The following is a 44,349-nucleotide window of genomic DNA, read 5'->3' as shown; positions in this document are numbered from 1 at the left end:
TGTGTCCGCTGCCTCACTTGAGACAACTTCATTAGTATACGCTCTTTCGCCCCTCTTGTCAACGCTTTTTTGAAAGTTTTTTCATTTCTTTTTGATAATAGCCAAAATACTCTGGTATCCGCTTATTATCTGGTTTTAAAAGCTATTAATCAACTATTTTTCCCACAACTTTTACTTATTTACCCTCATAAATATTATTCAAACACATAAAATAATTTTAATTTTATATTTTAGTTTTTTCTTGTAAATTAAAGGAGCTCAAAATCCTTGGATTCTGAGCTCCTTGTTCATTGAGTAATCTAGTCGATGGGTTTCATTGTCGGGAATTTCCTATGGCAAATCTATTGGTTTCTATGCCATCCTATGATGTTCTGCCAACCAGTTAATCCAATAAACCATAATGTAATAATGTTCTACTTAGTTCTATACGACATGTATCAAATGGCGTATGCTTTGGCGTACTTGGCGTAAAGCATGCTAAATAGCCCAGATATCATCATTAACTTCAATCTTACTGAATTCTTTCTTCTTGAGGTCTTTAGTCGCCTCCGCATAAACATTCATCGTTGTTTCAATGTCTTTGTGCCCAAGAGTATCCTGTAATGCTTTAATATTAATGCCACTCTCGCATAATCTTGTAGCAAACGTATGACGTAAACTATGACAAGAGAAAGGTGGTAATAACACAGCATCCTTCTCAGCCTTAAGTAATACCTCATCATTACAATCTCTAATGATTCTTTTAAGAGCCTTATTCAAAGTTCCTTGATGGTGAACATTACCAAATCGATTCACAAAGATGAAATCCTTATAACCATCAACAATAGTTTCACAACGAATCCCGGTCAATAGCTGGTTTTTGCGTTCCTGCAAGAACGCCTCTTTCACAAAACCAAACATAGGAACTTCTCTTCTGCCAGCTTCTGTTTTTGGCGTATTAATAGCAAAATCGCAACCATTTCCAGCATGATTATAATATACTAGCGTGTGTTTTACGCTAACCATGCCTTCTCTTGTATCAATATCCTGCCAGCGAAGACCTGTTACTTCTCCCACTCGTAGCCCAGTTCCAAGCATTACTGCAAAAATGGGATACCAATGACCGTATTTCTTACTATTTCTAACATACTTAACAAACAGTTTCTGTTCTTCGATGGTTAATGCTTTCTTATGGTTCCTATCAAAATTATGGGACTGCTTAAGCTCCTTGAGAATATTATCAGATGGATTAACTCTAATAATCAAATCATCAACACCCATCTGTAATACCTGATGAAGAACGGTGTGTATACCATCTATGGTTGAAATCTGGAGGTTCTGTTCATCAGCTAAATTATTATAAAATCTCTTAACATCAGAACGTTTAACCCTAGACAACTTCATTTTCCCCAGACTCGGAGCAACAAAATGATTATACATATAATTGTAATTCTGCTTGGTGTTATCCTTCAAACCACGCTTAAGGTCGCTCCATATCTGGAACATTGCATTTACAGTAACTCCTGCTTTTTCAATTTTAATACCATCAAAGTTGTCCTTTTGAATCAGAGCCTCTTTATCACGCAATTCTTCTAAAGTATCCGCATACACCGAATGACGTTTGCCATCTCTACTAGTCCAACGATAATCATATTTGCCATTTGCTCGCTGCGACTCACCTTGTTTTAATACTCTTCTATTATTATCGGTCCTTTTCTCCTTTGACATAAATGCAATCTCCTTCCGTAATTGCTTAAAGAAGGGCAGTATGATAGTTAGCATCATACCATCCATACGCCACTTCATCAAGTATTGTTTCTGTTAAATTGAGAACGCTTTATCTAGGTAATCATCTAATTTTTTTCTTCGGATTAATCTTTTTGAGCCTACCCATAATACAAACGAACAGTCATCTTTATCTGTCAGTTCCCTTAATTTATCTCTGCCAACGCCACTATAAACAGCGGCTTGGTCTATTGTCAGGCTACTACGTTCCCAAACCGGAATCTCTGGCCTTCTATTTTTGATTTTCGGTTGTTTACTGATACCAGCTGTATTTGATTTAGTAAATTCACGATAGTACAACACTGAATTACTTAATTTCTTGCGGTCAAATATATAATCCACTTTTGAAAAATCAAGCATTGGTATCTCTATTGGTAATCCCATATCATCCTCCTATTTTGTGTCAATTTTAGTAATAGCGTTATTACTATGAGCTGTACGTTTTAATCTTCCTATTTATATAGAGCTAATTAATAGGCTAATTTTCAAATTATATTCCAAATCAGCTTTATTGTGATTAATCCAGTCTGGAATAATATGAAAATTTACACGATACGATTCACTCATTTTATTTCCTCGATTTTCTTTTCTTCTTCTTGTTATTATTTTTTTTGATTGTTGTTATAAATGAATAACCATTACTGTAATGGGCACATGATTTTTTATTAATATCTGTTATACCCATAACCGTACAATGCAGATTTTGGTCGCCATTTATCCAAATGGAATGATTACATAACTTGCAGTTGGAGGGTCTCGGTTTTCTGTATTTTCTTTTAACATAAATAATTGTGCTTGTGTTTGTTCCTGTTGAACCTTTTGGCATATTAATCTCCTTGTCTAAATCTAAATTCTTCGTCATTTGGTATTATTTCACCATTGAAATTTGTTGTCGGGATATCACGAATACTTCCATTACTCAGCCGAAGGTTAGTCGCAATGCCTTGAAGCATATAGGACAATCCTACAAGTTCCATGAACTGCTCTTTGCTGTCCGTATCTTTTTCTAACACTTTAAACACAGCATTGCCTGCCAATTCTTCTTCAAGATAAGGATAATTATCTTTTCCTCCTAATCTGCCTATTTCAAAATATACTTCGCTTGCTCTGTCTAATAATATTTCCTTTGCTGATTTTGTATCATATCTACAATTTTTACTCATAGTATTACCTCCAATTAAATTCATTTGGCTGTTAAATTTCTTTACAAGTGAATATAAAATCTTGTAAAGAATGCTTACTCGGTACACGCATTGTTAAATATAGCAGTGTAAAATATCTTTACAACTGGTATCATGGTTACATGATTATGGCTGTCAAGATTCTTTACTGATATACTATATATAGCCATGGATAGGGGTTTTAAAGTGTTCTCCAACGGTCAGAGAAAGCGTAGACATTAGCCTGACGCAGGTTCTTATTATTCTGAACAACATCTATAAAACCTTTCCTAACAAGTTCATCCCTAGCATTAAAGAATGTTGGTTTGCTCATATAATCACGATATTTAGCATTCGGAAATTTAAAACTCTTATTCCCTCCGCTTTCAATTCTCATATAACAATAGATTTTAAAAGCACTGGAAGATAATCTTCTCATGAGTTCAGAGGCCATAATAGTTGCCCCCATTCTAAAATAGCGTTTCTCAGTACCGTCATTATTCTTTGTTTCCCATGGCGCAAATGGGTTTTTTTTTATTTCGTGCATTGAATTATTCTCTTTGCAGCAACCGTTCAATAGCTTCTAAGATAGTTCTTTCACGCTCTTTACTATAAATTACCCCTAAGCCACCGTGTCAACGTAAATTCGTTAATATGAAGCTCCTGCGCCACTTCCCATTTGCTATAGTTCTAGTAACACTTTATTTTTTCAATAATTCCAGTGTTTGCCCCTGCTGAATCTTTTGGCATAGTGATTTCCGTCTTAGCTAATTTCATTCATCCAATGTATTATCCCTTTCAAATCTGTGTAGAAGGACACTCAACTCTACACAGGTTTCTTCAAGTGATTTGCCTTGACACTCATCCCAATAGTTAATAATAAACACAATAATTTTATTTTGCTTTTCAATTGACATTGGTTCTGAAAAAATCTTACTCATTATCTCAGTTAACTTCAATATTCTGTCAACAGCATAATTATACAATAGCTCAACATCATCTTTTTCTTTGTAGAATTTGTCAACTTCATCGAAACCTTTTAAATATTCTAATTCTCTCATTTGTTTTTTCTCCTTTAAATTTAAATTTTTAAATAATTCATAGATACTTGGAATTTCATCAATTCCAAAAGTATCGGGTATTACTACTGGTTGCATTCCCAGTTGCTTAAACTTTTTCAGCCACCGCCATTAGACCGGTTTTAGCTGCAATCACTTTTTACAGCTCATACCATTCTTTAAACTTCTTATTTTTGAAAGTTGTTCATTTTATTTTGTTGTAGTTATTCTCCCTTCTCAATTATAAATAGTTCTTCAAACGATTTGTTCAGTGCCTTACTGATTGCCTTAGCAGTCTTAGGGACAATAGATTTTCCTTTTTCCATTCTTGATACAACAGATACCGGAACACTTGCTTTCGCTGCTAACTGATTCATGGACAGCCCTGTTTCCATACGTGTCTTTGTAAAACTTTCCTTTGCTTTAATATTCATGTTTAGCTCACCTCCTTCTTATAATCTAATTTTAACAGCCATTTTGAATTTAATATCATTCTTTTGCATTGCTTTTTGTGCTAATTTATACTAAAATAAATTCATATTGTATTTATAGGAGGCCAGGATATGGGAAGGAAAAAAAAGACCGAGTATAACCAGACCGCTTTTTCTAAGCGCATAACCAAATTGCAAAACGAACATAAATATACCGATACTTATGTCATAATGAATTTAACAGACGAAAATGATATTCCGCTAATTTCAAATGAACAAACACTTAATTCCTACAAGATAGGGAAGCGGATTCCTAGAGATTTAATTCCTATTGTCTGTGCCTTCGCTCGCTTTTACCATGTTTCAACGGATTACCTTCTGGGATATGATGATGTTCCTAACAAAGAAGTTGCAAAAGCAAATGTCATAACAGGATTAAGTCCAGGTGCCATTACGGCACTCATCAAATTTAAAAACTCTACTTCTTATGATAACAATATCCACACTATGATTGATGCCATTATTTCTGGAACAGAACCCGAAGACATGCTGCACTATTTGAATCTTTACCAACAACTATATCGGGATTACAAGGACTTAAAAGAGCAGAACGAGCAATCATCTTACGATATTGATAAATTACAATATCAATTTGTTCTTGCCCATAGCATGTATAATTACTGGAAAGCAAAAGCACTTCCAAAACTCGAACCATTTTTTGAAAAGCAAATGGCAATAGAAGAAGACATTTATATATTTGAACATTCACAGGAAGTCTATAATCAATACGCCCAATATCAGGATGATTTAGAAACGGTTCATTCTTATGTTATAGAAGATGAAAATGGGCATACAATAATTTTAAGTAACGAATAGAATTACTATTCACAAATTATTTCATTGAATCCTACAACAGATACAAAAAAAGCAGTGAATATAATTCAAAGAAAAAATACGGCTACAACCCCATAAAACCCTGTTTATCAGGCTCAAATATTTCTAAGAACCCTGAACGCCAAACGGAGATACCACCACAAAGTATCACCATTAATAAATGCTTCTAGCAACGTAATGCGACATTTTATTCTGGTTTATTTAATTATTGGGCTAGAAAGCAGGTTCTTACTCCGATTTAGCTACCCATCATAATAAGGAGGGAACAGTCACCTGCCCCCTCCAATCAGTTATCTAATGTTTACGATTCAATCGATTTAAATTTTTCAATCAAGGTAGATGCCTGAACACCGGTTATCTTTTTATAATCTTCAACATCCCAATGTTCTTTGACGTACTTATTCATTGCCTCTGACGAAGTATTATGCTGTCTCATCAGTGTTTCCAGATACTGAATTTGTTTCTGAGTGGCAGGTCTGTCAGTTTTTGGGTTCTGATTTAATTCATGAGGATTTCTTCCGACAGGTTGTTCTTGTCCGATGTTCATATCTTCAACATCCTGAGTAAATCTGGCTGATAAATTTCCAACATTTAGGGCTGCATCGACTAATGCTCGTTTCTTAGCCATTTTCAGAACCACATTCTGAACACTGTAGCCGTTGCTCTTGGCATATTTTCCTTCTCGGGTGTTGGTAACACCGATACCTTCGCCTTTGACCACGCCATTGTAATCAATCAGGAACACCTTACACTCATAACAGAAAAAGCCAACATCATAATCTTCAACCCGATTTACAACTTCCGTTCTGGCAATCAACCCCAGATAATTCAATATTTTCTCTGCTCCGGGCTTTAATAATGACGGTTTGCTGCAACGAGGGATGATTCCATAATCGCTCCCAGCCACCAGCACCGCATCAATAAAACGATTCATTTCATCATCAAACGCCTTGGCTTCCTCAACGGTTAAGCCTCTAGCTACTGATGCCGTTACCGGCTTTGTTTCGGGCTTAAATTCGGTACTTTCCGCATCAAACATAAGATTGTGGGGTATCTTCATTTCAGCTCGTTCAATCGCCGATTTCGCGTTTTCTGCTGGTTCAATATTACCGATTTTACTTTCCAGCAACGCTTTCAAATCCAATTTTTTATTCATAATAATCATCCTCCTTAATTTAGTGTAAATCTGCGTGATGTACTGGTTTTCACGTACTTTGAATACAGTTCCGGTTCTGCTGTTTTTAAGGCTTTTGTATCAAGCCTTTCAGACGTGACCGGTTTCCAGCTGATGGTATATTCCTGACACGTTGCTTTATCATGATTGCCCATCAATTCTTTGATATGGTTGGCTGCCTCCTGTTTCTTTGCCTTGGCATTATCTTCCTCGGCGCTGGCTTTTATATACTGATTAACATATTCAACAGCATCCTCCGGCAATATCATTTGTTCCGAAATACCGCCATGATACATCGTATCAATCAGATTTCTAGCAGCATCTGAACCATCAATTTCCGGGCGAATCATATTTTGGACTTTATTCCAGAACGCATTCTCCAGGACAACAAGCATCTGCTGTACCTCGGCATCGGCATCAACTTCATAAACACGAAAAGTATTTCCGCCAATCAGAACCGCCACATAAGCTTTTGCTACACCGGTCACACAAAGATAATGCTGAACCTGAGTCTGGTAATAGACTGGGATGTCATTTTCCCATTCTGAACGCTTATATTCACTGGCAGTCTTAATTTCAAGTATGGCTGGATTTCCAGCATCATCAACGGTCAGTCCATCAACATTGGCAAGCATAAATGGATATTTGGGGTGTTGCAGCATCGCTTTTACTTCTACGACAGTTTTACCAGTTACTTCAGTAAAATGATTACGGATGACTGGCTCCATGATAGTTCCCCACGCCATCGCTTCATTTTCAACTGGCAAATCATTGGTCTGATTGGTTTTATTCAGCCACAACTCAAGCTCTGATTTCCATTTGTTGATTCCCAGAAGGCAGCTCACGTCAGAACCACCAATCCCTAGTTTTCTACAACTAAGCCATTCTTCTTTTGACAATCCCTCTGTTTCGGCCAATATATTAATGTTCATGCTTCTTCCTCCGTTAAAATAGAAAAGGCCGAATCCGAAGACTCAGCCAGTTTATTGATAATTGAATATGATACTTTTTGAACCGTATTTGCTATGATTTTTAATTCGTCTTTATCTTTTAGCCATGAGTTGATATAGCCCATCGAATACGCACTGGTATCTAAGCCTAATCTCATTGAAACAACAAAAGCTACTGATTCAGCAACAAGCTCTCTTTGATTCCGGCCCATATCCGTTTTCGGATGCAGCGTAAAATCAATAGAATGAGCATACTCATGTAAAATGGTTTTAATCTTTTGCAGATACTCCAAATCAGACCGGATACATATGACCCCGGTATCAAGATTATAGGAACCTTTGGAAGCTGTTCCATGGACATCTTCAATATGATGGTCGAGTGAAATAATCGTATGCAATTTTTCATATATCGCTTTTAGTTCCGCATCATTACCTGACAGACCTTTGACCAGCACCGGCAAGTGTTCATCTGAACCATCGGTATCGGCAATATCATAGACATAGGCAATCCGAAACCCTCCGATTTCACGTTTGGTGACCTTTTCACCCTCAGCATCCTGATAGTGTGATTTGTTATCCGGCTCTTTAAACGTTTCTGTTTTTCGAAAACAAGGGGCTAAGATAGCCAGCCCTTTACTTCCTTTTTTCACATATCGACCCAGCTGATTCCAGGCCTTAAAGCCTTTAACATAGGACGCTTCCGGATTTTGCAAATAAATTAACATTGCATTTCCAGCGCTATAGGTGTAAAATAAGCTTTGAAAAGCAAGGTATTTACACCAGTCCTCATCTGTATTGATGGTCGCCAAACCAGTATCAATACGTTCGAGGGCTGCTTTTATTTTTTCCTGATTCTTATTCATTTTTTCCATCCTTTTCGATTTTTAATTTTGGTTTTAGTTGTACCAATAACATAATGATTCTTGTTTCATTTCGCACAGTCTTCATAACATGGACACTCACAACAATGGTCATAATCACACTCAGCACCGACCAGAAAATTTTTGCTGATATACGGCTTACAGGTGCTCAGATACAAACTGCATTCCTGACAGATACCCGGCATGTCTGGTGACACTGGTTTTCCTTGGAGGATACAATCGTTCATGCTTCACCTTTCTCAAAAATACAATCAATGGTAATGCTGCTTTTTCCGATACGGATATTTTTATGAAATGCTCCCTTATCCAAAAGTTTCTTGCGATAGATGGCATAATTTCCACCTTTTAGATTATGGAAAAGCAGCTTCTGCCACTCTGTTTCTATGGTCAATTCCTCTAAGGAACCATCAATCTGAACCATATACACAACAACACCTTCCATCATCAGCTTTTGAGCCTTCTTAAAATTAATCAGTTTCATTTCTTTCTTATCAAACATAACGTTCCTCCTTAGATTTGTTAAAAATGGGCAAAAAAATAAGACCTATATGGATTAGAAAATTTCCACATGGTCTCGTTCACGATTGTAATAATTTACGTTGTTACTGAGCGCTTCTACCGGTGCTACTAGCGTAGCATTGACATCAAACATCACATCCTTTCCTGTTCATGTGCAACTGCTATTTGATTTGCACGATTTCATTTTGACTTTTCATTTGTGACGCATATGATGCATGCACTGCACAAATATGTGCACCTATGCATGCTGTGCATTGGTTTTCAAAAACAGTATTTGAATTCATTGGTCATTTGCTGCTTCTTTGAATGCACATTTTTCATCCATCCCAACTCCTTTCTATTTTGGGCATAAAAATAGAACAGTTTAACGACTTGTTCAGGTCAAAAAAAGACATCAAGATTTCTCCTGATGTCCTAGATATTCATATATAAGCCCCTGGGTTCCAAACCAAGAATCCTTTTAAAAGATTTTAGACATGGATGACTCCTAAAATTTATATAGTTTTTTTGCCTATACTGTCCTAAATACAATAGTTAATTATAATAATTTTTAATCTTCTATTGCCTTAAGCACTGCATAACGAGGATTGTCAAACATTGAATCTCTAAAAACAACGTCAGCTCCCGCTCTATATAATTGTCTTGCAGCATCATCATCCCTCTTTGTGAATACTTGAGCAATTATTTTTCCTCTATAGCCATGTTTTCTTATTGCAACTATTACTGGTAAAACATGTCTACTATTTTTATTAAAATCACCTGCATTGAAATGAATTATATCGGCACGAAAATCCTTAATTTTTTGTAAACTATCATCAGAAGTCAAAAAATCGCAATTATCAAACGCGAATCCAAAAAGCGTAAGACTAGCTTTTGAAGTACTTCTTCTCAATTGAAAACTTTTCTCTGTCTCTAAGAATCCTTTTGTAGGATAACAATTTTTAACACAGAATTTATATAAGCTCTTATCCTCTGGAAATAAGTATTGATATTCCAATGCTTTAACCTCTGATGCCCTCTTATGATTGATTGTTCCATCCCATTCTTGTGGTCTTCTGTCACTAAACTCTGATGAAATTATTTTTGAAGAATATATTCCTATTTCAGAATAATATATTTCCTCTGATATTTTCTCGTATTTTACATTCGTTGTTTGCCAGTTATGTGTTGCCATCTCACTTACCTCTTGTATTCCATTTCTTGCACAATATAATTATTCCTTTTAATCTCATCTAATACTTCCTGCTCAAATTCATAAACTGGAGCTTTCATTTCCACAGTTACTTTATCAACATATTTATCCATTTTATTTTTTCTATAATATATAACAGACCTATTTCTAATTTTATCTGCAACTCTATCAGCTTTACATACCGCTTTTTCTAAAGCTTGCCTCGCATCATATCCTATATGTTCTTGTACAATATCCGCTGCTACATTATTTAACCACTCTTTTATATCATTCCAAAACTGTAATAGTGCAGCTGTCAACAACGCTCCTATTAAAAAAAATCCTGCCGTTAATATCAAACTCATTTTTATTCCACCTTTCCTTGTCTGATTCTTGTCTGCATCCCTCTATCTGATATCGCATACGCTAACAAACTCTGTATTCTGTGCGGTGCATATGGTATTGCTTCATCTGCCTTTGTATAATTGGAAACCATATTATCCTGTCGGTTTATCTCTGATGCCTGCCCGATAAATTCTTTCACATCCACCTGTTCTGCAAGCATAACGCTGTTTAATACCAGTTTTAAAATTGTCTGCACCGAACTTTTCATACTTCCACACATCAAATAACCGAAATTATCCGCACTATAATTCGACAGCCTGTACCAATGATAAAATGACAATCTTGACATCTTTTCTAGTTCATCTGGCGCAACCATGCGAATCATCTTAAACCGTTCATCCATCATCGTTTTCTGTTTCGTTACACCATCAGCTATTTTGTATAGTTCTCTTGCCATCAAAAAACGCAACTCTTCCTTAGAAAAGTCCTGTATCGTTTTCGCTGATAATTCTATCCAATAATAGCTGATTCCATAGCTTTCTGCTCCATAGTAATAATCCTCATATACATATACAGTCGGAGCTGTTATCTGCAAAATCTCCGATAGCTCTTCTACCAGCTCATATAATTCTGGAAACTGTTTCTGTGTCACCTTTACAGTTTTTCCAAGAAAATCAGGCAGTTTTATTTTATAATCTATCTCATCAAATACACTTTCAATATCCTTTTGAAATGCTACTCCATCCTTATACTGACGGTATGCTTCATCCTGTTTCTCATTGATATAACAAAATCGTTCCATCTATTCCAACCTCCTATCATGCAAGTACTGACATAATGTCTTCAATAATCGCTGCACGTCTTTTGTCATTCTTCATAAAGCATTTTTTTAACGTAGTTAATATTTCCGTATCTTCTGGCATAAACTGCTGTGCATAGGTCAAGAACGGAATTGCTTTCTCATATTGTCCCTTATCTGCAAGAAGTGTTCCAAACACTTTATTTGCAAGGAAATGTTCTTCTATGCTTCCATATTTGCGGAAATACTCTTCTAATGAGCAAAACGCCTTATCCTTTTCGCCATTTTTATAGAACAGCAGACCTTTCACACAATCCATAAAACCAATGTTATGTCCTTCTGCCATTTTTACACAGTCCTTCAGATTACTAAAACTATTGGATGCTAAAAACACCATATGTACCAACAGATACTCTCTCTGCGCTATTAACTCCTGCCTTTTCTTTCTTGCATAATCGGAATCTTCTTTTAATTCAATGCTTATTTCCAGCTCCTTTGATACCCTAGCAAATTCCTTTTGGATGCGGCTTATCTGTGACTGCATATATCCAACATCATAAAAGCTGGTTTCATCAAGAACTCCTGCTGTAGCTCCTGACATCTCGCTGATAACTCCCATCTTTGCCTTTCGGTAAAGCGTAACAATTTTATCTATCATCTGTTAGTCCTCCAATCCGTTTATCTCATTCTGATACTGTTCCTCCGTAATGTTTTCAGTCGAAACTACCTGTACTTCCTGCTCTCCCTTATTCTGGTATCTCCCCTGTATCGTCACATAAGCATAATCAAATACTGAAAAATCCATACATTCCTTATCTTTCTCTAATGTGTACAGGGCAGCATAGAATACTATATCCTTGATGTCAGCACCTGAAATATTTTCATACCTTCCAGCAAGGCTTTCTGATGAAATTTCTGAACTAAGCGGCATCTTCTCACTTAAATGTAGCTTCCATATCGCTGTCCTTGCTTTTTCATCTGGCATATCAAAGTAAACACTTAACAGGATTCTTCTCTTAAATGCCTCATCATAATTGCCTATCAGATTCGTTGTAAAGACTACTACTCCATTAAACCGTTCAAGTTCCATGAGCAATACACTTCTGGTAATATTTACCCCATAATCCGCTGACTGCGTAACCGATGATAACCTTTTTCCAAGAAAAGAATCTGCTTCATCAAATATCAGCACTGCATCATCCCTTGTGGCACTCTCAAACGCTTTACGGATGTTCTTCGGTGTTTCTCCAACATACTTTGATTCCAGTTCAGAGTAATTGATGTGATATACCTTTTTATTCAAAGCCTTTGCAACAGCTTCTGCTGTCATGCTCTTGCCAGTGCCAGCTTTTCCATAGAAATTCAGGATGACCGCACGATTTCCAGAGAAGTATTCAGACATTCCCCATTCCTCAGACATTTTACTTTTATAGCGTACTGCGGCAATAGCTGTCCGTATCTGCTCTTTTACCTTTTTATTCAATGTCACCTGTTCAAGTAAGAATCTAGGCTCATAACTTTCTATTATCTTTTGACTGTCCTTATCCTCTACTAGCTGCACCTTTTCAGCATCCTGTTTTCTACCTGATGCGTTTCTTATAATAATTTCATCTGGGAGCGGATTATATTTGGAATGATTGGTCTTTATTGCCCTTACTATCTGCTCAAACATATTGTCAATCAAGACTTCATCGAGCAGCTCAGTATGACCTCCGACCGTTCCAACATATGCATTCTGCAATTTAATGCAAATATTCTTCCCTGCAACAGAAGCTGTTTTTACAATCTCTTTTTCCTTTATATCCTGTACATCAGCAATTTCCTTACGCCTCATTTTTTGCCACCGTTCTTCCACATCTGTAGAACTGCGTTAGGATTTCTTGCAAAGTAGCCCGTAGTTCTGTTGATTCTTGTATTTCCATCTCCATCACGCCAATATCCAGATACAAATGTTCCATCTTTTCTTCTATACGGCTTTACATTATGAGGACTGACGTAGTGAGCAGGAGTTATCGTTGAAAACTGCCTCCCACTTTTACTAAATGTATTAACAGCATATGGCTGAAATGATTGTTCACCCAACATAAACTTTCCACCTTCCTTTAGCATCGCTTTTTCCTTGTTATATTTATCGGAACTTTGTGTTTATTTTTAATCCACACCTACACTCATTATAGCATTGGATTATTACTCTGCAACTATAATATTCTTTTATACTTACAAAAAAGACTTAAAGGCGGTGTCCTTGTTATGGATAGCTTAAATTTTGCATTAATCGGAAAACGGATAAAAAAAGTCAAAACAGGCCGTATTAACGACTTGTTCAGGTCAAAAAAGACATCAAGATTTCTCCTGATGCCTTTAATTACTTCTATAAATAAGAGGTGGGGTTTCGAACTACAAAACCCTTTTTTAATTATGACTCTAGGTTGCACCCAAATTTTTTTTGATATTTTTCTATATATACGGCGTTGTAACATAATATTACATTTTGATAACATAATAAAAGCCCAGACAACAAGATTTCTCCCATCATCTGGACTCATAAGTATATTATCAATCAGATTATTCCATAGGTTTAACATTTTCTTCAATAAATTTTATTTCTTCAGATGTTAATTTATATTTCTTATACAATTGCTTATCAATATCAGTTATAGACCTATTCCAGTCTAAGTCCGAAGCATTTGTAAAATCTTGAATTGGAACATTTAGCCACGTTTCTCTTGGGTTATCTTGTGTCACCTTTAAAGTTCCCAGCATTGTTCTTGCAAATTTTGTCTTAATATACTTTAATACAGCTTCACTTTCCTCCATTGTAGTAAATTTTCCTATACTTAAAAAAGTAACCGTATGCCCAACAAATGGTGATGCTAGAACTGGTGACGCCAAAACCTCTCCTATATTTCCTGAACCATTTGCTTTTGCCACAAATATTTTATAATATTCATAATTATCTGGCACTTTAATATAATTCTTTTTTATCCATTTTAAAATACGCTCATTTTTTTCTCTACCGTACACCTGCGCATACTCTTCTATATCATCTGGTTTTTCGTCAAAAAATAATTCTGGGAAAACATTAAACACATTAGACCCAACATCATATTTATGACCCTTACTTGGTCTTTCAATTGCCCAAATATTTTCATTATATAAATCATCTGTTAGCCTATACAAATCTCTAGGATAAACTAATTCTGCAAATGAAACAAATGTAGCAGTCAAAACTTTTTCCATAATAGAACGCAATTCTGTATGTGCTGTAAATATTCCTATTTTATCAAATTTCTGTTTATCATCCCAAAATGTTATTGCAATTCCCCCCTTTACATCAACACTAGGAAAAACATCTCTACTGTCTGCATAATAGTTAATAACCTTAAAGTGTTCATCATTTAATATTTTTTGATTCCACTCTTTTGGTGTTTTACCTGCATTAAAAAGGAAACGAGCCGGATGAATAAACGTACCTCTTCCACACAATGAACGTGCTGCATCTATAAAAAGATGATATATGGGGTTTGCACCACTCCCATCACCTTTATTTGTTAATTGATACGGTGGATTACCTACAATTGCATCAAACTTCATTTCGGTACCTTCCTTTTTCCAATAATTTGCTTTTAAAACTTTATCAGTAAATTGCTTTGGCTTATTTTTTAGCATATTAATTAAATCTTTAAAATAATGAGCATTAACTGAACCCGATTTATATCCAATAAGGGTTCTCTTTGTTATGGTCTTTGCCATCTCAGTTTTACATATAACAAACACATTGTCCTCTACCGTATTGCGCCATAACATATCATCAACTTCAATAGTCAGGTCTTTACAATGCAAATTCTGCCTTTTTCTTTGATACAAACTGTATGCTACATATAATGGATATAGTCCTGTCTTTGAATTAATTTCTAATATCTTAGCATTTGTTTTATATAAAGTACCTAATGTAACTTGCCCTCTATATACAAATCTAGGGTCTTCTATTAATTCAATATGTTTTTCATCATAAAAATCATATCCCCCAAGGCATTCACTCATATGCATATTAACAACTCTCCACGGAGTCAACACAGTTTCCTTGTCAGGATTTTTAAAGTAGCTAAATAATTCCGTTATCTTCTTAACTCGTTCTGTAGGCAAAAGCTCATCTGCTGATTTTACTGTATTTCTGATTTTTCTTCCAGCAGCTACAAATACCTCAGCATCATAATATTTAATAAATGTCTTAAATATTTTTTTTGTTACCCCAACAGGCATAAACTCTTCCCAAGATGAGTCATCTACAATATCTACTAGTTTGTCCATCGTGATATCTTCATCTATATCTATATCAGCACCATAAATAAGTAATGGTATTCTGATAGAGATTCCTCTTAAAATAGAAATCGCATTATTCTTCTGTTTGTTTTTCTCCGCTACCTCCTTAAGACGTTCCTCTTCCTCTGGTGTGCGTTCTTTCTTTGGTTTCTTTTTAATACGTTCTAATTCCTCATGTTCCTCATCTGTAAAACCTTGATGATTTACGTCTATATCTTTTGACTTTTGAGCTGCTTTCGATGCTCCGACAATACCTTTCAATTTATTAAATTTTTCTATATCTAATTCATTCAGTTTTAACAATTCATCATTATATAAATTAGTATCATCAAATCCATTCTGTACCGCACGTTCCGCATAAGCTCTCTTCAACTGTTGTAACAATCTGTTTGTATCATACAATTTCATTTCTGTGCCATCCACTGCGATAACAGGACAAAAATTTAAGAATTCTCCAAGAATACGTTTATCCGTTTCACTTGTCTTCCCAGCTTTAGTTGATAATGCAACAGACTCTGCAACCATCTTTAATGTTCTGTCTGGTGCAAAATCAAATACATAACAGCACTGCTTTATCTTACCATTAATATTGCACGGAGATTGTACTCTGAATATAGTCTGCAAATAGTTAGCTGCTGACGTAGAATACGAACCTGCAAGCATAAACACAGCCGTCCATTCTGGAACTGTTACACCCGTTGTCAACCTTCCACAAGATAAGGTAATTGTATACCCATCATCTCCAGCGTCTTTAATCGCTTTTTGAACCAATTTCAAAGCATTTTTCGATTCCTCATCTGCATCCCCATCTCCTGCAACGTTAATAATCTCAAATGCACCACTTCCAAATACTGGATGCTGCTTCATCATTATACTAAGAGCTTTCGCCTCTCTTACTCCTGGAACCATCCATAGTGAATGCTTAAATAATCTTCTATATTCTTCACTGGCATATGGATAGCAACTATCCATACTCTCTTTCGTAATCAAATTCAAAAAACTTTTCACATCATTCTCATGATAGAAATCTCCAATAGATTTTCCTACAGGAATCTCTTTTCTATCACTTCTTATATCACCTGTCCATGTGCGAAAAAATTCTCTGAAATTAAATGCCTTATCTTCTAACTCTACGTATTTCTTACTAGCAATTATTTTTCCAAGGTCATATGTGAAAATTTTAAGTTCTGGTAACTCATCATAAGGATTGGAATCCCCAAAATGGTCAATATTCCACGTTCTCTTATTCTGCTGTTCCATTACATAATCCCAAGTATAAATATTATCATCATAATCATTTAAAATATTGAACGGTGTACCTGATAATGCTAAAAATTTTGTATCATGACCTGATTCTTCTTTTACAATATTTTTAATAACATCATCTCCAAGAGCTGTCTTTGTACCTTCGTGTGCTTCATCTACAATAACAAAGTCCCACTCCAAATTAAAAATTTCGTCATTCTTATCAAATTTACCACCGACTAGAGATGAACCACCTAAATTCTGAATAGATACAAAATAAACAAACTTCTTACCTTTTGACACCAAATACTCTAGAGTTGCCCCATTATTTTTAGAACCATATTCATAATCATCCATGCCATGAAAGATTTTTTTGAAATCTTCAAACCATCCAACGTCTACTACAGGTCTATGCGTAATAATAATAGTCTTTTCGAATTTGCTCTCTTTAATTACCTGTAATGCTGATAGAGTTTTTCCAAAACGCATTTTCGCATTCCAAAGCATACGATTACCATCTTTAAACTGTTTCAAAGTTTTTTTTATGGCTTCCTCCTGTTCTGGACGAAAAATAATAGGTGTGAAATCATCCATATCTATATCTCCAATATTTGGACGACTCTTCTTCACTGCGTCTATTGCTTTCAATGCGGTTTTTAAATCTATCTTAAACCATTCTTTACTAGTGGAGCCACTAATTGTTTTCTTTTTTATATTAGAATTTGTTAATACTCTGTGTATATCATGGTCTCTGAACGCTTTTACAGCAATATTTCCATTCTTATCTGTGACTGTTCTAATTGCTAATTCTGAATGCAACAGTTTTGGAATAATTCCGGCAGTGTTTGTATACTGCTTAATCCGTTGCAATGCTGCCTGGTTCAGGTCATGACAATTTGCTGGCAACTCATCAATAGATTTATCTGTTTTCAAAGTAGCATCGCCTATTTTGACCAATCCTGCATGTATGGTATCATTAATTTCAAATATATAGATAAGTTTATACTCAAATGAATCCAGAAAATAATTCTCCATTTACTTAGCCCCTTCCAGCAATGTTCTAAATTCTATAGTTTCTTCTGCTCTCCAGTCTCTAATTCTACAACTCGGAGCATCGGGATTAACTTTAATTTTATCATCTTTTTCTTCCTCTTCTGAAACAAGAAAACCAAAAATAGACATTTGGTGCTCAGCTTCTCTCATCTCTCCATAAGGAATTGTATAAGTCAAACCATCCATCTGCCACAGATTCCATGAAATAATATTGGCAATCTTTTTTATCTGTACTATTGTTGGCTCCTTCTCAAATTTATGCTGCATATTATCAATAAATGTATATAAAATATTCTCTCTTGCCAACAATAAATTGTCTCCTTGAAATTCATATCCATAAGTACTCTGAACTGCACGAATAACCCATAACATCCATGCGTCTTCATCCTCAAGATTTTCGTTTATAACACGAAATTTTCTATCTAATAATCCTATTCGTTCATTCACCGGAATAATTTCACCACTAACAGCATCATAACGGCTTACTAAATACGGTGCTTCTCCACAAGATACTTCTAATCTTCTAGCATCCACATAATTTTTCCATGATTTATGTTTTTCATCCGGAAAAAATATCTTATCCTTAATTGTCTCCCATTCTCCGCTTTTAGCTATATTAAATACATCTTTACGACCAAACCATTGTTCATCCACAAGGTTATTCTGTTCATTACACACCCATGATGGTGTAAATACCTCCGCCTTGACTTTTGTTCTATTATCCTGATGTTCCTTGGCTTTTGTTACTCTCGGTTGTATCAGTTTAGAGTACATCCCTGTAACCAGCCCTGTTGTTATTTCTCTATGTGCCTTAAATAAATATCCAAATTTTTCATAATCGTTAGTAGCCCAAATAATATTCTTTTGTGTTGTTTTATCTTTTAACAGCATTTCTAATACAGATTCGCCATACTTTAATATACTGTCTTCCAATATATCTACTGTGTAATCCACATTAAACCTCCTTTCGGTAGCTTAATAAATTATATCTTATAATTAGTCCCATTACCGGTACTAGAACAACCTATTTTTTTGCATTAATTCTTGTGTTTGCTGTTTTCTCAGCGCCTGCTGGAATCAACCAACCGCATCTTTCCTTTTTTGATTGCACCTTCAATACGTCCTTCATTACATAAAATACCAATCCTTCTGGATGATATATTCCATATTTTAGACACTATATTCTATTATAGTCTGCTATCGGAACAACCACAACATCAATATTGAGATTGTTCCAACAGCTTCAACTACTTTTATGAACTATTTCAATTTATTTACATACCTATAGTATGTAGCCTTTTTCATATCTAGAATTTTCATTAATTCAAATGGTTTCAATTCACCATCAAGAACCTTTTGATATTCGATACCAAATTCATTTAACGACATAACCGCAGGTCTTCCATAATTATCCCATTCCCCACGTTCCTTCTTTGCCTGAATACCCTCCTTTTGACGTTTTTCTTTCTTCTCAACTTCCGCCTGTGCCATTGCTGCATACAATTCAATCATCATATTATTAATGGTTTCCATTATCATCTGAGCCATTGAATTATCCATCTTAGATATATCTATCAGTGTTGTTGGTAATTCTAGAATCTTCACACGGATTCCATTATCTCTGTAATACTGCAATTCTTTTAAGGTATCCTGTTTATTTCTTCCTAACCGGTCAACTTCTGAAATAATCAATTCATCACCGCTCCGCAAAACATCTTCCTTTAAAACTTGATACCTGGGTCGATTAAAGTTTTTTCCAGTCTGTTGGTCAGTATAAATTCTTTCCAGTTCCAGACTGTTACTATTGCAGTAATTCTCAATTTCTTTAATACCTCTGTCCAGATGCTGTTCCTTTGTTGATGTTCTGTGATATCCATATCGTTTCATAAAAAATTCTCCTTTCGTTGTTCAGTACCTAAATGTATACTTTTTGAGGCCATAAAAAAGGGACTGAAAAACAGTCCCGTAATGTATAGACATTCACTTATTAAACGTCTCAGTATTTGTGTATGCTTTTCGGCACCACCTACTTAAAATAAGTATAAAAAAGAAGGTGTATTTCAACCTTCATAATTCTTAGTTATTAAAAAATATTGATTCCTGCGGATAATCCGATATAATAACCATAGGTTTTTAGAATTCTATTAAGAGATGATTAGCCGTTGAAGCGTGCATCTTTTAGTGGCATTTTCCTTTCTGTCGATTTCTTATGGTCATTATATCCGTCAATCTCCGGATAGGCAAGTCCATCCGCTTTCGTCTTCATTCAGTTTTTCTATGTATGCTCTTCTTTCTGCTTCCTGTTTTGCTCTCTTTGTAGCTCTTATTTCAGACTCTATTTTTTCAGTTGCCTTTATGAATGTCTCTTTTAATCTTTTGTACATAACCATCATTTTTCCTTATCTTCTTCAGCTTTATTGTTAATTGTCAAATTATAAGTGTCAAACCAGTCCTAGAAACCCTTTGTTGCTGTATTTTCTAACTCATAGTTATCCCTGGCTGTATAAGGGAAATAATCAGGGAAACTACAAGTATGCTCCTACTTGGTAGCACCTTCCACAGCAACTATTCTTAATTTTTCGCCTATAAACTACTCTGTAGAGGATTACCCCAAAGAACTTCGCCAGTCGTTAAATCTTCTATCATTAAAACATCTTCAAGCGGAATGGCATCTTCTGAAATATACCAAGTTCCATAACGAGAATTTTGGGTAAAATCTTTGAACCATTGCTTATTCATACGATTCTTCTTAGCCCATACAACCCAAAACTTGTAAGATTCTTTCATTGGTATGCTAATTCTGATTCTCTGCTTAAGTTCAGGGTTTTTCGTATACTCCTCAGAGCCATCCAATGAATCTGTCATCCATACTACAGGTTTTACAGGGTCGGATATTTCACTAACAGTGCCATAATTGCCATCTTCATATCTAACCGTCCTTAAATCTGTAGGCTTAATCAGATTACTTGGTGTTAGTTCAAGATATCCCGCCTCAATAATCTGCTCTGCCTGATATCTCGATGTGTAGTGATACAACTGCTTTTCTACTACATTACTGCTTGTTTTTCTATTGTTTTTTCTTTTCATATATGAATCTCCTTTTCATGGATAAATTTATATTTTTAGTTGCTATTAACTCTTAAATTGGTTTATTAACCGCTTCCGGTACTTTCTGTTTCATCTCTTCTGTCAAAGGCTTTCTCAGCATTGTAGATAAATATCCTTCTGAAATTCCCATTTTTGTCAATTATTATCTCCGTTTAATGGACGACATCCGCATTTTACACAGATTTCAGCTTTATCATTGAGAACCGCACCACAATTTCGAAAATACACAATTTCACATCCTGTCAATCAAATTAATTATATTGTAACATAATGTTTCATTCATTTTAACAAATACTTTTGTCAGTATTGTTGGTTGAAGTTTCAAAGCTCAATTTAAGCCATCGAAAATACATTATATTGATTTCAATACACCACTTAGCGCAATATGTTGTATTTTAAGTCTTCAAAAATTATTTTTGACACTCTAATCATTATTTTTATACCGATTCAGTTCCAACGGCTCAATATGTATATATCTCATACATCTGTTCGTATTTTATCAGCTTCATTCAGCCAGTCCATATAATTCTGACAGATGGTAAACGTATCAGGATAACAGCACTCTTTCTTCTTTAGATTTTCTGAAATCAGATGCCTTGTATCGTAATTTATCTTATTTCATAATCAATCACCACCCTTCCCGATTTTGGGCAAAAAAATAAAGCATTTCGGCTATCTCCAACTCTTATCAACGGTTTCCCATTCAAAGCAATTACCATAATATCGCCATTGACCGTCACACTTAGCAAAGGTCATGTAAAGGGCTCTTAGTTCTCCGTCAATATCATAAACATGGTCGTATGCTTCACCTACCTGTAAATATCCATGTGACATGGCTCTTGGCGGTAACATATCCATAAAATTATCCACGACGTCCTCTGACACAATATCCCCCAAATTTAAATAATCATAAATGCTTTCTTTTCCTGTTCGGTCTGAAAATTCACACCAGCCGTCTAATGTTTTGATTCCTGTACTCATTTTTTCTCGTTCCTTTCTTAGTTTAATTTGAACTGTTTGGATTGCCGTATTTCATAATGGGCATAAGAATAAGACCTTTTAGCGACTTGTCTAGGTCGTGATGCTGCCGCTTGTACAATGACCGTAGGGTATCAATCTAAGAACTACTTTTAAATAATAGTAACCAGGTGGCTCTCAAAATTTGCATATTTTTTTCGCTATACTGGCGATTTTAGATTACCGATTGTTTTCTTTTTTCTCTAACAAGGGTTGATTTGCTGATTCCAGTCATTTCTTCCACTTGTTTATAAGAATAGGATTCCAGCAATTCCATTGCGTGATTGATTTTCTTACTGTTGAATTTCTTTGGTCTGCCCTCCCTATAATCTATTTTCTGCTTGGCGATAGCTTTACCGCCCTGGGTGCGCTCAATAATCATGGCTCTTTCGAACTCTGCAAATGCTAACAGATTCGTGACAATCAACCTGCCCATCGGTGTATTTTCAATTAACCCCATGTTGAGGATATGGATTTTTACCCCTTTGTTTAACAAAAGGTCGATATAGCCTAATCCTTCTTTTGTTGACCTACAAAAACGGTCTAATTTCGTTACAACAACATAATCATTTTCTTTTGCCGATTCCAACATCTGATTGAACAGGGGACGCTCTTTTGCTCCTGAAAAAGATTCAACAACGATTTCAACATCAGGATAAATGGCTTTAATTTTATTCGTTTGTTCCTCAATGCTGTTTCCGTCAAGCTGTCCTTTTGTGCTTACTCTTGCATAACCGTACTTCATTTTTTAATCCTCCTTAAATTTTGGCATAAAAAAAGAGAACCTTTTATAGTTCCCCCTAAGATATTTTTGGCTATATGTTTTGACACCGATTAAACCCGCATGTTTCCATAGGTGGCTCAGCGGTGTCATAACTTAAAAGTTTTGATACTACATCCTTAAAAACGAACATATAAAAGAAGGTGTATTTCAACCTTCTTAATCGTTACAATATTTTTATGTCTGCTGTAAAAGCAATGTTCTTAGCCAAATTAGGCATCGCATCAAACAGTATTTTATATTTCTGTTTCTGCTCATCTACCTCCATAATGGTTCCTTCTCCCCACAGTCCAACGCTAACTCTTTGGGCTATAACAAATTGCGGTGTACAATATGATGACGGCTTTTGGGGGGAATTTACAGCTAAGCTTTCTACAGGCTTTTGGAGCATCATAAGGTTGTTCTCGCCCATCTCATTGATAAACCTTGATGACATAGAGGGCGAACTCTGCTTTTCATACTGATATTGATAGCTGCTAAGAAATAATTGTTTCACTGCCCTTGTTACGGCCACATAGCATACTCTGCGTTCTTCTTCTATTGCCTGCTTCGTAACCGCTCTTCCGCTTGGTAAGATTCCTTCTACCATCCCAGGTATAAACACATGGTCAAACTCTAATCCCTTAGCCGTATGGATAGTCATGATTTTCACCTTGTCATCATCATTTTCATCATCTTCAGGGGAAAACAATGCGAAAAATTGCAATAAATCATGAAGGGGTATCGGACCATCTTCCTCTTTTTCTAATTCATTAATCATTTGTAATAATGCTGTTATATTATCCTTTTTTTCTTGGTCCGGGTCACCATCCAGAGTTTCTCTATAGCCCCAATCCAAAATTATATTTGCAAGCTCCAGACAAGAATATCTTTGATGTGATTTATTCATTATGTATATGTGTCTATAATACTCAAATATCTGTTTATTTTTTATTTCACCAGCTTGTACCAGTGTCATTAATGCTATAAATAATGTCAATTGATTATCAGCTGCGTACTGTTTTACTTTCTCCATGGAAGATTTTCCAAATCCTCTTTTGGGCATATTCACGGTCTGTTCAAATGACAAATCATCCAAAAATAATATCATACTTAAATAACTCAATACTGTTCGTATCTCTTCTGATTCAAAGAATTTCGCTCCTGCATAGGCCTTATATGGAATAGCATGTAGTCTTAATTGCTGCTCTATATGGCTTGCCTGACTTGAGTTTCTAATCAGAATTGCAATCTCTTTATATTCACATCCAGCTTCAACTGATTCATGAATTTTATCTGCTATCCATATTGCTTCATCTACCGCTGTCTTTGTACAGTTGTAGACCGGCAGACTTCCTGTTGAATTTGAGGTTTTCATCTGCTTAGGAAGCCTCTCTGTATTATGTTGTATCAGTGCATCTGCTGCTTTAATAATCTCTGGCGTACTCCTGAAATTACAATTCAATGTGAAAGTCTGTGTATTCGGATATTTTTTATCAAACTCTATTAGATATTCCGGTTTAGAACCTCTCCACGAATAAATCAGCTGGTCATCATCACCAATAATAAAAAGGTTTTTATATTTCTGACTAATCATATCTGCTAATTCAGCTTGTACCTTACTTACATCCTGATATTCGTCTATGAGTACATATTCGCATTTATCCTGCCACTTATCCAATACATCAGCGTATTTTTTAAAAATATGCACTGTAAAATATAAAAGGTCATCATAATCTAATGCATGAACCTGAAATTCTTTTAATAGATATCTATAAATAATACCGTCCATTATGTGATGGGCACTATCTGCTTTTTGAATGCTTTGTTCTAGTATCTGTGTCTTTGGTTCTTGTTCAAACAACTCAACATAACTGCCATTTACTTTGAATTCCCTTATTTTTTCAAGGACATCCCTTTCCCTATAGTCTCTAGCGGATAAATTCATTTCTTTTAGAATCTCTCGTACGAATTTATTCTGGTCACTTCTTCTAAGAGATTTAAACAGTTTCGGATATCCTAGATGATGTATTTCTTCCTTCAATATGTTAGAACAATAATGATGAAAAGTTCCCATGAAGCAGGTCGCAACATCACCAATTAATCCCCTGAGTTTACGCTTCATTCCCGATGCTGCTTTTCGTGTAAATGTTAATGCTATGATAACATCAGGAGCAATATACAAATCCTGAATTAGATGAGCAACTCTATGGGTTAAACAATAAGTCTTTCCACTACCGGGAACAGCCGGTACTCTTACATACCCTTCTGTTGCCTGAATAATGCTCTGTTGTTGGGGAGTAGGGCTATTAGAAGCCATATTATAACACCTCGCTTTTGTAATGGCTAGAAAGCCTGATAAACAGAGGCTTTCTAGCTCGTTTTAATTGTCAAGATATCACTAATAGGACAGACAATTCTATAGACGATATTTTATAAGTTCCTGTACGAATCTAAATATATTATCTGCCTTAACATCTTGAAGCATGGTCTGATATGCTTTATCAATCTCATATTCCTGAGCCATATCAGCTTGTGGAAATCCTATACTCATTTTACAACGTATTTGAAAGTTTTCTTGAATTTCCTTATATTCCTCTCTTCCTTTAAATTCTTTGGTTACTGTTAATTTGTACTTCTCAATCAATTCATTTAATTCCTTAACAGCATTCTCACAGCTAAAATGATTCTCCAACATATTTCTAACCGGCTGTTCCAAATTCATATAATTCTTTTCTATTGTCGAAAAATGATTCGATGATTTTTCATTCATATAATTTGTATAGTTGTCTTCTATACTACGGAAAGATAAGAAGAAGCACACTGTTTCTTTTCCATAGGGTCTTGTAAAATAGACGCTAAAATCAATTTTATGTTCGGTAACTGGTGATAAGTTTGCTACTGCGCTTAATACTGCAACAAATTTATCTGCTCTCGGATTAAAATCTCCGATAGGATTCTCTATTCTGGAAAAACTAGCGGAATCAAGGTTTCCTGCCAGCTCCCGAAGCTGCGCTCCACTGAGTCCAGCTGCAATACGAACCTCCTTCACGATTTCTCCTAATAATTTCATATCATATTTCATCAAATTTGCCTCCTTAACTAATAATAGTATACTACAGACCCTTCTTTTTTTCAATTCATTTATGAAGTTTTTTACTTTTATGAAAATATTTAATTGACACTCAATTTCCGTCATGGTAATATAACCGTAGTTCATATATGAACTAATTTACATTATCGAAATACAGGCGGTGATATCATGCATTGTAATATCATAAGAAAATCCATCTCAAAAAAAGAATATCATTCCATGATAGAAACACATGACACTGCTTTCTCACGGACTGTCAAAAATGGTTTTTCTTATTACAATGCTACAAATCTCTATACTCTCGGATTGCGAGAAATCCGTTTGGAAAACCATACGCGATTTCAAGATGATTATCGCATGAAGATTGTAATCAATTTTAACGTGTTTCATAAAGGTGACGATTTTTTTTCCTACAATATCGAAAACTTTGTTTACGATAACTTCCTCAGCTTGCTTGAAAGCACCTTAGAAGGTTTCATAAGTAACTACCACAGAGGCAGCCCTTGGTTTTTTGAAAAAGTTGAATATTCCAGAGACTATTTTACAGAAAATCATAATGAGATTAACAACATTATAACCAAATGCAATTACATCAACGGTAAACGCAAATTAGAATTCCATGCTTACGAATCAGGCATCGAATTCTGTTCCTACGAAAAAACAGACCAAAGCAGAAGGCCTACATTCCGTTTTCATTTTTACAGAAAAAAAACTGAGCAGCTTGATAAAAAGAACCACCTGACAGATGCACAAATCATGAATATTGAAAATATGTATCATGTAGAAGCTCAGCTTTTTAAAGGCAGAATCGATGATTTGTCACGTCAGCTGGGAGTGTCTAGAGGTTCCATAGAAGATTTTACAAATTCCGTACTGGAAGATAATTATCTTAAAAAATATATTATAGAAATCTACGGCATCAACCCTCACCGAAAACGAAAAGCCAATGTAGAAATAATTAAAAACAGCGGTGAATCATCGTACAGCAAAAGACAATTAATCCATATTCTTGACCAAATAAATCAGAGCAGTATTCATTCTGCTCGAAATAAATATAAGGGTGCACAAAAAAAATTATTTGATTCAAACTTAAAGAAAATAATTAATCTGGGTATTAATCCCATCTACCTTACAAGCCAATCCCCTTTGGCAATAATGCCCCCTTTGGTTGAACAAATATTTTGAGAATAATTTAAAAACAAAAACTTCATCAAATAGAGAATTCTATTTAATGAAGTTCGTATTGACCTATATAATCTCTTCAAAAAATTGTATTATCCAATATAAAAGGCAATATTAGCTTTTTACAGCCCATATTGCCTTTTATCCATTAACCACTCCATTTGAGAACATGTCTACCACGACGAGTTTTATTTCCACACTTACATAGATTTCCTTCTCCCAATTGATTCTCATTTCAGCGCTCATTTTTTCAATAACTTTTTCATCTCATCAATACTCAAGATATTTTCTTTTCTTCTATGAATCATTCTGTGACAATTTGAACAAACAGGTATTAAGTCTTCAGCAGGATTTATAATCATCTCTCTATCTAGAGAATATAATGGCCGGATATGATGAATTTCTATAAACCCCCGACCTCTTTCACCATAAACTTCTTCAAAATCAAATCCACATATCCCACAAACTTTACCATGTATTTCAATAGCTTTCCTTCTGTTTAAAGGCTCTCTTTCATACTTTTTACTTGTAATATGTTTTATCGTTCCTTCAGATAATAAAGAAGTATCGTCATCAATTCCATCAATGAAGTCCTTCTCAATTATTGAAGGCTCAATAATCTCAACTTCAAAACCATTCGACAATGCATTCTTTTCAAATCTCATAATAGGTACTTTATTTGTCGATTTCCGATTATGCAAAAAGCATTCATACCACTCTGGTAACTTTTCTATTACCAAATCTGCAAATTCGTTAGACCAAAACAACCGTGTTCTGGGATTTTCCATCAAATCCGACTCAATATGAGCATCATATTCTTTTCCTTTATAAAATAAACATGTATCAATTCGAGTCCCTTTTTCAATATCCCCTTTAATAAAAAAATCTCTAATATCTTTTGGTATGGCCGTTCCATGATGCAAAAATGATGATTTATCCATTTCTTTTATAGCAACATTTAAATTCAATATTTTCCAAGAGTATGAAATAATAGGATATTGCGTTTCTTTTTTCATTTTTTACTTCCTTTTTACCTCAAAAATAAACCCCACCAGATGGCTTTTACTATCTGATGAGGTTCAAATATCATATTGCCTCTTCCATATGCATCAAATTAGTTTTAATTTTGCATCAATTGGCGTACGATTGGCGTATGGCGTAGGTTTTAACACCTCGCAAAGCCCTATTTATGGGATTCTATCAGTCGATAGGCTTCATTGTCGGGAAAAGAATAACATCTCTAATGCTATGCTGATTAGTAAACAGCATAACCAATCGATCAATTCCGATACCTAAACCACCAGTCGGCGGCAGACCCACTTCCAGGGCATTGATAAAGTCAGCATCAAAAGGATGCGCTTCATCATCACCGTCAGTTTTCTTCTGTACCTGAGACATAAACCGCTCTTTCTGATCAATGGGATCATTCAATTCGGAAAATGCATTGGCACATTCGGCGCCGTTTATATATAATTCAAACCGTTCCGTGTATCGCGGATCTTTAGGGTCTTTCTTGGCCAGTGGAGAAATTTCGACTGGGTGCATCGTCACAAAGGTTGGTTGGATAAGTTTATCTTCAACAAATTCGTCAAAGACTTCGGCCATAATTTCACCAACACTGTTTTTTCCATCCACATCCACGTGTAATTCTTTAGCTGCCGCCCGGGCGACTTCAACATCTGTCATGACATCAAAATCCACATTGGTATGTTCTTTGACTAAATCAACCATTCGTGCCCGTTTGAATGGAGCAGCCAGACTGATTTCTTGATCACCATAAATAACAGTTTCCGATTTATTTACTTCTTTAGCCAGAAAACTATAGAGTTCTTCAATCATTTTCATCAGATCGTCATAGTTTGCATATGCCTCATAGGACTCCAGTAATGTGAATTCAGGGTTGTGGGTGGCGTCCATTCCTTCATTTCTAAAAACCCGGCTCATTTCATAAACCTTATCGAATCCGCCAACAATTAATCGCTTGAGCGGCAGTTCCAGGGCGATTCGGCAGTACAGAGTGATATCCAGAGCATTATGATGGGTCATGAAAGGTCTGGCATTGGCGCCACCGGCCAGATTGGAAAGAACCGGTGTTTCTACTTCGATAAAATCTCGGGCATCATAAAACTCCCGTATTTTTCGCATAATCAGTGATCGCTTCTGAAAAACATCCTTCACTTCGGGATTTACAATCAGATCAACATATCGCTGTCGGTAACGAAGTTCCATATCTTTTAGGCCATGATATTTTTCAGGCAGAATCTGTAATGATTTGCTCAGCAGCGTCAGTTCTGATACTCTTACCGAGATCTGGCCCATTTTTGTTTTGAAAATTTCCCCTTTAACCCCAACGATGTCGCCGATGTCATAGGTTTTAATTTCGTCATACATATCTGGCAGGGCATCTTTTTTCAGAAATAATTGAATTCTTCCGGTGGAGTCCTGGAGATCATAAAAGGATACTTTTCCCTGGCCCCGTTTGGACATAATCCGGCCTGCCATGGTCACTTCTTTTTCTTCATAGTCATCATAAGTATCTTCCACTTTTTTTGCATGGGCACTTACGTTGAAACTGGTTTGTTCAAAGGGATTCTTCCCTGCATCTTGTAAAGTCTTTAATTTATCTCTTCTTATTTCTAGAAGTTCGCTAAGATTTTCTGTTGTCAATGTCTACTCCCCTATCTACGTATTTCTAAAATTTGATATGCCGCTTCGCCGTCTGGTATTTGCACCTTCACGGTATCGCCTACCTTTGCACCCAGCAGAGCCGACCCAATCGGAGACTCATTTGAAATACGGTTGTTTTTAGGATCAGATTCTGCTGATCCCACAATTTTGTATTCTGCGACTAAGTCCAATATTGGATTTTTAATTTTAACGATACTGCCAACGCCCACATCGTCGGTATGAATATCTTTTTCTACAATAACAACTGCTATTTTAAGCTTGTGTTCCAACTCCGAAATTCGGCCTTCAACAAACCCTTGTTCATTTTTCGCTTCATCATATTCAGCATTTTCACTTAAATCGCCGAACTCCCGAGCTGTTTTAATCCGATCTGCGACCTCGTGGCGCTTGACTGTTTTTAAATATTCCAGTTCTTTTTTTATGTTATTAAAACCGTCCTCGGTTATAACTAATTCTTTTCCATTCATGTTCATTTTATTCCTCCATCTGACACGATTCTCATTCTCATTCTCGAGTGCCATTTTTTCTTTCTATTTTTAGTTTTATGACTTGTGGTTTCGATTGACATTGTTTAAATGTTTTACTTGCCGATAACAGTTTTTCCCCACATGTAATGTACCAGTTTTTCCGGAACGATAACTGATCCGTCGGCTTGCTGGTAATTTTCTAAAATTGCGGCAAAGGTCCTGCCCACAGCCAGTCCCGAACCATTAAGGGTATGCAAAAAGCGGGTTTTCTTGGTTTCGCCATCTCTAAAGCGAATATTTGCCCGTCTGGCCTGGTAGTCTTCAAAATTTGAACAGGAGCTGATTTCGACATAGCGGTTGTAACTTGGCATCCATACTTCAATGTCGTAGGTTTTGGCAGAACTAAAGCCCAGATCTCCAGTGCATAATTCAACCACCCGGTAAGGGATCCCCAGTAATTGTAAAATATCTTCCGCATTGTTCGTTAAAGATTCCAGTTCTTCGTAGGACCGATCCGGATGAACAAATTTAACCATTTCGACCTTGTCAAACTGGTGGTTACGGATTAATCCCCGGGTATCACGACCAGCTGATCCGGCTTCCTGCCTGAAGCAGGGGGTATAGGCGGTGAAGTATTTGGGCAATTCCTCCTCGCCCAATATTTCATCGCGATAGATATTGGTTACCGGTACCTCGGCGGTCGGCACCAGAAAAAAGTCCTTACTTGGTAGATGAAAGGCATCTTCTTCAAATTTTGGCAATTGTCCGGTGCCGGTCATGCTTTCCCGATTCACCATAAATGGTGGCGAGATTTCGGTATAATGATGTTCTTCGCAATGGGTGTAAAGCATAAAGTTAATCAGTGCCCGTTGCAATCGGGCTCCATCGCCTTTGAACATGCTAAATCGGGCCCCGGTGATTTTGACCGCGCGTTCAAAATCGAGAATGTCCAGATCCACCCCAATATCCCAATGAGCTTTGATCTCGAAATCAAATTTTCGGGGTTCACCCCATTTTCTGATTTCCAGATTATCAGTGTCATCTTTTCCAACCTTGACTTGCGGGTTGGGAATATTCGGAAAATTCAGCAACTGAATTTTGATCTCATCATCGATTGTTTTGACTTCTGCATCCAGATCTTTAATCTTGTTTGACAGTTCCTTCATTTCAGCAAAAATCTCGGTACAATCTTTATTTTCTTTCTTTAAAACCGGAATTTGTTTGGACACCACATTTTGCCGGCTTTTCATTTCTTCAACCTGACCCAATGTTTCCCGACGTTTTTCATCTAATGCGGTAACAACGCTTAAATCGTATTGACCGCGTTTGTCCAAACCTGCCTGAACTTCTTCTTTATTTTCTCTTATGCGCTTTATATCGAGCATTTTTTCCTCCTGCTTTTAAAAACTTATGATCTTATCCTACTGAGTTACCCCAGTTAGTTGCGTAAGCTGAGCCAGAACCTGTTCTAACTCACTGATTTTTTGTCCATACCCTGCCCAGTTACCGGCTTTTTGTGCGTCTTGTGCTTCTTTAAATAGGGCATTCGCTTTCACCACTAATTCTGCGGTGGTTGATGTGCTTCCGGTGCTTTGGGTCGGTGGGTTATTACTCAGCAATTCCTGAATGTCAAAAACCTGTGCCAGCGCCAACTCCAGGGAGTCTGCCATGACAATTTCATTCTGGTAACACACCACCACTTTTTTTAATTCCGGCAGATTGTTTTCGCCACCAGGCGCTTGAATGTAAATTGGTTCCACATAGATAATCGCATTTTCGATCGGTATCGACATCAAATTACCCCGCAGAACCCGTGATCCCTGTTGTCCTAAAAGCGTCAATTGCGGTGAGATAATCGTATCCTGATCGATTCGCTGTTCGATCTGCATCGGACCATAAACCAACTGCTGTTTGGGAAACTCATACAAGATCAGCTGACCATAACCTGGGCCATCCGATACCCCTGCCAGCCAGGCAATCATATTATCCTTATCTTTTGGTGTAAAAGGCATCGTCAACATAAATTCAGCCTCTCGATCCGGTAGTTTCATAATGGTATAAGCCGATTCCACCGGTACCTCGGTTTTTTCAGATTCATAAAACTGGGTTGCCGTCTCCCATTGATCTTCCTTATTATAGAAGACCCTGGCATTTGACATATGATAGGTTTTATAAATATCCGATTGAATGTCAAACATGGTTTTTGAATACCGCAGATGTTGTTTGATTCCTTCCGGCATTTCTGAAAGATCTTTCAAAAATCCGGGGAATATTTTACTGTAGGTTTCCAGAACCGGTTCATTATCCACCTTGTAGAAGGTCACATCACCATTATAGGCGTCAACAACCACCTTCACCGAGTTACGCACATAATTATTGCCAGCCTCATCAACTGGCTGTGAGTAAGGATAGCGATCACTGGTGGTAAAGGCATCAACAATCCAATACAGACGGCCTTCTGAGATCACCATGTAGGGATCACTATCATAGCTTAAAAATGGAGCGATGGTTGAGACGCGTTCTGAAATATTGCGATGAATCAGCATCTTACTGTCAGCCGTGATTTCATTTGCCAAAAGCAGTTCCGATGAGCCATGATAGAGCGCGAATGCCAGTTTATTGATAAAGGACATTTGGATCCCCGCTGTCCCCGTGTAGGTTACCTCCTGGTTATCATTGCCCTGAGGATAATCAAACTCTGCTGTCGTACAGTTGGTGACAACGTAGCCGTAGTCATTTTCGCCGAAGTAAATCCGCGGTTCGTCAATGACCAGTTCGCTCACATCTGTAACCGGCGGAACATCTTTGACGATCAGATCCGGCTGTCCGACATTGTTTGTTTTATTGACCGGGGACACCGCTGTTCCAAAGCCATGGGTATACTTCAAGTGCTGATTGACCCAGGTCTTCGCTTCAGTGGGTAACAAGGTATTGTTCATTTCCCGGGCGCCCAGGAACACCTGGGTATAGACACCATTGACAAAATAGCGATCCACATCAACATCATAAAATTGATAGTAGTTCCTGATCCCTTGTAAAGAATTATACATTTCCTGGGTTGGTATTTGATCGTTAATTGGTATATTATCGATTGTAATTTGATTTTCTTTAATTTCTTTTGCGGTTATTTCCTGAGTTCCTGAAAACTCTCTTGTTTCAACGTTGGCTAAATCATAAGCCTGTTGCGTATACTCAATGTTATTGGCAATATACTGTTCTTCTTTGGTAAATTGGTTGGGGATAACAATCAGCGATTCATAGATTCCCTGGGCTGCTCCGCCTAAAATTACCACCACAATAAACAAGACCGGACCGGCCCCCATGAACAGATATTTTTTCTTATAGCCGGAAAATATGGATGTAACAGCCAGAACCAGACATAAAACGCCTTTAATAATGATGACCTTCAGTCCGACATCAATATCTGCCGCACCGGCGCCATAGACAATCCCGGAACTGGAGTACAGCAACTGAAAAGCTTCTAAAAAGCTGCCAATTGACAGGATTAAAAAAAGCACTCCTAAAAAAATGCCGATCTGCCTGGATGCAATCTCAAGATAGGATTTGAATATCCCCTTGGCATTATCTTTAATGGATTCCAGATCTTGTTCCCGGCTGAATTCGATTTTCTTGCCCTGATAGAGGATATAGGCCGTGTATAAAAAAGTCAAAACGACGATAACTGCAAAGAAACCGATAAAAATAGAAAAGACTTCCTGATATAATGGCAATCCAAAAAAATAAAGGGCCAGATCCTGATTGAAGATGGGATCTGTCAAATTGAATTGAGTCTGATTGATGAATTCCAGGATTTGGTACCAAAGCCGATCTGAGATTAAAATGGTCAGAAAAAAAGCGACAACACCACTCACACCAATTGCGAGGATATTCTGCTTTTTCGTTGCCTTTTGGACACTCCCGATGTAACTTGCTGAAATACGATTAAGCAACTTTAAATAAAAAAACAAAATAAGCATCAACCCAATAAAGATCGGAATACCTATTTGTGTTTTTGTAACCAGTTCTTTAAAGAAAATTTCAGTATATCCCATTTCCACAAACCAAAGATAATCGATATAAAATTGGTTCAGTGATAATAGAATCGTGAAAATTACTAACAACACACCTAATCCAATTAAGAGTGTTTTGTTTCTTTTTCTCATTTTTCCACTTCTTTCCTGATGTTATAGTATTTTTCTCTAATTTTATCATTATATCACATTTTTTTGACAATTCATTAATAAAATGCAATATTTCCGATTAAAAGAGGCTCATTCAAAAATTCATCTTTTTTCATTTACTGGCCGCCAAAACGTTAAGTGCGATTAGCCTTGAATCGGAAAGTCAAAATAGGTTTCGGGATACGGCTCGTCTGAAAGCGTAAAGTGCCACCACTCCTGCTGCATTGGTTCAAACCCCTCTGAACGCATCAGATAGCGGAGCTGGACCCGATTTTTACTTTGTTCCAGGGTAAGATGGTCATAATCGCTGTAAGAGACCTCCGAAAAGAAATCAAACATTCCACCCATATCGATTTCGGTCCCTGTTTCGATGTTTACCACCGTCAGGTCCACCGTGCTGCCCCGGGTATGGGAAGATTCCGGGGCGATAAAACCGCCATCGAAAATTTCCTGGCGCGTCTTCTCCGGATAATAGACGCTTTTGGTTTTCTCATCTTCGTCCAGCTTTCCCCAGCGAACAAAATGGTCCACTGCGCGCTTTGGTCGATACCCGTCAAAAACCTTTAATCCAAATCCTTCTTCCAGAAGTTGTTTTTGAACTCGCCCCAGGGCGATTGCCGCTTTTTCAGTTAATAAAATGATGGGGGCTTCATAGCCGTCGATTCTTTCGCCCACAAAATTATCTCCCGTATAGTATTTTACATCTGTCATGATTCCCGGGATTGCCAGAGTAATATCCACAAAATCACTGGGACGTACGATCATAATTTTTTTCATTGATTTTCCCCTAGTTTACGCTTGAAAATGTCTTTTTTCCTATTTTATACGATGATTGGCATGATTACCAGTAATAATTATCAAAATCAATGAAAGCATCAAATAATTTACTATATTATTATAGTAGCTTATTTGATGCTGAAACCTTGTTCATTTGACAATATCCAGTGAAATTCGACCATCCAGAATTTCGACAATGCGGTCTGCTTTTTCAGCAACCCGTCGGTCATGGGTAATGATGATAAAGGTGGTTCCCAGTTCCTGGTTGATCTTCCGGAAGAGTTGATAAATGCTGTCGGTGGTCTGAGAATCCAGATTACCGGTGGGTTCGTCGGCCAGAATAATTTTGGGTTGATTCATCAGTGCCCTGGCAATAGCGGTTCGTTGCTGTTGTCCCCCCGACATGTTTGTTGCCAAATTATTTTCCACCTTTTCCAGTCCCACCAGATTCAGGATTTCCCTGGCCCTCTGCCGACTTTGCTTATCAGCCTTGCCTTGGGCGATCCGATGTGGCATCAGCACATTTTCCAGGGCCGTAAACTCTGGTAACAGGTAATGAAACTGGAAAACAAAACCCAATGTTTCATTACGCAAGTCAGCCAAACGTCCTTTTGACATGTTTCTGGTAGATACGCCGTTGATAATTACTTCCCCTTTAGTTGGCCGATCCAGGGTTCCGATAATATTGAGGAGGGTACTTTTACCGCTACCAGACTCGCCAATTATGGCGTTAAAAGAGCCGGTTTTAAAGCCCAGATTCAGTTCATGAAGCGCGACCGTTTTAATCGTCTTGCCATAGACCTTTGATACCCCTTTGACTTCAACCACAAAATTATCCATTTTTAATTACCTCCATGGGGTCCAGTCTGGACACGCGAATGGCTGGAATTAAGGCCGCCAGGGTTGAAGCGATAATCGCAATTCCCGCTGAAATGCCGATAAAAACCCAGTCAATATAGAAGGGCACCAATGAAGACCCATCCGGATTGGTGACAAAGGTGGCAAATGACCAACTCAGTCCGATTCCCAGCCCGATACCGACAAAAGCCCCGAGGATGCCGAGCAAAAATCCCTGAAACAAAAAAACCAGACTGGCTTTGGGGTTATGCATTCCCATCGCTTTTAATATCCCGATCTGTCTGGACTTCTGGACGACACTGATGGCCAGGACACTGGCGATGCCCAATACCACTGAAACCAGAACAAAAACCTGAATCATCAGGCTTGAAGCGGTTTGCCCTGATAGCCCGGATAATAAGGCGGCATTTTCTTCCTTCCAGTTTGTCACAACTAAGGAATCGTCATCTAAGCGTTTTTCCACATCCATGGCCACTTCATCCGCAGCAAAGACATCCTGTACCTGCATTTCGATCTGCGATACGCCTTCACCGGTTTCCAAAAATGTCTGGGCTGTACCATTATTTGTTAGAATCCAAGATTCATTTAAAGACTTTACCTGCAAATCAAAAAAACCAGTTACCAGAAACTCTCCTATTTTTCCAGTCGGGGTGATCATTTCAATCGTATCGCCGATTGCTACGTTCAGGTTTTTTGAAAGGTCCTTTCCGATAATAACTTCATTTTCATTTATCCCCAGCTCGCCTTTAACCACCCGATCTGTTATTTTATAGATTCCCTGAGCAGTGTCCCAATCAAAACCTCTGATAATAATGGTAGTCGACTGATCGGGTGTTTTTAAGATGGCCGGCCCCTGAGTAACCGCCACAAGGTTTGTTATTTCTTCTGGATTGGCGGCTTTGATCGTTTTTATTTCAGCCTGGGGGTCTAAAATAAAATCACCATCTTCCTGGGGCGCAACGGTAATCTGCGGCGCACTACCCACCGTTTTATCGACCAGGCTTTTTTGAAGACCAGTGATCAGTGACCCGATGAATATCTGAACCGACACCCCGATCGCAATCCCCAAAACAATCAGAATGGTTTGACCCTTACTGGATTTTAAAAACCGCAAGGCTATATCAAATGCCAGTTTCATGATTTTCCCACCCTTCTGAAATTCTTACCACCGCGTCATAGCTATCCACATAATAATCACCGCCGATTTCTTTTACCACCGATAAATTATCTTTAAATGCTGCGCCACCTAAAATGATGCTGATTTCGTTGCCGAGAATTTTACGGACATCTTCAATGGTTCGCCTGGCGGCAACCAGATTGAAATAATTACTGACTCCCATCGCTATGACCTCGGGTCGCAATCGGACCATTGCCTGCAAAAGCGCTTCCGGCGGTGTATTACTACCTAAGAAATAGACCTGATGACCGCATAAGGTAAAGAAATCAGCAATCATCCGGGCACCAATGTCGTGGTATTCCTCGGCGGGACAGAAAATCATAATTTTTTTCCGCCCCGCTCTAAAGCTGTTACGCAGTCCTTCATTGATAACCCGGGGATAGCAGTATTCGATAACAGTACGAACCACCGATGTTCTAAAATGTTCTTTCCAGATTGCCACTGATTCTCGTCTTTCTTCCAGTTCCATTTTGTTTTGGGCGGGCATTAACAACTCGTTGTATAACTCCACAATGCCAACCTTTCCCGTTTCCAGGGCATCCAGTGCAATTCGCACGGCATTGGGTTTATCATCGTTTTCCAGACACTCCACAAATTTTTCATATAACATTTGCACACCATCCAATTTATAGATTATTAATAATTTATACCCCTGAGTTTGAAGAACAAACATGTCACCCGGTTAATTTGCAGCAATTCAAAAGAAAGAATCCCTGCAAATAAAATTTGCAGGGATTCTTATATGCTAAGACTATTAGAGGTCGATAACCCTTTTTCCAATGCTTTCCAATTTTTCTTCTGTCAATCCACAATCGAGTAAATAACCAAGCTCATCTAAAGTGCCTTGTCCCAAGGGAACTAACGTCGCTCCTGAGTCACTTCCCAATGCAATGTTCACACCCATTGCATCTGCTTTTTTTACCATCAACTGATGTTGTCTAAAATAAGCTTCCGATACTTTTTGATATTTTTTCATTGGACTCGTATCATCACATCTGGCTATATTGGCAAATGGTGCCAGGGTCGGCACCCAAACAACGCCACTCTCACGCATCGCATGCAGGCAGTCATCATTTATCCCATAGCCGTGCTCAATGGTATCCGCGCCGGATGTCAAAGCTATCATAATACCCTCTGGAGTGTTGGCATGAACCATGACCGATAAACCCTTTTGATGAGCATGATCAATCATCTCCGAACATTCACTTTTAGAAAACCCCACCGGTCCTGAGGCACCCAATGTGGTAAAACTCATGATTCCGGTTAAAATAATTTTTATGAAATCTGGCTTTTGTTTAATGAGTTGATTCATCTTCTTTATGCCATCATTAAGATTATCTACTGAGTCCCCTAAAAAATCACCGTAATGGCCTTTTTTAAAAAAAGCGCGAATGGGTGTCTTAACAATAAGATCAGAATCTTTTGAAACATCTCTAAGGATTATTCCCATTCCTGAACCATCCCCACCATCACGGATTGCCTGTACCCCTTTATTTTGATAGATTTGAATGAGGTCTTTCATCGTTTCCATCGCTAAATCATCAATTTCAGACGGTCTTAATCCTCTGAATTGACCCAAACCACAATGAACATGACAATCGATCAACATGTTTTTTTGTTTACGCAAACGTCATGAATCTCATCCGTTGCTTTAGATCTGTTCGGGCTTGTTCCAATTACTGTTATTTTCACCTTATCACCAACCTATAAACCTGCAATATTCAGAATTTTGGTGGATTTTATTCCCCAAAATAAAAAACTCCTCCTTTTTAAGGTAGACAGTTTAATGATATAAACGGTCCACCTTAAGAGGAGCATTTTAGAATTTCCGGCTCGGCCGACATTCAGTTTTGTTACTGATTATTATACTACTGGAGTTATTGGAGCAATTCCAGCCATATCAAGAATTTCGGGAATTCTGTTTTCCCAACCTAATGACATGATGTGAACGCCTTGTGCGTAATCTTTACATTCTTTGATCAGACGAGCACAGATTTCCACGCCAGTATCGCCAGCTTTTGTTTTTTCTTTATCAGCTTGCAATTCTTTAATCATATCATCTGGAACATGAACACCAGCTACATTGGCATTCATGTATCGGCACATGCCGACATTTTTAGGGATGATCAGACCCAGTTGAACTGGAACACCAAACTGTTTAGCTTGTTCCATGAATTTGATGAATTTTTCTGGCTCATAAACACCCTGGGTTTGGAAATATTCGCATCCAGCTTTCACTTTTGCTTCCATTTTTGCCAATTGGACATCAACAGAGTCGCTACATGGCGATACAACAGCGCCTTTAGCAAACTTAGGTGGTGCTCCATCAACTGCATTACCGGCAATGTCAAAGCCTTCTTCTAATCGTTTTACCGCATGAATTAACGAAACGGAATCCAAATCGAAAACAGGTTTTGCTTGAGGATGATCTCCCAATGTGGTGTAATCCCCTGTTAACAGTAATAAATTTTCAATGCCCAGTAATGCGGCACTTAATACATCAGACTGTAAAGCAATACGATTTCGGTCACGGCAGGTAATTTGAAAAATTGGGAGCAGTCCCTCATCTTTTAATACCTTACATGTTGCCAGTGAACCAGTACGCATGACTGAGGATTGGTTATCCGTTACATTCAATGCATGAACCCGGGTTTTTAAATATTCATGGGCATCTTTAATTAAGTGGTCAAGCTCAACTCCTTTTGGAGGTCCCACTTCTGCAGTTAATACAAACTCGCCACGTTGAAACAGCTCAGTTATTCTCATTTATAATTACTCCTAATCTTCTTAAATTGTTGGTTCTTCTGCGTTTGGATTGTGATAATTCCGCACTTTTGGTGCATCATATTTCATATTATCCAGTTTATTCAGTTTTTCCAATTTTCGGTAAATCCGTTCCCATCCGCATTCCATTTCCTTATCAACTTCGCACTTGCCTTCTTTGGCACCGCCACATTGGCCGTTGAGCAAACTTTTTGAACATGCAGTAATTGGACAAATTCCGCCGGTACCGTTCAGATAGCATTCGCCACACTGTCCACAATCAACATTCAGTGGTGTAACACCCTGGAATCCTGGTAATGGATAGGTATCGCAGCAGGAATAGACTCTTTTGCCCTCAAATTGAGCAGCAACCGTCTGAACCCCAACGCCACAGGAAAATACCAGAATGGTATCTGCCGCATTAATGACATCGGTATGTTTTTGCAATTGCAATTTTAAATTATCTGGATTACAGATGTAATCCGTTGTGATAATCTGAGTCACGCCGTTAAGGTCTTTTTGCAGTTCATCTGCTTCGTGTTCAGCGAAATAAACTTCTTTGCAGCCGTGACAGTTAATGATCACCGTTTTTCCTTGAGCCAGTGCTTCGATTGTTTCTTTTGATTTTAGTTGGGTAATCAGCATATTATTTACCCTCCCTTATGGCAGTTTTTCCGATTTTAATTCGTTCAACAATTGGAATTTTTGATGAACAGATATATTCACAGCATCCACATTCAATACAATCCATTGTATTCTGTGTTTTCATGCCTTCCCAGTCTTCTGACAGCGCATATTTGGTGAAATACAGCGGACGCAGTTCCATTGGGCAGACATCTGCACAACGGCCACACTTGATACATTCTACGGCTTCTTTAACAGTGGTTTCAACAGCAATAATACCATTGGAACATTTCAGCATTGGAACATTTAGGTTCGCCTGGGCGAATCCCATCATTGGGCCACCGATTTTAACCGTTACATCATCGCCTTTGACATCGCCGCAATGGTTGACGATATCTTTGACCGAGGTACCGATTTTGACCAAATAGTTGCCGGGTTTGTTCATGCGGTTACCGCTGACAGTCACAACACGTTCAACCAGAGGCATGCCCAATTGAATTGCATCGGAAACGGCTTTAGCTGTGCTCACGTTACATACAATTGCGCCAACATCCATTGGCAGGCCGCCACTTGGCACTTGTTTACCCATAACCCGTTTGATGAGCATTTTTTCAGCCCCTTGTGGGTATTTGGTTTTCGCAACGACGATTTCGATGTTTTCGATATCAGCAGTTTTTGCCTGCAGTAATTCAACTGCATCCAACTTGTTGTCTTCAATGGCAATCACGCCTTTTGGTGCGCCTGATGCTTTCATCATCGCTTTTAGACCATAAATTACTTCATCGGCATACGCCAGCAGAACCTGGTGATCCGCGGTCAGAATTGGTTCGCATTCACAACCGTTGAGTAAAACCAGTTCAATTGGTTTAGGTGATTTAAGTTTAACGGCAGTTGGGAATCCAGCCCCACCCATACCGACAACGCCTTTTTCACGAACGATTTCGATAATTTCATCAGCAGAAAGTGTATCAATATCACCAGCTGGTTTGACTGACTCGTCAAGGGTGTTCTTACCGTCTGACTGAATCACGATCGCTAAGCTATCCAGCCCGCTGATTGGATGCAATCGTGGTTCAACAGCAACAACCGTACCGCTGACGCTGGCATGAATCGCACTACTGACAACGCCTGCTGCCTGAGCAATTTTCTGACCCATTTTTACCTGCTGTCCAACTGTTACAATTGGTTCAGCTGGTGCACCAGCATGCTGTGACATAGGAATAACCACGTTCACTGGATCTGGGAAAGGAACCACTGCGATATGTTCACTCAACTCTTTAAATTCGGTTGGGTGAATTCCACCATAGTATCCTTCATATCGTTCTTCACGGACAGATTTTACATATTCGCTGACAAATTTGTGATTTACTTTGGAATAATCCCGAAGTTCCACGGGTTTGCTTAACAGTTCTTGCAAACGTCCTTGTTTTTCGAGTCTTTCATAGATGAGCTGCCATCCGCAATCCATCTCTTTGTCAACTTCACATTTGCCATTTTTAGCACCGCCACATTGACCATTCAGTAAGCTCTTTGAACAATCTACGACTGGGCAGATTCCTCCGGTCATGTTCAGGTAACACTGGCCACATGCTTCGCATAAGGTGGTTGTCAATGCCATGCCATGATAGCCATCAACAACAACGGAGTCGCTTGCAGCATATACTGGCATTTCCGCCATTCCTGCAATCGTCTGAATACCCAGACCACATGAAATAACAAACACATTTTTGGTTTCTTGGGGAATAAGACCTTGGAAGCTCTTTGATGTTAATGGTTCATTGCACAGAAAATCAATTCGTGCCGAGCCAACGATATTTTTGCCCTGTTCTTTGGCAATCTCTTCAAACAAACCGCATTCTGGTTCGTCAAAACTGTCGAGTTCCTTAAAACATTTATTACAAGCTATAACAAACAAATCATCCTTGTCTGCCAGAACCGCATCAAGCTCTTCCTTTCTTTTCAGTTTAAACTTTGTGTAATCCTCCAATTGTATACCTCCTTTGTTTTTTCAGATTTTATAAGTTATTTTGCATTTTACATGCTCGAATAACATGTTTAGCCAATAAAGCTGTTGTAATTGGGCCTGTTCCGCCGCCGCATCCTGGTGTAGCTGAAGTAATCATTGCTACCTTGTCTAAACAGTCTACGTGAGCATCCCCAGCACGAATTTTTTTGCCTTCTTCGTTTAATACAAATTCTTTGTTTTCGTCTTTCATCTGAGACATCGCAACGTCAATTAAAATACAGTCTTCGCTTAACATGTCAGCTCTTACTAAGCCGTAGATACCACATGCGGTTACAACGATATCCGCTTTTTTAGTGTAAGAAGCAGTATCTTTTGTATGTACGTGACACATAGTTACGGTCGCAAATTCGTTTGTCAGCATAATTGTAAGTGGTTTTCCTAAAACGTTAGAGTTATTAATAACAACAACATCTTTACCCTTAACATCGATATTATAGAATTTAAACATTTCCATAACGCCTTCAGCTGTACATGGGAAGAATCCTCTTTCATCGGCGATCATCAGTTTTCCTAAGTTTGTAGGGTTAAGAGCATCTGGATCTTTTTCTGGGCTTAACAGATATTTGATTTTTTCTGCATCGATTTGATCTGGAAGTGGTTGGAAGATTAAAACAGAATGAATATTTTTGTCTTCATTAATTGCCTGAAGTTTTGCAATGAAATCAGCTTCGGTTACATCGATTGGGAACTGAACAGATTCAACTTCAATGTTTGATTTTCCCATTCTGGTGATGATACTTTTTTCGTAAGAAATAGACCCTGGATCTTCACCAACTCGCATGATTGCCATTTTTACGACTATGCCTTTTTCTTTTAATGCATTAGCATCTGCTAGCACTTCAGCCAACATTGACTCGCTAACTTCTTTTCCACTTAATAATTTTGCTGCCATAATTATAATACTCCTCTTTGTTCAAAATTTTTTAATCGATCTTTTTAAATAGTTCTTTTATGAAAGTTGTTTTTCAACATCTGCATAAACGCGGTCACAAATTTCAACACCTTTATCCAACATCGGTTTAACTCGATTGTTAACATCTGCTACATAATCGGCGTCTTTAATTGTTTTAATATTAATTAAAACATTCACCCAACCACTGATCATCGCGGCTCTTAAACATTGAACACCGCAAGCAACATCACTGATGGCTAAAGCAGAACCTTTGCCGACCAGTTCTTCCTGTAATAAAACAGCTTTGTAACATACTTCAACGATTTCAAGCGGAATACTGCACGCAACCTTGGTGCATTCTTCTAAGGTTTTTTCTTTGTAAGCTTTTTCTTCTTCTGTTTCTTTGGGAAGACCATAGGCTTTTGCTAAAGGCATAAAGTTTTTTGCGTCTTCATCAATCATTGCTAGCAAACGATCTTGAAGAACCTGTGCTTCTTTTAAAATACGCTGAATATCTTCTTCATACTCCGCATATTTTTTCTTGCCGGTGGTCAAGTTGCAAACCATTCCAGCTAAAGCTGTTCCGATTGCACCAACTAATGCGGCTGCACCGCCACCACCTGGGACAGCTGCTTTGCTGTACAGGGCTTCAACAAATTCAGTACATTTTTTTTCTGAGATAGAACTAAAATCAGTTCCTACTGCATCAAATTCCATTCACAAACTCCACTTCAATTTTTATCGTATTTTTTTTAACAAACTTATTTATTGAAAGGGTTCCGAAGAACCCTTTTAATCAGCAACATATTTCTAGAATAAACCAGAAATAACACCATTTTCATCAACATCGATTTTTTCGGCTGCTGGTACTTTTGGCAGACCAGGCATTTTCATGATATCTCCGGTCAGGGCAACAATAAATCCGGCACCGGCTGAAATATTACATGAACGAACGGTAATTCTGAAAC

General features: G+C 37.5%; 43 protein-coding genes. 2 read left to right on the top strand and 41 right to left on the bottom strand.

Annotation, left to right across the window (positions count from 1 at the left end):
- Positions 1 to 477: 477 nt before the first annotated feature.
- The 6 genes from ABGU93_RS08135 to ABGU93_RS08110 form a co-directional block, all read right to left on the bottom strand.
- Positions 478 to 1,707, bottom strand: a complete 1,230-nt coding sequence (locus ABGU93_RS08135; protein WP_347412973.1) for a tyrosine-type recombinase/integrase — start codon at positions 1,705 to 1,707, stop codon at positions 478 to 480.
- A 93-nt stretch (positions 1,708 to 1,800) separates the two neighbouring features.
- Entirely contained in the window at positions 1,801 to 2,148 is a 348-nt protein-coding gene (locus ABGU93_RS08130; RefSeq protein WP_347412972.1) for an excisionase, read from the bottom strand.
- Positions 2,149 to 2,591: 443 nt separating this feature from the next.
- Positions 2,592 to 2,927 (bottom strand): hypothetical protein, encoded by a 336-nt coding sequence (locus tag ABGU93_RS08125; RefSeq protein WP_347412971.1) that lies wholly within the window; start codon positions 2,925 to 2,927, stop codon positions 2,592 to 2,594.
- Between the two features lie 199 nt (positions 2,928 to 3,126).
- The gene (locus tag ABGU93_RS08120; RefSeq protein WP_347412970.1) at positions 3,127 to 3,471 is read right to left on the bottom strand and encodes a hypothetical protein; all 345 of its coding nucleotides are present in this window, start codon (positions 3,469 to 3,471) and stop codon (positions 3,127 to 3,129) included.
- 226 nt (positions 3,472 to 3,697) lie between these two features.
- A complete protein-coding gene (locus ABGU93_RS08115) occupies positions 3,698 to 4,081 on the bottom strand; it encodes a hypothetical protein (RefSeq protein WP_347412969.1) in 384 nt (127 codons plus the stop codon).
- Positions 4,082 to 4,206: 125 nt separating this feature from the next.
- Positions 4,207 to 4,416: a helix-turn-helix transcriptional regulator gene (locus ABGU93_RS08110; protein ID WP_347412968.1), complete on the bottom strand. Its 210-nt coding sequence runs from the start codon at positions 4,414 to 4,416 to the stop codon at positions 4,207 to 4,209.
- Positions 4,417 to 4,545: 129 nt separating this feature from the next.
- Here ABGU93_RS08110 and ABGU93_RS08105 point away from each other — a divergent pair, with 129 nt between their 5' ends.
- On the top strand, positions 4,546 to 5,289 hold the full coding sequence (locus ABGU93_RS08105) for a hypothetical protein (RefSeq protein ID WP_347412967.1): 744 nt from the start codon (positions 4,546 to 4,548) through the stop codon (positions 5,287 to 5,289).
- Between the two features lie 319 nt (positions 5,290 to 5,608).
- Here the strand turns inward: ABGU93_RS08105 and ABGU93_RS08100 are convergent, their stop codons facing one another.
- From ABGU93_RS08100 to ABGU93_RS08010, 19 genes are all read right to left on the bottom strand, one after another.
- A complete protein-coding gene (locus ABGU93_RS08100) occupies positions 5,609 to 6,463 on the bottom strand; it encodes a hypothetical protein (protein WP_347412966.1) in 855 nt (284 codons plus the stop codon).
- A gap of 14 nt (positions 6,464 to 6,477) precedes the next feature.
- The gene (locus tag ABGU93_RS08095; protein WP_347412965.1) at positions 6,478 to 7,413 is read right to left on the bottom strand and encodes a lambda-exonuclease family protein; all 936 of its coding nucleotides are present in this window, start codon (positions 7,411 to 7,413) and stop codon (positions 6,478 to 6,480) included.
- Positions 7,410 to 8,303: an ArdC family protein gene (locus tag ABGU93_RS08090; protein ID WP_347412964.1), complete on the bottom strand. Its 894-nt coding sequence runs from the start codon at positions 8,301 to 8,303 to the stop codon at positions 7,410 to 7,412. Before ABGU93_RS08090 ends, ABGU93_RS08095 begins: the two co-directional genes overlap by 4 nt.
- A gap of 232 nt (positions 8,304 to 8,535) precedes the next feature.
- The gene (locus ABGU93_RS08085; protein ID WP_347412963.1) at positions 8,536 to 8,811 is read right to left on the bottom strand and encodes a hypothetical protein; all 276 of its coding nucleotides are present in this window, start codon (positions 8,809 to 8,811) and stop codon (positions 8,536 to 8,538) included.
- Positions 8,812 to 9,381: 570 nt separating this feature from the next.
- Entirely contained in the window at positions 9,382 to 10,005 is a 624-nt protein-coding gene (locus ABGU93_RS08080) for a hypothetical protein (RefSeq protein ID WP_347412962.1), read from the bottom strand.
- Positions 10,006 to 10,010: 5 nt separating this feature from the next.
- Positions 10,011 to 10,367 carry a hypothetical protein gene (locus ABGU93_RS08075; RefSeq protein WP_347412961.1) on the bottom strand — a complete coding sequence of 119 codons (357 nt, stop codon included), beginning with the start codon at positions 10,365 to 10,367 and terminating at the stop codon, positions 10,011 to 10,013.
- Positions 10,368 to 10,369: 2 nt separating this feature from the next.
- Positions 10,370 to 11,149, bottom strand: a complete 780-nt coding sequence (locus ABGU93_RS08070; RefSeq protein ID WP_347412960.1) for a M48 family metallopeptidase — start codon at positions 11,147 to 11,149, stop codon at positions 10,370 to 10,372.
- Between the two features lie 16 nt (positions 11,150 to 11,165).
- Positions 11,166 to 11,804 (bottom strand): hypothetical protein, encoded by a 639-nt coding sequence (locus ABGU93_RS08065; RefSeq protein WP_347412959.1) that lies wholly within the window; start codon positions 11,802 to 11,804, stop codon positions 11,166 to 11,168.
- A gap of 3 nt (positions 11,805 to 11,807) precedes the next feature.
- Positions 11,808 to 12,980: an ATP-binding protein gene (locus ABGU93_RS08060; RefSeq protein ID WP_347412958.1), complete on the bottom strand. Its 1,173-nt coding sequence runs from the start codon at positions 12,978 to 12,980 to the stop codon at positions 11,808 to 11,810.
- Entirely contained in the window at positions 12,977 to 13,255 is a 279-nt protein-coding gene (locus ABGU93_RS08055) for a hypothetical protein (RefSeq protein ID WP_347412957.1), read from the bottom strand. Before ABGU93_RS08055 ends, ABGU93_RS08060 begins: the two co-directional genes overlap by 4 nt.
- Before the next feature lie 456 nt (positions 13,256 to 13,711).
- Positions 13,712 to 17,749, bottom strand: a complete 4,038-nt coding sequence (locus tag ABGU93_RS08050) for an Eco57I restriction-modification methylase domain-containing protein (RefSeq protein ID WP_347412956.1) — start codon at positions 17,747 to 17,749, stop codon at positions 13,712 to 13,714.
- A complete protein-coding gene (locus tag ABGU93_RS08045) occupies positions 17,750 to 18,721 on the bottom strand; it encodes a restriction endonuclease subunit M (RefSeq protein ID WP_347412955.1) in 972 nt (323 codons plus the stop codon). It abuts the gene before it with no gap.
- A 306-nt stretch (positions 18,722 to 19,027) separates the two neighbouring features.
- The gene (locus tag ABGU93_RS08040; RefSeq protein ID WP_347412954.1) at positions 19,028 to 19,654 is read right to left on the bottom strand and encodes a recombinase family protein; all 627 of its coding nucleotides are present in this window, start codon (positions 19,652 to 19,654) and stop codon (positions 19,028 to 19,030) included.
- A gap of 338 nt (positions 19,655 to 19,992) precedes the next feature.
- Positions 19,993 to 20,151 (bottom strand): hypothetical protein, encoded by a 159-nt coding sequence (locus tag ABGU93_RS08035; RefSeq protein WP_347412953.1) that lies wholly within the window; start codon positions 20,149 to 20,151, stop codon positions 19,993 to 19,995.
- A 199-nt stretch (positions 20,152 to 20,350) separates the two neighbouring features.
- A complete protein-coding gene (locus tag ABGU93_RS08030; RefSeq protein WP_347412952.1) occupies positions 20,351 to 20,854 on the bottom strand; it encodes a hypothetical protein in 504 nt (167 codons plus the stop codon).
- Between the two features lie 693 nt (positions 20,855 to 21,547).
- The gene (locus ABGU93_RS08025; RefSeq protein WP_347412951.1) at positions 21,548 to 21,856 is read right to left on the bottom strand and encodes a hypothetical protein; all 309 of its coding nucleotides are present in this window, start codon (positions 21,854 to 21,856) and stop codon (positions 21,548 to 21,550) included.
- Between the two features lie 211 nt (positions 21,857 to 22,067).
- Positions 22,068 to 22,637, bottom strand: coding sequence for a recombinase family protein (locus ABGU93_RS08020; protein WP_347412950.1), 570 nt, complete (start codon positions 22,635 to 22,637; stop codon positions 22,068 to 22,070).
- 202 nt (positions 22,638 to 22,839) lie between these two features.
- Positions 22,840 to 24,972: a 3'-5' exonuclease gene (locus ABGU93_RS08015; protein WP_347412949.1), complete on the bottom strand. Its 2,133-nt coding sequence runs from the start codon at positions 24,970 to 24,972 to the stop codon at positions 22,840 to 22,842.
- Between the two features lie 99 nt (positions 24,973 to 25,071).
- Positions 25,072 to 25,737: a hypothetical protein gene (locus tag ABGU93_RS08010; RefSeq protein ID WP_347412948.1), complete on the bottom strand. Its 666-nt coding sequence runs from the start codon at positions 25,735 to 25,737 to the stop codon at positions 25,072 to 25,074.
- A gap of 177 nt (positions 25,738 to 25,914) precedes the next feature.
- Here ABGU93_RS08010 and ABGU93_RS08005 point away from each other — a divergent pair, with 177 nt between their 5' ends.
- Complete coding sequence (locus tag ABGU93_RS08005; protein WP_347412947.1) at positions 25,915 to 26,931, top strand: hypothetical protein; 1,017 nt, start codon at positions 25,915 to 25,917, stop codon at positions 26,929 to 26,931.
- 239 nt (positions 26,932 to 27,170) lie between these two features.
- Here ABGU93_RS08005 and ABGU93_RS08000 read toward each other — a convergent pair whose 3' ends face one another.
- From ABGU93_RS08000 to ABGU93_RS07925, 16 genes are all read right to left on the bottom strand, one after another.
- Positions 27,171 to 27,944, bottom strand: coding sequence for an HNH endonuclease (locus tag ABGU93_RS08000; protein WP_347412946.1), 774 nt, complete (start codon positions 27,942 to 27,944; stop codon positions 27,171 to 27,173).
- Between the two features lie 184 nt (positions 27,945 to 28,128).
- Complete coding sequence (gene lysS / locus ABGU93_RS07995) at positions 28,129 to 29,595, bottom strand: lysine--tRNA ligase (protein WP_347412945.1); 1,467 nt, start codon at positions 29,593 to 29,595, stop codon at positions 28,129 to 28,131.
- An 11-nt stretch (positions 29,596 to 29,606) separates the two neighbouring features.
- Positions 29,607 to 30,083 (bottom strand): transcription elongation factor GreA, encoded by a 477-nt coding sequence (gene greA, locus ABGU93_RS07990; protein WP_347412944.1) that lies wholly within the window; start codon positions 30,081 to 30,083, stop codon positions 29,607 to 29,609.
- 113 nt (positions 30,084 to 30,196) lie between these two features.
- Entirely contained in the window at positions 30,197 to 31,468 is a 1,272-nt protein-coding gene (gene serS, locus ABGU93_RS07985) for a serine--tRNA ligase (protein ID WP_347412943.1), read from the bottom strand.
- 36 nt (positions 31,469 to 31,504) lie between these two features.
- Positions 31,505 to 34,246, bottom strand: a complete 2,742-nt coding sequence (locus ABGU93_RS07980; RefSeq protein ID WP_347412942.1) for a UPF0182 family protein — start codon at positions 34,244 to 34,246, stop codon at positions 31,505 to 31,507.
- 162 nt (positions 34,247 to 34,408) lie between these two features.
- Positions 34,409 to 35,041 carry a M15 family metallopeptidase gene (locus ABGU93_RS07975; protein ID WP_347412941.1) on the bottom strand — a complete coding sequence of 211 codons (633 nt, stop codon included), beginning with the start codon at positions 35,039 to 35,041 and terminating at the stop codon, positions 34,409 to 34,411.
- A 150-nt stretch (positions 35,042 to 35,191) separates the two neighbouring features.
- Positions 35,192 to 35,881 (bottom strand): ABC transporter ATP-binding protein, encoded by a 690-nt coding sequence (locus ABGU93_RS07970; protein WP_347412940.1) that lies wholly within the window; start codon positions 35,879 to 35,881, stop codon positions 35,192 to 35,194.
- Positions 35,874 to 37,037 carry an FtsX-like permease family protein gene (locus ABGU93_RS07965; RefSeq protein ID WP_347412939.1) on the bottom strand — a complete coding sequence of 388 codons (1,164 nt, stop codon included), beginning with the start codon at positions 37,035 to 37,037 and terminating at the stop codon, positions 35,874 to 35,876. Before ABGU93_RS07965 ends, ABGU93_RS07970 begins: the two co-directional genes overlap by 8 nt.
- Positions 37,021 to 37,686, bottom strand: coding sequence for a cobalamin B12-binding domain-containing protein (locus ABGU93_RS07960; protein WP_347412938.1), 666 nt, complete (start codon positions 37,684 to 37,686; stop codon positions 37,021 to 37,023). Before ABGU93_RS07960 ends, ABGU93_RS07965 begins: the two co-directional genes overlap by 17 nt.
- Before the next feature lie 144 nt (positions 37,687 to 37,830).
- Complete coding sequence (locus ABGU93_RS07955) at positions 37,831 to 38,685, bottom strand: amidohydrolase family protein (protein ID WP_347412974.1); 855 nt, start codon at positions 38,683 to 38,685, stop codon at positions 37,831 to 37,833.
- A 254-nt stretch (positions 38,686 to 38,939) separates the two neighbouring features.
- Complete coding sequence (locus ABGU93_RS07950; RefSeq protein WP_347412937.1) at positions 38,940 to 39,842, bottom strand: methylenetetrahydrofolate reductase; 903 nt, start codon at positions 39,840 to 39,842, stop codon at positions 38,940 to 38,942.
- A gap of 21 nt (positions 39,843 to 39,863) precedes the next feature.
- A complete protein-coding gene (locus ABGU93_RS07945; RefSeq protein WP_347412936.1) occupies positions 39,864 to 40,484 on the bottom strand; it encodes a methylenetetrahydrofolate reductase C-terminal domain-containing protein in 621 nt (206 codons plus the stop codon).
- Between the two features lies 1 nt (position 40,485).
- Positions 40,486 to 42,450 carry an electron transport complex subunit RsxC gene (gene rsxC, locus ABGU93_RS07940; protein ID WP_347412935.1) on the bottom strand — a complete coding sequence of 655 codons (1,965 nt, stop codon included), beginning with the start codon at positions 42,448 to 42,450 and terminating at the stop codon, positions 40,486 to 40,488.
- Between the two features lie 28 nt (positions 42,451 to 42,478).
- Entirely contained in the window at positions 42,479 to 43,381 is a 903-nt protein-coding gene (locus tag ABGU93_RS07935) for a tetrahydrofolate dehydrogenase/cyclohydrolase catalytic domain-containing protein (RefSeq protein WP_347412934.1), read from the bottom strand.
- Positions 43,382 to 43,438: 57 nt separating this feature from the next.
- Positions 43,439 to 44,098 carry a cyclodeaminase/cyclohydrolase family protein gene (locus ABGU93_RS07930; protein ID WP_347412933.1) on the bottom strand — a complete coding sequence of 220 codons (660 nt, stop codon included), beginning with the start codon at positions 44,096 to 44,098 and terminating at the stop codon, positions 43,439 to 43,441.
- Between the two features lie 93 nt (positions 44,099 to 44,191).
- Positions 44,192 to 44,349: formate--tetrahydrofolate ligase (locus tag ABGU93_RS07925; RefSeq protein ID WP_347412485.1), on the bottom strand; the 158-nt coding region annotated here is incomplete at its 5' end.

Origin of the sequence: Acetobacterium sp., from assembly GCF_039830195.1 — a bacterium.
GTDB lineage: Bacteria > Bacillota > Clostridia > Eubacteriales > Eubacteriaceae > Acetobacterium.
Note: the sequence above shows the minus strand (reverse complement) of the source record. Positions and strands in the feature narration are given on the sequence as shown.

Excerpts from the sequence above, each read along its gene's own strand:
- ABGU93_RS08035 (WP_347412953.1), bottom strand. The coding sequence starts at position 20,151 with ATGTACAAAAGATTAAAAGAGACATTCATAAAGGCAACTGAAAAAATA.
- ABGU93_RS08040 (WP_347412954.1), bottom strand. The coding sequence starts at position 19,654 with ATGAAACGATATGGATATCACAGAACATCAACAAAGGAACAGCATCTG.
- ABGU93_RS08110 (WP_347412968.1), bottom strand. The coding sequence starts at position 4,416 with ATGAATATTAAAGCAAAGGAAAGTTTTACAAAGACACGTATGGAAACA.
- ABGU93_RS08005 (WP_347412947.1), top strand. The coding sequence starts at position 25,915 with ATGCATTGTAATATCATAAGAAAATCCATCTCAAAAAAAGAATATCAT.
- ABGU93_RS07965 (WP_347412939.1), bottom strand. The coding sequence starts at position 37,037 with ATGAAACTGGCATTTGATATAGCCTTGCGGTTTTTAAAATCCAGTAAG.
- ABGU93_RS08090 (WP_347412964.1), bottom strand. The coding sequence starts at position 8,303 with ATGGAAAAAATGAATAAGAATCAGGAAAAAATAAAAGCAGCCCTCGAA.
- ABGU93_RS08080 (WP_347412962.1), bottom strand. The coding sequence starts at position 10,005 with ATGGCAACACATAACTGGCAAACAACGAATGTAAAATACGAGAAAATA.
- ABGU93_RS08095 (WP_347412965.1), bottom strand. The coding sequence starts at position 7,413 with ATGAACATTAATATATTGGCCGAAACAGAGGGATTGTCAAAAGAAGAA.
- greA (WP_347412944.1), bottom strand. The coding sequence starts at position 30,083 with ATGAATGGAAAAGAATTAGTTATAACCGAGGACGGTTTTAATAACATA.
- ABGU93_RS08135 (WP_347412973.1), bottom strand. The coding sequence starts at position 1,707 with ATGTCAAAGGAGAAAAGGACCGATAATAATAGAAGAGTATTAAAACAA.
- ABGU93_RS08050 (WP_347412956.1), bottom strand. The coding sequence starts at position 17,749 with ATGGAGAATTATTTTCTGGATTCATTTGAGTATAAACTTATCTATATA.
- ABGU93_RS07935 (WP_347412934.1), bottom strand. The coding sequence starts at position 43,381 with ATGGCAGCAAAATTATTAAGTGGAAAAGAAGTTAGCGAGTCAATGTTG.
- ABGU93_RS08125 (WP_347412971.1), bottom strand. The coding sequence starts at position 2,927 with ATGAGTAAAAATTGTAGATATGATACAAAATCAGCAAAGGAAATATTA.
- serS (WP_347412943.1), bottom strand. The coding sequence starts at position 31,468 with ATGCTCGATATAAAGCGCATAAGAGAAAATAAAGAAGAAGTTCAGGCA.
- ABGU93_RS08030 (WP_347412952.1), bottom strand. The coding sequence starts at position 20,854 with ATGAAAAGAAAAAACAATAGAAAAACAAGCAGTAATGTAGTAGAAAAG.
- ABGU93_RS07930 (WP_347412933.1), bottom strand. The coding sequence starts at position 44,098 with ATGGAATTTGATGCAGTAGGAACTGATTTTAGTTCTATCTCAGAAAAA.
- ABGU93_RS07980 (WP_347412942.1), bottom strand. The coding sequence starts at position 34,246 with ATGAGAAAAAGAAACAAAACACTCTTAATTGGATTAGGTGTGTTGTTA.
- ABGU93_RS07975 (WP_347412941.1), bottom strand. The coding sequence starts at position 35,041 with ATGAAAAAAATTATGATCGTACGTCCCAGTGATTTTGTGGATATTACT.
- ABGU93_RS07960 (WP_347412938.1), bottom strand. The coding sequence starts at position 37,686 with ATGTTATATGAAAAATTTGTGGAGTGTCTGGAAAACGATGATAAACCC.
- ABGU93_RS08085 (WP_347412963.1), bottom strand. The coding sequence starts at position 8,811 with ATGTTTGATAAGAAAGAAATGAAACTGATTAATTTTAAGAAGGCTCAA.
- ABGU93_RS08055 (WP_347412957.1), bottom strand. The coding sequence starts at position 13,255 with ATGCTAAAGGAAGGTGGAAAGTTTATGTTGGGTGAACAATCATTTCAG.
- ABGU93_RS08025 (WP_347412951.1), bottom strand. The coding sequence starts at position 21,856 with ATGAGTACAGGAATCAAAACATTAGACGGCTGGTGTGAATTTTCAGAC.
- ABGU93_RS07945 (WP_347412936.1), bottom strand. The coding sequence starts at position 40,484 with ATGCTGATTACCCAACTAAAATCAAAAGAAACAATCGAAGCACTGGCT.
- ABGU93_RS08065 (WP_347412959.1), bottom strand. The coding sequence starts at position 11,804 with ATGATAGATAAAATTGTTACGCTTTACCGAAAGGCAAAGATGGGAGTT.
- ABGU93_RS08015 (WP_347412949.1), bottom strand. The coding sequence starts at position 24,972 with ATGGCTTCTAATAGCCCTACTCCCCAACAACAGAGCATTATTCAGGCA.
- ABGU93_RS08020 (WP_347412950.1), bottom strand. The coding sequence starts at position 22,637 with ATGAAGTACGGTTATGCAAGAGTAAGCACAAAAGGACAGCTTGACGGA.
- ABGU93_RS07970 (WP_347412940.1), bottom strand. The coding sequence starts at position 35,881 with ATGGATAATTTTGTGGTTGAAGTCAAAGGGGTATCAAAGGTCTATGGC.
- ABGU93_RS07955 (WP_347412974.1), bottom strand. The coding sequence starts at position 38,685 with ATGTTGATCGATTGTCATGTTCATTGTGGTTTGGGTCAATTCAGAGGA.
- ABGU93_RS08060 (WP_347412958.1), bottom strand. The coding sequence starts at position 12,980 with ATGAGGCGTAAGGAAATTGCTGATGTACAGGATATAAAGGAAAAAGAG.
- ABGU93_RS08100 (WP_347412966.1), bottom strand. The coding sequence starts at position 6,463 with ATGAATAAAAAATTGGATTTGAAAGCGTTGCTGGAAAGTAAAATCGGT.
- ABGU93_RS08070 (WP_347412960.1), bottom strand. The coding sequence starts at position 11,149 with ATGGAACGATTTTGTTATATCAATGAGAAACAGGATGAAGCATACCGT.
- ABGU93_RS08010 (WP_347412948.1), bottom strand. The coding sequence starts at position 25,737 with ATGAAATATGATATGAAATTATTAGGAGAAATCGTGAAGGAGGTTCGT.
- ABGU93_RS08105 (WP_347412967.1), top strand. The coding sequence starts at position 4,546 with ATGGGAAGGAAAAAAAAGACCGAGTATAACCAGACCGCTTTTTCTAAG.
- ABGU93_RS07950 (WP_347412937.1), bottom strand. The coding sequence starts at position 39,842 with ATGAGAATAACTGAGCTGTTTCAACGTGGCGAGTTTGTATTAACTGCA.
- ABGU93_RS08120 (WP_347412970.1), bottom strand. The coding sequence starts at position 3,471 with ATGCACGAAATAAAAAAAAACCCATTTGCGCCATGGGAAACAAAGAAT.
- ABGU93_RS08115 (WP_347412969.1), bottom strand. The coding sequence starts at position 4,081 with ATGCAACCAGTAGTAATACCCGATACTTTTGGAATTGATGAAATTCCA.
- ABGU93_RS08075 (WP_347412961.1), bottom strand. The coding sequence starts at position 10,367 with ATGAGTTTGATATTAACGGCAGGATTTTTTTTAATAGGAGCGTTGTTG.
- ABGU93_RS08000 (WP_347412946.1), bottom strand. The coding sequence starts at position 27,944 with ATGAAAAAAGAAACGCAATATCCTATTATTTCATACTCTTGGAAAATA.
- ABGU93_RS08130 (WP_347412972.1), bottom strand. The coding sequence starts at position 2,148 with ATGGGATTACCAATAGAGATACCAATGCTTGATTTTTCAAAAGTGGAT.